General features: G+C 45.6%; 52 protein-coding genes (1 of these 52 running past the window's edge). 24 read left to right on the top strand and 28 right to left on the bottom strand.

Translation table 11 applies throughout. The annotated features are described in order from the left end of the window. Together ccoO and ccoN are read right to left on the bottom strand one after the other, a co-directional pair. On the bottom strand, positions 1–389 hold the 5' portion of the coding sequence (gene ccoO, locus ACXAG2_RS00260) for a cytochrome-c oxidase, cbb3-type subunit II (protein ID WP_303574681.1). It extends 217 nt beyond the left edge of the window; 389 of the gene's 606 nt are visible here — the first part of the coding sequence; its start codon is at positions 387–389; the stop codon falls past the left edge of the window. Between the two features lie 12 nt (positions 390–401). Next, complete coding sequence (gene ccoN, locus ACXAG2_RS00255) at positions 402–1,835, bottom strand: cytochrome-c oxidase, cbb3-type subunit I (RefSeq protein WP_474863752.1); 1,434 nt, start codon at positions 1,833–1,835, stop codon at positions 402–404. Between the two features lie 230 nt (positions 1,836–2,065). On the opposite strand from ccoN, the gene ACXAG2_RS00250 reads away from it, so the two are divergent. Then, a complete protein-coding gene (locus tag ACXAG2_RS00250; RefSeq protein WP_474844214.1) occupies positions 2,066–2,518 on the top strand; it encodes a hypothetical protein in 453 nt (150 codons plus the stop codon). A gap of 32 nt (positions 2,519–2,550) precedes the next feature. Here ACXAG2_RS00250 and bfr (ACXAG2_RS00245) read toward each other — a convergent pair whose 3' ends face one another. From bfr (ACXAG2_RS00245) to ACXAG2_RS00235, 3 genes are all read right to left on the bottom strand, one after another. Next, positions 2,551–3,018, bottom strand: coding sequence for a bacterioferritin (bfr, locus tag ACXAG2_RS00245; protein WP_119501390.1), 468 nt, complete (start codon positions 3,016–3,018; stop codon positions 2,551–2,553). Continuing rightward, on the bottom strand, positions 3,018–3,494 hold the full coding sequence (gene bfr / locus ACXAG2_RS00240) for a bacterioferritin (RefSeq protein ID WP_303574677.1): 477 nt from the start codon (positions 3,492–3,494) through the stop codon (positions 3,018–3,020). Before bfr (ACXAG2_RS00240) ends, bfr (ACXAG2_RS00245) begins: the two co-directional genes overlap by 1 nt. 129 nt (positions 3,495–3,623) lie before the next feature. Then, a complete protein-coding gene (locus ACXAG2_RS00235) occupies positions 3,624–5,201 on the bottom strand; it encodes a cation:proton antiporter domain-containing protein (RefSeq protein WP_474863750.1) in 1,578 nt (525 codons plus the stop codon). Positions 5,202–5,448: 247 nt separating this feature from the next. Between ACXAG2_RS00235 and ACXAG2_RS00230 the strand changes: the two genes are divergently transcribed. Together ACXAG2_RS00230 and ACXAG2_RS00225 are read left to right on the top strand one after the other, a co-directional pair. Beyond that, complete coding sequence (locus ACXAG2_RS00230) at positions 5,449–7,077, top strand: FMN-binding glutamate synthase family protein (protein WP_474863748.1); 1,629 nt, start codon at positions 5,449–5,451, stop codon at positions 7,075–7,077. Positions 7,078–7,142: 65 nt separating this feature from the next. Then, on the top strand, positions 7,143–7,565 hold the full coding sequence (locus tag ACXAG2_RS00225; protein WP_474863747.1) for a universal stress protein: 423 nt from the start codon (positions 7,143–7,145) through the stop codon (positions 7,563–7,565). 20 nt (positions 7,566–7,585) lie between these two features. Here ACXAG2_RS00225 and ACXAG2_RS00220 read toward each other — a convergent pair whose 3' ends face one another. Next, positions 7,586–7,942 (bottom strand): hypothetical protein, encoded by a 357-nt coding sequence (locus ACXAG2_RS00220; protein ID WP_474863745.1) that lies wholly within the window; start codon positions 7,940–7,942, stop codon positions 7,586–7,588. A 471-nt stretch (positions 7,943–8,413) separates the two neighbouring features. On the opposite strand from ACXAG2_RS00220, the gene ACXAG2_RS00215 reads away from it, so the two are divergent. Continuing rightward, positions 8,414–11,398, top strand: coding sequence for a TonB-dependent receptor (locus ACXAG2_RS00215; RefSeq protein WP_474863744.1), 2,985 nt, complete (start codon positions 8,414–8,416; stop codon positions 11,396–11,398). A 57-nt stretch (positions 11,399–11,455) separates the two neighbouring features. On the opposite strand, the gene ACXAG2_RS00210 is transcribed toward ACXAG2_RS00215, so the two are convergent. The 8 genes from ACXAG2_RS00210 to ACXAG2_RS00175 form a co-directional block, all read right to left on the bottom strand. After that, entirely contained in the window at positions 11,456–12,976 is a 1,521-nt protein-coding gene (locus tag ACXAG2_RS00210) for a M20/M25/M40 family metallo-hydrolase (protein ID WP_474863743.1), read from the bottom strand. Positions 12,977–13,098: 122 nt separating this feature from the next. Continuing rightward, the gene (locus tag ACXAG2_RS00205; protein ID WP_474863741.1) at positions 13,099–13,467 is read right to left on the bottom strand and encodes a hypothetical protein; all 369 of its coding nucleotides are present in this window, start codon (positions 13,465–13,467) and stop codon (positions 13,099–13,101) included. A 120-nt stretch (positions 13,468–13,587) separates the two neighbouring features. Further along, positions 13,588–15,654, bottom strand: coding sequence for a S9 family peptidase (locus tag ACXAG2_RS00200; protein ID WP_474863740.1), 2,067 nt, complete (start codon positions 15,652–15,654; stop codon positions 13,588–13,590). A 128-nt stretch (positions 15,655–15,782) separates the two neighbouring features. Next, positions 15,783–16,136, bottom strand: a complete 354-nt coding sequence (locus ACXAG2_RS00195; RefSeq protein ID WP_474863738.1) for a type II toxin-antitoxin system PemK/MazF family toxin — start codon at positions 16,134–16,136, stop codon at positions 15,783–15,785. Then, positions 16,136–16,390, bottom strand: coding sequence for an AbrB/MazE/SpoVT family DNA-binding domain-containing protein (locus ACXAG2_RS00190; protein ID WP_119501379.1), 255 nt, complete (start codon positions 16,388–16,390; stop codon positions 16,136–16,138). The genes ACXAG2_RS00195 and ACXAG2_RS00190 overlap by 1 nt, the downstream gene beginning before the upstream one ends. Before the next feature lie 779 nt (positions 16,391–17,169). Further along, positions 17,170–19,143, bottom strand: a complete 1,974-nt coding sequence (locus ACXAG2_RS00185) for a metallophosphoesterase family protein (protein ID WP_474863737.1) — start codon at positions 19,141–19,143, stop codon at positions 17,170–17,172. A gap of 316 nt (positions 19,144–19,459) precedes the next feature. Next, a complete protein-coding gene (locus ACXAG2_RS00180; RefSeq protein ID WP_474863735.1) occupies positions 19,460–21,598 on the bottom strand; it encodes a TonB-dependent siderophore receptor in 2,139 nt (712 codons plus the stop codon). After that, entirely contained in the window at positions 21,595–21,909 is a 315-nt protein-coding gene (locus ACXAG2_RS00175) for a transposase zinc-binding domain-containing protein (RefSeq protein ID WP_474863733.1), read from the bottom strand. The genes ACXAG2_RS00180 and ACXAG2_RS00175 overlap by 4 nt, the downstream gene beginning before the upstream one ends. A 433-nt stretch (positions 21,910–22,342) precedes the next feature. On the opposite strand from ACXAG2_RS00175, the gene ACXAG2_RS00170 reads away from it, so the two are divergent. Then, on the top strand, positions 22,343–23,323 hold the full coding sequence (locus tag ACXAG2_RS00170) for an IS5 family transposase (protein ID WP_474863732.1): 981 nt from the start codon (positions 22,343–22,345) through the stop codon (positions 23,321–23,323). 337 nt (positions 23,324–23,660) lie between these two features. On the opposite strand, the gene ACXAG2_RS00165 is transcribed toward ACXAG2_RS00170, so the two are convergent. Together ACXAG2_RS00165 and ACXAG2_RS00160 are read right to left on the bottom strand one after the other, a co-directional pair. Beyond that, on the bottom strand, positions 23,661–24,218 hold the full coding sequence (locus ACXAG2_RS00165; protein ID WP_474863731.1) for a carboxymuconolactone decarboxylase family protein: 558 nt from the start codon (positions 24,216–24,218) through the stop codon (positions 23,661–23,663). Positions 24,219–24,254: 36 nt separating this feature from the next. Further along, the gene (locus tag ACXAG2_RS00160; protein ID WP_474863729.1) at positions 24,255–25,754 is read right to left on the bottom strand and encodes an FAD-binding oxidoreductase; all 1,500 of its coding nucleotides are present in this window, start codon (positions 25,752–25,754) and stop codon (positions 24,255–24,257) included. Between the two features lie 157 nt (positions 25,755–25,911). Between ACXAG2_RS00160 and ACXAG2_RS00155 the strand changes: the two genes are divergently transcribed. After that, on the top strand, positions 25,912–26,301 hold the full coding sequence (locus ACXAG2_RS00155) for a c-type cytochrome (RefSeq protein ID WP_349586488.1): 390 nt from the start codon (positions 25,912–25,914) through the stop codon (positions 26,299–26,301). A 159-nt stretch (positions 26,302–26,460) separates the two neighbouring features. On the opposite strand, the gene ACXAG2_RS00150 is transcribed toward ACXAG2_RS00155, so the two are convergent. The 3 genes from ACXAG2_RS00150 to ACXAG2_RS00140 are packed head-to-tail and all read right to left on the bottom strand — an operon-like array spanning position 26,461 to position 28,658. Then, a complete protein-coding gene (locus tag ACXAG2_RS00150; RefSeq protein WP_474863727.1) occupies positions 26,461–27,180 on the bottom strand; it encodes a glutathione S-transferase family protein in 720 nt (239 codons plus the stop codon). 4 nt (positions 27,181–27,184) lie between these two features. After that, positions 27,185–28,474, bottom strand: coding sequence for an MFS transporter (locus ACXAG2_RS00145; protein WP_474863725.1), 1,290 nt, complete (start codon positions 28,472–28,474; stop codon positions 27,185–27,187). A 22-nt stretch (positions 28,475–28,496) separates the two neighbouring features. After that, positions 28,497–28,658, bottom strand: a complete 162-nt coding sequence (locus tag ACXAG2_RS00140; protein ID WP_474863723.1) for a hypothetical protein — start codon at positions 28,656–28,658, stop codon at positions 28,497–28,499. 501 nt (positions 28,659–29,159) lie between these two features. Here ACXAG2_RS00140 and ACXAG2_RS00135 point away from each other — a divergent pair. The 9 genes from ACXAG2_RS00135 to ACXAG2_RS00095 all read left to right on the top strand — a co-directional run bounded on the left by ACXAG2_RS00135 (position 29,160) and on the right by ACXAG2_RS00095 (position 36,711). Continuing rightward, positions 29,160–30,080 (top strand): VOC family protein, encoded by a 921-nt coding sequence (locus ACXAG2_RS00135; RefSeq protein WP_474863721.1) that lies wholly within the window; start codon positions 29,160–29,162, stop codon positions 30,078–30,080. Beyond that, positions 30,080–30,436 (top strand): Rieske (2Fe-2S) protein, encoded by a 357-nt coding sequence (locus tag ACXAG2_RS00130; protein WP_474863719.1) that lies wholly within the window; start codon positions 30,080–30,082, stop codon positions 30,434–30,436. The genes ACXAG2_RS00135 and ACXAG2_RS00130 overlap by 1 nt, the downstream gene beginning before the upstream one ends. Positions 30,437–30,483: 47 nt before the next feature. Further along, complete coding sequence (locus tag ACXAG2_RS00125; RefSeq protein WP_474863717.1) at positions 30,484–31,203, top strand: TetR/AcrR family transcriptional regulator; 720 nt, start codon at positions 30,484–30,486, stop codon at positions 31,201–31,203. Positions 31,204–31,403: 200 nt separating this feature from the next. Then, positions 31,404–32,216, top strand: a complete 813-nt coding sequence (locus tag ACXAG2_RS00120) for an alpha/beta fold hydrolase (protein WP_474863716.1) — start codon at positions 31,404–31,406, stop codon at positions 32,214–32,216. Positions 32,217–32,401: 185 nt separating this feature from the next. Beyond that, a complete protein-coding gene (locus ACXAG2_RS00115) occupies positions 32,402–33,016 on the top strand; it encodes a hypothetical protein (RefSeq protein ID WP_474863714.1) in 615 nt (204 codons plus the stop codon). Beyond that, on the top strand, positions 33,016–33,792 hold the full coding sequence (locus tag ACXAG2_RS00110; protein ID WP_474864425.1) for an SDR family NAD(P)-dependent oxidoreductase: 777 nt from the start codon (positions 33,016–33,018) through the stop codon (positions 33,790–33,792). The genes ACXAG2_RS00115 and ACXAG2_RS00110 overlap by 1 nt, the downstream gene beginning before the upstream one ends. Before the next feature lie 24 nt (positions 33,793–33,816). Further along, positions 33,817–34,752 carry a fumarylacetoacetate hydrolase family protein gene (locus ACXAG2_RS00105; RefSeq protein ID WP_474863713.1) on the top strand — a complete coding sequence of 312 codons (936 nt, stop codon included), beginning with the start codon at positions 33,817–33,819 and terminating at the stop codon, positions 34,750–34,752. 72 nt (positions 34,753–34,824) lie between these two features. Continuing rightward, complete coding sequence (locus ACXAG2_RS00100) at positions 34,825–36,279, top strand: NAD-dependent succinate-semialdehyde dehydrogenase (RefSeq protein ID WP_474863712.1); 1,455 nt, start codon at positions 34,825–34,827, stop codon at positions 36,277–36,279. A 15-nt stretch (positions 36,280–36,294) separates the two neighbouring features. Next, positions 36,295–36,711: a VOC family protein gene (locus ACXAG2_RS00095; RefSeq protein ID WP_474863710.1), complete on the top strand. Its 417-nt coding sequence runs from the start codon at positions 36,295–36,297 to the stop codon at positions 36,709–36,711. 91 nt (positions 36,712–36,802) lie between these two features. On the opposite strand, the gene ACXAG2_RS00090 is transcribed toward ACXAG2_RS00095, so the two are convergent. From ACXAG2_RS00090 to ACXAG2_RS00070, 5 genes are all read right to left on the bottom strand, one after another. Then, entirely contained in the window at positions 36,803–37,552 is a 750-nt protein-coding gene (locus tag ACXAG2_RS00090; RefSeq protein WP_474864423.1) for an SDR family NAD(P)-dependent oxidoreductase, read from the bottom strand. A 34-nt stretch (positions 37,553–37,586) separates the two neighbouring features. Then, a complete protein-coding gene (hisD, locus tag ACXAG2_RS00085) occupies positions 37,587–38,915 on the bottom strand; it encodes a histidinol dehydrogenase (RefSeq protein ID WP_474863709.1) in 1,329 nt (442 codons plus the stop codon). 105 nt (positions 38,916–39,020) lie between these two features. Then, positions 39,021–40,223, bottom strand: a complete 1,203-nt coding sequence (gene pcaF, locus ACXAG2_RS00080) for a 3-oxoadipyl-CoA thiolase (protein WP_474863707.1) — start codon at positions 40,221–40,223, stop codon at positions 39,021–39,023. Beyond that, a complete protein-coding gene (locus ACXAG2_RS00075) occupies positions 40,220–41,041 on the bottom strand; it encodes a CoA-transferase subunit beta (RefSeq protein ID WP_474863705.1) in 822 nt (273 codons plus the stop codon). The genes pcaF and ACXAG2_RS00075 overlap by 4 nt, the downstream gene beginning before the upstream one ends. Next, positions 41,041–41,856 carry a CoA transferase subunit A gene (locus ACXAG2_RS00070; protein ID WP_474863703.1) on the bottom strand — a complete coding sequence of 272 codons (816 nt, stop codon included), beginning with the start codon at positions 41,854–41,856 and terminating at the stop codon, positions 41,041–41,043. Before ACXAG2_RS00070 ends, ACXAG2_RS00075 begins: the two co-directional genes overlap by 1 nt. A 199-nt stretch (positions 41,857–42,055) precedes the next feature. On the opposite strand from ACXAG2_RS00070, the gene ACXAG2_RS00065 reads away from it, so the two are divergent. Then, the gene (locus tag ACXAG2_RS00065) at positions 42,056–42,835 is read left to right on the top strand and encodes an IclR family transcriptional regulator domain-containing protein (RefSeq protein WP_474863701.1); all 780 of its coding nucleotides are present in this window, start codon (positions 42,056–42,058) and stop codon (positions 42,833–42,835) included. A gap of 115 nt (positions 42,836–42,950) precedes the next feature. Here the strand turns inward: ACXAG2_RS00065 and ACXAG2_RS00060 are convergent, their stop codons facing one another. Further along, on the bottom strand, positions 42,951–43,820 hold the full coding sequence (locus tag ACXAG2_RS00060; protein ID WP_474863700.1) for a hypothetical protein: 870 nt from the start codon (positions 43,818–43,820) through the stop codon (positions 42,951–42,953). Here ACXAG2_RS00060 and ACXAG2_RS00055 point away from each other — a divergent pair. Then, complete coding sequence (locus ACXAG2_RS00055) at positions 43,804–44,484, top strand: amidohydrolase family protein (protein WP_474863698.1); 681 nt, start codon at positions 43,804–43,806, stop codon at positions 44,482–44,484. The genes ACXAG2_RS00060 and ACXAG2_RS00055 overlap by 17 nt on opposite strands. A gap of 30 nt (positions 44,485–44,514) precedes the next feature. Here the strand turns inward: ACXAG2_RS00055 and ACXAG2_RS00050 are convergent, their stop codons facing one another. Further along, complete coding sequence (locus tag ACXAG2_RS00050) at positions 44,515–45,252, bottom strand: alpha/beta fold hydrolase (protein WP_474863696.1); 738 nt, start codon at positions 45,250–45,252, stop codon at positions 44,515–44,517. 306 nt (positions 45,253–45,558) lie between these two features. Between ACXAG2_RS00050 and ACXAG2_RS00045 the strand changes: the two genes are divergently transcribed. From ACXAG2_RS00045 to ACXAG2_RS00020, 6 genes are all read left to right on the top strand, one after another. After that, positions 45,559–46,086: a cupin domain-containing protein gene (locus ACXAG2_RS00045; protein WP_474863694.1), complete on the top strand. Its 528-nt coding sequence runs from the start codon at positions 45,559–45,561 to the stop codon at positions 46,084–46,086. 19 nt (positions 46,087–46,105) lie between these two features. Then, positions 46,106–46,927 (top strand): acetoacetate decarboxylase family protein, encoded by an 822-nt coding sequence (locus ACXAG2_RS00040; RefSeq protein ID WP_474863692.1) that lies wholly within the window; start codon positions 46,106–46,108, stop codon positions 46,925–46,927. Between the two features lie 14 nt (positions 46,928–46,941). Then, complete coding sequence (locus tag ACXAG2_RS00035; protein WP_474863691.1) at positions 46,942–48,078, top strand: FAD-dependent monooxygenase; 1,137 nt, start codon at positions 46,942–46,944, stop codon at positions 48,076–48,078. A 93-nt stretch (positions 48,079–48,171) separates the two neighbouring features. Continuing rightward, the gene (locus tag ACXAG2_RS00030) at positions 48,172–49,722 is read left to right on the top strand and encodes a hypothetical protein (protein ID WP_474863689.1); all 1,551 of its coding nucleotides are present in this window, start codon (positions 48,172–48,174) and stop codon (positions 49,720–49,722) included. A gap of 55 nt (positions 49,723–49,777) precedes the next feature. Continuing rightward, on the top strand, positions 49,778–51,010 hold the full coding sequence (locus tag ACXAG2_RS00025; RefSeq protein WP_474863687.1) for a lactonase family protein: 1,233 nt from the start codon (positions 49,778–49,780) through the stop codon (positions 51,008–51,010). A gap of 301 nt (positions 51,011–51,311) precedes the next feature. Beyond that, positions 51,312–53,591: a TonB-dependent receptor gene (locus ACXAG2_RS00020; RefSeq protein ID WP_474863686.1), complete on the top strand. Its 2,280-nt coding sequence runs from the start codon at positions 51,312–51,314 to the stop codon at positions 53,589–53,591. A gap of 963 nt (positions 53,592–54,554) precedes the next feature. Here the strand turns inward: ACXAG2_RS00020 and ACXAG2_RS00015 are convergent. Together ACXAG2_RS00015 and ACXAG2_RS00010 are read right to left on the bottom strand one after the other, a co-directional pair. Next, the gene (locus ACXAG2_RS00015; RefSeq protein ID WP_474863684.1) at positions 54,555–54,995 is read right to left on the bottom strand and encodes a hypothetical protein; all 441 of its coding nucleotides are present in this window, start codon (positions 54,993–54,995) and stop codon (positions 54,555–54,557) included. Then, the gene (locus ACXAG2_RS00010; protein WP_474863682.1) at positions 54,992–56,023 is read right to left on the bottom strand and encodes a phage/plasmid replication protein, II/X family; all 1,032 of its coding nucleotides are present in this window, start codon (positions 56,021–56,023) and stop codon (positions 54,992–54,994) included. Before ACXAG2_RS00010 ends, ACXAG2_RS00015 begins: the two co-directional genes overlap by 4 nt. Positions 56,024–56,226: 203 nt before the next feature. Between ACXAG2_RS00010 and ACXAG2_RS00005 the strand changes: the two genes are divergently transcribed. Then, the gene (locus tag ACXAG2_RS00005; RefSeq protein WP_474863680.1) at positions 56,227–56,676 is read left to right on the top strand and encodes a helix-turn-helix domain-containing protein; all 450 of its coding nucleotides are present in this window, start codon (positions 56,227–56,229) and stop codon (positions 56,674–56,676) included. Positions 56,677–57,671: the final 995 nt, after the last annotated feature.

Raw genomic sequence — 57,671 nt, 5'->3', positions numbered from 1 at the left:
CGGGGATTAATCAGGTGAACACGGTGCCATTCGTCACTGTAGCGGCCACCAACACGCGCCAGGTCAGGACCGGTGCGTTTTGAACCCCACAGGAAGGGATGCTCCCATACCGACTCACCGGCTACTGAATAGTGGCCGTAACGTTCTGTTTCAGCACGGAACGGACGAATCATCTGGCTGTGACAGCCAACACATCCTTCACGGATGTAGATATCGCGGCCTTCCAGTTGCAGTGCTGTATAAGGTTTTAATCCTTTTACCGGCTCAAGTACCTGCTGCTGGAACATCAACGGCAAAATTTGAACCAGGGCTCCCAGGCTGATGGCAATCAAAATGAGCACAGTCATCAGGCCAATGTTTTTCTCAATTATTTCATGTGGATTCTTCACAACAACGACTCCTTATGCTGCCTGTGCGGCGGGTTCAGCTGCAATGCTGCCCTTGGGCGCACGTACAGTTTTCCAAGTGTTGTAGGCCATCACCAGCATGCCGGCAACCACAAACACACCACCGATAAAGCGCACCACATAGAAAGGTTTGGAGGCTTCCAGTGACTCAACGAAGCTGTAGGTCAGCGTTCCGTCGGCGTTCACTGCACGCCACATGAGACCTTGCAGTACACCGGACATCCACATGGCAACGATGTAAAGCACCACACCAATAGTCGCCAGCCAGAAGTGCACGTTCACCAGTTTAGTGGAGTACATTGCACGTTGCCCGAACAACACAGGAATAAGGTGATATACAGAGCCGATGGACACCATGGCTACCCAGCCCAGTGCGCCTGAGTGAACGTGACCGATAGTCCAGTCGGTGTAGTGTGACAAAGCATTAACTGTTTTGATCGCCATCATCGGGCCTTCAAAGGTCGACATGCCGTAGAAAGACAATGAAACAATCAGGAAGCGCAACACCGGGTCGGTACGCAGTTTGTGCCATGCACCTGACAATGTCATGATCCCGTTGATCATACCGCCCCAGGAGGGAACGAACAGGATAACCGACATCACCATACCCAGAGACTGCGTCCAGTCCGGCAGCGCTGTAAAATGAAGGTGGTGAGGACCGGCCCAGATGTAAAGCGAAATCAGCGCCCAGAAATGAACAATTGACAGGCGATATGAATATACCGGACGGCCAGCCTGTTTTGGCACGAAGTAGTACATCATGCCAAGGAAACCCGCTGTCAGGAAAAAGCCAACCGCATTGTGTCCATACCACCACTGCATCATGGCATCCACCGCACCTGCATACAGTGAATAAGATTTCGTGAAGGAAACCGGAATCGCCATACTGTTACCGATGTGCAGCACTGCTACAGTAAGCATAAACGCGCCGAGGAACCAGTTTGCTACATAAATATGCGATACCTTCCGAATGATGATGGTACCGAAAAAGTTAATGATGTACGCAATCCAGACCAGCGCAATAAGGATATCGATAGGCCATTCAAGTTCAGCGTACTCTTTACTGGCGGTAATGCCAAAGGGCAAAGTTGCAACAGCAAGAACGATAACGGCCTGCCAGCCCCAGAAGGTAAAAGCAGCAAGTTTGTCGCTGAATAAACGTACCTGACTAGTACGCTGAACAATATAATAAGACGTTGCAAACAGTGCACATCCGCCGAAAGCGAAAATGACTGCGTTGGTGTGTAACGGTCTTAATCGGGAAAACGTCAGCCAGGGTGTATCGAAGTTAAGTGCAGGAGCAAACAATTGCGCAGCAATAAATACTCCCAGCCCCATGCCGATAATACCCCAGACAATTGTCATGATGGTAAATTGCCTGACTACTTTATAGTTGTAATCAGGTTGTGCTTGGCTTATTTCACTCATTTGATTGATATTCCACTTCAATGGTAAATGGGTTTCCAACTGCCGGATTCCGGTTTTGCGCAAGTTGCAGGCTTAACGCTTGACCTTTTTAATTCTGTTGTAATTATAGACAGGTCAGCTGGTACGCGGATAATAAGATTTTTATTTACAAAAAGATACCATAAACTAGTCGGGGTTGATCTCCGTCAAAGGTAGTAATAAACCGTCGCTATTTACAGTATAATTTTCACATGAAAACAACAAAAAAAGCGCAAAAATTCATTATTCCCACACTCATTCTGATCCTGGCGCTGGGTGTGTATCTTTCAAAGCAACAGGTAACAACAACTGACACAGATAACGGTTTAGGCAATCCGTGTACATTTGTCAATTTGACCTGTGAAATTGGCCATGAACAAAATAAGGTTTCTGCCACATTTGAAAGTATACCGGAGGCAGAAGAATCGATAACAGTTAACTTTTCTTTACCCTTTTCTCAACAAATTGAGAGTGTTTGGATTGAAGGGGTAAACATGTATATGGGCAAGGTGCCGGTGCTGGCTGAACGGATAAAAGAAGGTAGCTGGTCCGGATGGTTTATGCTGGGTAGTTGTTCTGAGCCACAGATGCGCTGGAAAATGTTGATCCATGTAAAAGATAAACCGGACCCCTACGTGATGTTCTTCGAAACAAAAATGCCCTGAACAGGTCAGGGCATTTATCGAAACAATCCGGCTTACATCTGCGAGTGCATGTAAAGCTGCAGACCCAGGCGCTTAATCAGGCCCAGTTGCTGTTCCAGCCAGTGAGCGTGATCTACTTCCGTGTCGTCAAGTAATTCAACCAGGATATCACGGGTAACGTAGTCATTTTCCTGTTCACACAAAGCGATAACTTCTTTCAATTTCGCATCGACTTCGTATTCAACGCGTAAGTCACTTTCCAGCATTGATGGTACGTCGTGACCAACCTTATAGCCGGTACGGGTAACCATGTCAGGCGTGCCTTCTAAAAACAGCATGCGTTCAATCAGTTTTGTGGCATGGCCTTTTTCGTCATCAAACTCATGGTTGATGCGCTCGTAAAGCTTGTTCAGGCCCCAGTCCAGATACATCTGAGAGTGAATGAAATACTGATCCATTGCTGCCAGTTCATAAGACAGCAGCTCATTCAGCGCGTCATTGATTTTCGCGTTACCTTTCATTAGTCATCTCCCTCAATCTGTTTTAGCAGGTACGTTTCAAGACCCATTGCATCAATCTGATATTCCTGGGTTTCAATCCAGTCGAGATGCTCTTCTTCGTACTCCAGAATATCTTCCAGCAGGTCACGGGAAACATAATCCTGCTTTTCTTCGCATAGCTTGATGGCGTCTTTCAGCAGAGGAATTTGTTCCAGCTGAAAACGACTGTCGCACTTGAGCATCTCTACGGTGTCTTCACCGATATACAGCTTGCCCAGTGCCTGCAGATTCGGAAGTCCTTCTAAAAACAATACGCGCCCGATGATAGCATCGGCCTGTTTCATATCTTTGATGGACTTCTTGTAGTTCTTTTCGTTGAGCTCGCCGAAGCCCCAGTTTTTAAACATCCGTGCATGCAGAAAATACTGATTGATGGACGTCAGTTCACTGGTCAATACTTCGTTGAGTTTCGCGATGACTTGTTTATCGCCTTTCATAACGGTATTCCTTAAATTAACTGCACACAGTATATGGCAAACTTTGCGTTAAATCAAAAAAATTCTTTATAAATCAATGATATGCAAATGATAATAATTTCCATGTCGTCCTGTGTTCTTATTAGTCCTCTATTTAGCAGATGAATCATTAACATAAGCCAATGATTCTTCGGCAAAACCCAGGCCTGCCTCGGTAAAAAAGTTAAATACCTTGTCTACACCTTTACTTAATAAGGTTTCCACCTCATCTTCATAGCGGGCGATGGCAGCGATTTTACCGGTGTATCCCGAGAACTGAAGCTGTCGGGTAATATTCACCGCGTCCTCAATAGAGGGTAAAGCAAGCAGGATCAGTTTTACGTTGGAGGTATCGAGGTTTTCCCACAAGTCCACGTCTTCACCGTCTCCGCAGATAACATTGAGTCCTTCCTGTTGCAGGCGGTTAATTTTAACTCTGTCGGCATCCATTCCCCATACAGCAGAGTCGGCCAGTTTATGCAGAGAGTTAAATGCACCCAGACCTACACGGCCCATACCGATAACAAGGAACTCAGCATTGGTGACTACCGGATAAATATCTTCTTTGAGGCGGACAGGACTTTCGAATTTCTGAATGCCGTTTTTGATACGCAGGTACCGGCCGTGACTGTTCCGGTACATGATACTGGTGATTACAAATGAAATAGAAACGGCCAGCGCAATAATGACCAGCCAGCTTTCGCTCAGCATTCCCAGACTTACTGCTAATGCGGCGACTATGAGGCCGAATTCACTGTAATTCCCCAGCACCAGTGAAGTGAGATAGCTGGTTCTCGCCCTTAAGCGCAGCCAGGTGAATAAACCAAAGAAAAGCGCGGCTTTAACGGCAAGGAATACACACAAAATAAGTGCAGCCATGATCATATTGAAATCCGGCAGGGCCGTGAGGCCGATAGACAGAAAGAAGCCGATGAGAAACAAATCCTTAAAAGCCAGCAATGATTTGGACAACTCTGTGGCTTTGGGGTGTTTAGCCAGAATGATTCCGGTGAGCAGGGCGCCGAGATCCCCTTTAATATTAACCAGGTCAAACAGGTGGTATCCGCCCAGCGCAAGCACAAACCCGGTAAGTGGCAGTAACTCGCCGTGACCTGATTTATCGATAATACGGTTAAGCAGCGGCAACAGCGGGAATACAGCCAGCAAGCCCAGCGCATAAACAGACGGCAGTTTACCCGTTGCAGCGACAAGGAACACCACAGCAAACACATCCTGCATAACCAGTATGCCGATGGCCAGTTTTCCGTGGCGGGTTTTGCTCTCTCCGCTTTCTTCCAGGACTTTTATAACACAAACGGTACTGCTGAAACTTAACGCAAAGGCAATCAGTAGAGCTGATTCAAAAGATATGTCACCAAACCAGAAAGCAGCGACAGCAGCCAGTATATAGAGCGCTCCGGCAACGATACCAACCCAGATAAGTGTATGGGCGATACTGCCGGCCCAGACTTCACGTTTGCTGAGATCGCGGACATTAAGCTTCAGGCCGATGGTAAACAACATGATGGTGATCCCGAGATCTGCAATATGTTGCAGCTCGCCGGTCATTTGTTGTCCCGCTGCATTCAGCGCGAAACCGGCAACCAGATATCCTACCAGAGGTGGTATGCCTATCATTTTCACTGAGAGTCCACATACGAAAGCAAAGAGAAGAAATGTATATTCCATGAAACCCGCTGATCTATTCCGGTTTAAAAAAGCCTGATAAAAGGATGCGATAACAGCATCATTTTGTAAATCTTTGATTGCGCTTATTTATCTGTTCTGCCTCAACGATAACGATGGTTCTTTACGGTAAGATGGCGGCATAAAATAAATACCCTGTGAGCGAAAAAATGCCTTTCTTTTCATGATCTTTGTTATGGTCTTGCGCTTAAAAGCGTAATACGGCGCAGTTATTACCGGAACAGGCACTATGCACAAACGAATTATTGTAAGTTTAACCCTTATCTTTTTGATTAATGCCGCTCTGGCAGTGATCTGGCATTATCTCTTGTGGTTGCTTCCTCTCACCGGACTTTGTCTTCTCATTGCACTTTATGATCTGACGCAGAATCACCATTCAATTTTGCGGAATTTTCCTTTTATCGGCAGAGGCCGCTGGCTGGTAGAAGGCTTACGTCCTTTCATCCAGCAATATCTGCTTGAGTCTGAAACTGACGGTAAGCCCATCAGTCGCATGCATCGCTCAATTGTGTATCAGCGCGCAAAAAATGCTACAGACAGTTCACCATTCGGTACTCAGCTGGACACCTATGAAAATGGGTATGAATGGATTGGACATTCTCTTTCAGCAATGGAAATTGATGAAATGGAAGAGGATCCCAGAGTAGTAATCGGCTCTTCAGCCTGTAAACAGCCCTATGCATCCAGTGTGCTGAATATTTCAGCCATGAGTTTTGGCGCACTCAGTGCTAACGCTGTACAGGCGCTGAATAAAGGTGCGGCCAAAGGTGGTTTCAGCCACAATACAGGTGAGGGCGGTCTGACACCGTACCATCTGGACAATGGTGGCGATGTGGTATGGCAAATCGGTACAGGATATTTTGGTTGCCGTAATGATGACGGTACCTTTAATGCGAAATTATTTGAAGAGAAAGCCCGTCACCCGAATGTGAAAATGATAGAAATAAAACTGTCTCAGGGGGCTAAGCCGGGCCACGGCGGTATTTTGCCTGCACATAAGAACACACCGGAAATTGCCCGAGTCAGAGGTGTTGAACCCGGCACTCAGGTGGACTCGCCGCCAAGACATACCGCATTCTCAACGCCTCTTGAAATGATGCATTTTATCCGCGATTTACGGGATATGTCAGAGGGGAAGCCGGTGGGTTTTAAACTGTCACTGGGACGAAAGAGCGAGTTTATCGCTATTTGTAAGGCTATGGTGGAAACCGGTATATGTCCGGATTTTATCACCGTAGACGGCGGTGAAGGAGGAACGGGTGCAGCGCCGCTGGAATATGCCAACTCTATCGGCTTTCCGCTGCGTGAAGCTCTGGCATTTGTGGATGACTGTCTCACCGGATTTGATTTAAGACGGGAAATTAAACTCATTGCCTCAGGGAAAATAATTACTGCATTTGATTTGGTCAAAAACCTGAGCCTGGGAGCAGATTTATGTAACAGTGCCCGGGGAATGATGTTGTCTCTGGGTTGTGTGCAAAGTTTGTCCTGTAATACAAATAAGTGTCCTACCGGCGTAGCCACCCAGGATCCGAAACTGGCAAGAGGGCTGGTTGTTGAAGACAAATACGAGCGCGTGTACCGCTTTCATAAAAAGACGGTTACTGCTTTTATGGATATTCTGTCTTCCACCGGCCATCAGTCTCATTCATCGTTGAACCGCACGCATATTTTCCGCAGGGTTAACCAGACACAGGTAATGCGCTACGACGAGATTTTTCCGCTGGTAAAACGGGGCAGTTTTTTAACGGATAAAATTGCTGATGCATTCAAACTGCATGTGGCAGAAGCCAGCCCTATGAGTTTTATGCCTGTGAGTCATCTGGCAAAAATAGAAGAAGACACCAAAGCGGTTTAAATTTGATGCGTATCAAGATTGTTGTCTGACTATGCTCTATAGTGAAAGAAAAACCGGAGACATTTATGGCTGCTTACGACTCAATACTTGTTGCTATCGATATTTATTCTGATTATGAAGGCGTGGTTCACCGGGCTATGCAACTGGCGGGTAATAACGTGAAGCTGAACCTGCTTTATGTTGTCTATCCCCAAACCAGTATCGAGCCTTACGGGCTGTTTCTCGAAAGTGATTTTTCTGATGAGATCTGCCAGCAGGCAAGAGAGAAACTTGAAGGGATCGCGCACCGGCATAACATTCCGGTTTCTCACACTCATGTGGTTGTGGGGGCTGCAGCCGATGAAATTCATGCCGCAGCGGAGAAACTGGGAAGTGACTTAATTGTCATCGGTACCCACGGGCGCAGTGGCATGCGGTTACTGTTGGGATCCACAGCGAATGCGGTGTTGCACGGCGTGAAAACAGACGTGCTGGCCGTGAAAGTTTAACGTCAGGACACCGGGCGGTGTCACATTGACGCCGCCTTCTTTCCTTCTTCCAACTGGCTGTTAACCAGTTCTGTAACTGTGCTTTCAATAAGCTTAAGATGGGAGTGATGCACTTTCGCCTGCTTTTTGTTTTCATTAGACACTGTCTCAAACAAGACATCATCGTCTTCACTCGACACTTTCACCAGTACGTCATTATCGTCACCGTTCACCGGCACTACAACGTAGAGCGGTTCATTATGGGATTCAATGTACGTGAATGCCTCTTCAGCAGAATGGAAGGGTGACTTTTTCTCAGGTTGAAGCTTCCAGTGTGACGACTGGGTAACGACTTCAGCAAGCAACTTAGCGTGTTTTTCTTTGATTTCCGATGACATAGTAATAGCTCCTGTTTGCAGTTACTCTTGCTACGGCATGATAAGGAAAACAGATTGATTTCTTGCTGCATTTGCTATTCTTTTTGAATAATTACGTTATAAATAATGCCGGACATACGGAATAAAAAAATACTTGCGTACTTCCCATTTATACAGATATTCATTTCATTCTAAAGTCTATAACCTCAGGTTATGATTCATGACCGGCTTCATTCATTACTTATAACGCTGTTCAACACTTAAACAGTCTAAAATGGCGTGTTGGCTATGGATATGCCGGCGGCTTCTGATTTTTCTTGCCCTTCGTTTCAGATCTGACATTTGAATTGTCGTGATAAATTATTACTGCATAATAAATATTTTTGAACAAAGTATTCTTGACTGGGCGCAATCCTGTCTGTTAAATGTTCAGTCATAATAAAAACGTAACGTTCCGGTAATAATAATTCACACATTACAACAGGTGTCACTATGAAAAAGGAAAAAGCACGTTTCGCGGCACGCTATCTCACCAGACAAATCCGGCAAACATGGAAGACCGCATCTTTCGCCGCGCCTTTATGTCTTGCTGTAGCCGCCGTATCTTCACCCGCTTTAGCGCAACAACAAACAGGTAGTATTAAGGGGCAGGTGACCGCCGGCGACGGCAGTACCAGCGTCGCGGGTATCCAGGTAATAGCCAGCAGTCCCGTAATGCCAAAAGACCGCTCTGCCACAACCCGGGAAGACGGTACATTTACGATGCCATTTCTTGTACCGGGAGAGTACGAGGTCACATTTACGCTTCCCAATGGCGATACCCGGCAGTTCAGCACCAGAGTGTTGCTTGAGCAGGCTTCAGCAATCAACTTCGTTTATTCGCCGGACAACACAGAGGTGATCACCATTACCGGTAGTCCCTTTGTGACTACCGGCGATTCCTCCCTCACCAACTCCTTCGGTGCAGAAGTCATCCAGTCTCTGCCGACCGGTCAGACCTACCGTGATATGCTGAAAATCCTGCCCGGCGTGGAATATTCTGAAAACGGTACCCTCGGTCCGTCTGCAGGTGGCTCCGGTGTTGATAACAGTTACGGCTTTGATGGTGTCGACCTTTCAATGCCCATGTTCGGGAACTTGTCCTCAGAACCTTCAACCCATGATATTGCCAGCGTATCGGTAGATCGCGGAGGCGCAAAAGCTGTTGGCTTTAACCGTTCAGGCGGTTTCGCAGTTAACTCGGTATCTAAATCGGGGACTAACGAATTTCATGGCAGCGTGGAATACCGTATTCAGCCTTCTTCGTTTTCTGCAACGCCCAAAGACGGTGTTATTGAAGATACAGACAGCAGCTGGATTGTTGCTTCTGTGAGCGGACCGCTGATTGAAGATGAATTGTATTTCTACGGTTCTTTTTACCGCCCGGTTGTCGACGGCAGCAGCAAAGAAACAGCCTACGGTGCCACAAAAGATTATAAAAGTGAACGGAATGAATATTTTGGTAAGCTCACCTGGGCACCTACCGCTGATGTGCTGTTAAATGCCAGTATCCGTGATTCTGAAAGGAACGAGTCCGGCTCGTCAATTGGTGAATTCGAAGCAGACAGTGTATCAGTGGGTTCAGACTCTAACCTGAGTATCTACTCGCTGGATGGTTCCTGGCTGATTGGTGATTCCAGCATTTCCTTCAAATACGGTAAATATAAAGAAGACTTCATCGACACGCCGGACACAGAACTAACCGGAGTTACACCGGTTATCGGCGACTCTATTGATATTAGTGCACTGGATGAAATGGGGTATTTCAGCGTACCCAGTATCCGGACTGGCGACCTGACTGCTGATGATATTCAGTTTAATACTGGTGCGTTACCACTGGTGCAACAATACGGCTACGTGGGCGATGACGGTGAAATGACAGGTGGCGGTGGTGTCGGTGCTTATTCACAGTATAACCGGCAGTCTTTCGAACGTGAAAGTTTTGAGCTTGCTTTCGATACTGAGAGCATGTTCGGAAACACTTATCACACCATTCATGCCGGCTTTAAATGGGAGGAAATTTCCGAAGATCTGGCAAGGCTATCTAACGGCTGGGGTTTCATAGAGTACGTTGGTGGTATAGATGCCGAGTATCCCGGTGCCTACTACGTTGCGCAGGTTCAGCAGATGAGTCTTGCGGTAGACGGATCGGTTACTCCTTCCATTGTGTCATCGGCAGAGTCCTTCAATTTTGAAATCAACGATACCATTGAACACGGTGATTTTACGTATAACGTGGGCTTACTGGTTTCAAAAGATGTACTGTACGGGCAGGGTCTGGCTGAAAACAGTGAGAATATTTCCGGATATGAAGTTGCGCCCGGAAACCCTTATAAAATGTACACTGTAGACTGGAAAGACATGGTTCAGCCCCGGTTAGGCGTAACCTGGGAATACGAAGATGAGAGCACTGTTTTCGCCAACTATGCCAGTTATAACCCCAGTGCCAGCTCCCTGGCCCGTGCCGCGTCCTGGGACAGAAATTCCCGTGCAACGGTTGAGGTTCAGTTTGATGAAAATGGCGATTATCTGGCATCAGGTAACAAAGCCGGCTCATCAGGTAAGTTCTTTGCCGATAACATGCGTCCCCGCAGAATTGATGAGTACACTGTGGGAACGACCCGTGCTGTGAGCAATAATCTGATGTTGCGTTCACACGTACGTTTCCGTTACGGCAGCCATTTCTGGGAAGATATGCCAAACAACGCCCGCCTGTTTGGTGAATATGAAGGTGGCGCGGTACCTGAAGATATCGCTGCGAAAGGGCTATATATCGACAATCTTGATGAGTTACGTGCAGAAGTCGGCGGCTCTTCCTATGTGGTCGCTGAAGTAGACGGTGGCCAGACCAAATACTGGGAATGGAGTACTGAAGCAGAATGGTACGGTGAACGTACTTACCTGAATGCGTCTTATACCTGGAGTCATTACTATGGTAACTTCGACCAGGACAGCACCACCACGACTAACGATGCGAACAACTTCATAGGTTCTTCGTACTACGGTGACGGTGTAGGCCGTATGCCCTGGGACTACCGCTACGGTAAGCTGATAGGCGACAAACCCCATAAAGTGAAAGTGTTCGGTTATTACACCACTGACTGGGATGCCAATATCGGTGCTTACTTTATTTTCCAGTCCGGTGAAGCCTGGACAGCATGGGATGGTACACCTTACGGTTATACATCAGGGGTCAGCCGTTATGCAGAACCTGCGGGAAGCCGCCGTGGTGCAAGCCACTGGCAGCTGGATATGAACTATACGCAAAACTGGGATGTGAGCGACTATACCGTGAAGTTCCGTGCAGATCTGTTCAACGTGTTTAATAAGCAAACCGGTTACAACTATAACCCGTACGTGACGTCTGAGGAGTTCGGTCAGCCAAGAGACTATTACAATCCGCGCAGACTGCAACTGTCAGTCACCGTGCAATTCTGATCTACCGGTAGCAACGACAGAAAGTAAGACCGCCGGAAGGCGGTCTTTTTTTGTCTGTTAATCCTCCGTCAGCGGCGTTGTGAACATTTGATACAGGGTTTCGGTGCCGCTGAAGAAGTTGCCCAGCCTGAGATTTTCATTCGGTGCATGCTGGTTGTTATCAGCATTCACAAGGGGAAGCAGAATGACCGGTTTTTGCAAACCGGATACCAGCGGCGAGGTAGGCACAGTGCCTCCCATCATGGGAATAATAACCGGTTCAGAATCACTGACATGAAACAAGGCTGTTAATGCCCATTGTCCCAATGGTTCATCCAGGGGCGTTTGCAATGCAGCCGTGCCGGTATGTGAAATAAAGCGGGCAATACGGGGATATTCCGCCCGTTCTTTCGCTGTCGGCGCATCTTCAACCAGATGATAGCCCTGTGCGATGACAAAATCTTTAACCAGTTTTATCTGACGTTCTGCTGTCGCTGTTTTCGTTGTACGGATATCCATTGTCACCGTTGCTGTAGCAGGAATAATGGTACGGGTCGCTTCCGTGCTGGCAGCAGAAAGCCCGTTAATATTTAAAGACGGGTAGTTAATTGCCCGCTGGTAGTTTCCGGCCACTTTCTCTGTTGTTGCAATGCCCAGCCGCTTCATTAAAGCCGCTTCATCTGCGGGTACGGCATCAAGTGCGCTGGCATATTCATCATCAAATTTAACTGCATCATAGTAGCCGGGAATCGTCACCCGGCCATCATCATCTTTCATCTTGCCAAGTAAATCAGCCAGCAGGAAAGCCGGATTGGCAGCGTAGTTACCATAATGGCCGCTATGGCTGTCGGATGCCGGACCAAATACAGTCAGTCTCACCATAGATGCACCACGGTGACCAAAAACCAGCGTAGGTTTGTTTGACGGATGCATCGGTCCGTCCAGCATGACGACACCATCGGCCTGAAGCTGGTTTTCATTGCGGTTGATCACGTCGATTAGGGTAGGAGGCCCGCCTTCTTCATGTGAATCAAGCAGCACTTTGATATTCACAGCCGGTTTTTTGTTTTCCGCTTTCAATGTATCAATAGCAGCCAGTAACATCATGATGGGCGCTTTATCATCAGAGGCTGAACGGGCAAAAATGCGCCACTCAGGATCCGTTGTGAAGGTGAGGGCAGTCATAGGTTTACTTTGCCAGCTGTCACCTTCAAGGGTTTTAAGCACTGGCCGCCACGGACTTTCCTGATCCCACTGTTCCGGATTTACCGGCTGTCCGTCCATATGTGCATAGAACAGGACGACCGGCGCATCTTCACCTGCTTCCATGTATTCGGCATATACCATAGGTGTCTGACCATCAGGAAGAAGCTTGGCATTCAGTCCGTGTTTCCGGTAAGTATCGCGGGTCCATTCAGCGACCGCTTTAATATCAGACGGCGATTCTTTCGCTACATTGGGTAATGTCAGGTATTTAAGGTATTCAGGAAGAATGTGTTTTACAGCATCTTCGGTGCCGGCAGATACCGGCGCTGAGAAAATACTGACAATGGCCGCACTGAGCAGCGACTTACGCAGAAAAGAAAAAGGTCTGTCCATGATGAAATTCCGGGTTGAATGCGTGTGTGAAATACCATTCTGAACAGAATTACACCATGTTAAAAGGTATCCTGACCGGATTATCTGTGTTTTTGGCTATAAAAAGGATATTTATCCTAACCTTACGACTTTGATTTTCCGTAACAACGCTCTGTAATATGGGTATATATTTGCGTTTCAAATTCCCGCACTATTTTATAGAACGCATTGGGTTCGTCTCCCTTGTGCATGCCGTTTATTGTCATGGCATAGCCGGAAATTTTGCCGCTCAACGTTTTATTCAGCATACGGGTTTCGTAGCCATCAATATTAAAATGGAACACATCATCAGTGGCTTTAAACCCGGATACAAAAGGTTCACTTTGAATCGTTTCCGCCACACAGGAAAGTGTAACCGGGGTAACATAAACGCGGTCTAAACCGGCCATATTATTTTCAGGCTGGCAGGCAAATAAAAAAACAGGCGTTAACAGAGGAAGAAACTTTTTCATAGCAACATCAATGGACAATCAGGCGGCTATAATGCGAAGAAGTCAGCGGGGAGTCAATGCGGAATAAGACAAAAGGCCGCGCCTCTAAAGCAAACGGCCTGTTAATAGAACAATTAAGGATTATTTTTCCTGTTTAACAGGTGCCTCCGCTTCAGCGGGGTATTTTTCGAACCAGGCCAGTACATGTTTTACTTTACCGATCATCTGACTCGGACGGTTTGAAATGAAGTGATAAGCCCCCGGCATTTCAACCAGCGCGGTATCAATCTTCCGTAAAATCAGGGCGCTGTATAACTGTTTAGCTTCAGACAACGGTGTACGCATATCCGCATCACCAACCATTACCAGCGTCGGTGTCTGAATATTTCCGACCAGAGAAACCGGCGAGAACTTCCAGTAAGTTTCGGGATTTTCCCACACCTGACCGGGATAGCGGTAATCAGCATAACCATAGTAGTTATCTGCCGTGAGCAACTTACTTATCCAGTTCATCACCGGCTTCACGACTGCTGCAGCTTCAAAGCGGTTATTCTTACCAATCATCCAGGCTGACATAATGCCACCGGCACTGCCTCCGGTAACGTACAACTGATCTTCACTGGTATAACCGCGCTTAATCATTTCATCAACGCCGTCCATGACATCCTGATAATCTTCACCGGGATAGTTATTAAACAATAGGTTTCCGAACTCTTCACCATAGCTGGTGCTGCCACGGGGGTTCGGATAAAACACGACGTAGCCTGCTGACGCATAGAGTTGAATTTCCGGAGAAAAACGATCGCCGTAATTTGAGATAGGACCACCGTGATTTTCAACAATCAACGGATAGGTTTTACCTTCTTCATAGTCAGGCGGAAACGTCACCCATCCCTGAATGTCACGGCCATCGGCAGTAGACTTATACCATACCGTTTCAGTGCGGCCCAGGTTACGGTAGGCCAGAATATCTTCATTTAACCCGGTCACCAGTTCTGGCTTTGCATCGTTCTTAGCCAGCACGGCAACATCAGCAGGACGGTAAGGGGTAGTGTGGGTATAGGCAATGACTCCCTTATCATTAACGCTGAAACTGCCGCCGCCGTACGGTCTCGCCACTGTGGTTCCACCCACATTGTCAGCCAGTTCTTTAACTTTGCCGTTTAATCCGGTAACAGCAATCTTCGTGTTGCCATGGTCATCATACTGAAAATAGATCCCTTGCTTATTCCAGACCGGATTACTGACAGAGCGATCCAGCTTTAAATCAATTTCTTTTTTATCAGAACCGTCAACATCCATTACATATAAACGTGTTGTCTGATAAGCCATCAATTTATCAGGATAGCCAAGCCAGGCAATTTTTTTGCCGTCAGGCGAAAGGACAGGGTGGTGATCTGGCCCGGTTTGTGTGGTGAGCTGCTTTATAGTGCCGCTCTCTATTTCTACAGAATAGATATCGGTATTGCGGAAATTATGCTCTGCATCCGGTTGTCTGTTTGCTGAGAAAACCAGATTATGACCATCAGGCGTCCATTGAGGCTGGCCACGATGCTGAAAATCGCCGGAGGTGATTTGCCTTGGAGTGCCACCATCAGCCGGCACCACAAATAAATGTGAAAATCCGGGCTCAATGTAACCCCGACCGTCCTGTTCGTACTTCAGACGGTCAGTAATACGCGGATTAGCCGCCCATTTGGCACCTTCAGGTTTGGCCGGCATTTTAACCATTACCGGCGGTGCAGACGGCACCAGCATCGAAAACGCAATCGTTTTACCGTCCGGAGACCAGCTTAAACCCGATGGAGCACGCTCAAGTTCGGTTAATCTTGCAACTTTGCCATCCCTGACGCGATACACAAAAATCTCAGCGCCGTTTTGACCCTTTCTGGTGTACGCAATCCGTGAGCCATCAGGCGACCATACTGCATTGCCTTCACTGATATCATCAGTTGTCAGCTTCATGTGCTCAGAGCCGTCAGTATTAATCAACCACAGATTACCGGTACGTGCATCGGACATAACATCCATACCGTTACGGCGGTAAACGATATGCTTGCCGTCAGGCGATATCTCAGGTGCAGAAGCCCATTCAAGCTCAAAAACATCCATATCAGAAAATGTAGGTTTGGCAGACTCAGTGGTGCCGGCTGCTAATGCGCTGCAACTGAGTAAACTGATAAGAGAACAGAGGTGGCGAAGTTTCATTGTTATTGTGTGCCTTTTATTATTTGTTAGCTGTATCGCTTTTGTATCGTAAAGCAGCAAAGGCATCAGCGGCTTTACGATCATCACCGGTTAAACAGGATAAATGGCAGAAGTTAGATGGGCCATTATTATTCGTCGAATAACGATTCGGCCCCAATCAACGGAACAAGCCGTAGCAAAACATCTTCCATTACACCATGTTCAGCAGTGGTGATTTTCTTCGCACTGCGGTCTTTCCACGAAAGAGTTTGGATCAAACTTGAAGCTACAACACTTGGTTTATCGAGGTTATTTACCGGAACTTCGGTCGCTTGACCTCTAATACTGGTACTAATCGGGCAGCAAATCAGCAATCCCGTTTGCTGATTGTATTCTTTGCTTGAAAGGACTAATGCAGGGCGATACTTTCCGATTTCTTTACCTTTAACCGGCTCAAAATCCAGCCAAATAATTTCATTGCGTTCAGGTACATATTGAGACATTACTCACCCAACTCTTTACCCGATACTGACGCCAGTTCGTCTGCATGAGAAGTATGAGCATCCAAACCATTCAATAGCTCTCTTTCACTGAACGGAAAGCGGTTTTTCTGACGTTTGATTGGTTCTATGATGATTTTATTTCCATCAGCTTTGACCTCAATGTCAGACCCTTCGACTAAGCCGAGTTGCTTGATGAAAGCGGCAGGGATTATATTGCCCAGACTATTACCAATTTTTCGAACTTGAGTGCGCATGTTCCACCTCTTGTGTAGGTACTTTGTTATAACATTTTTTATTGTACGCCATCTTCCTTTAGTGTCAACTTTGTTATAACTAACCAGAGACACGACACAAGTGGCGGCTGCCGCTTATTTTGAGAATCTCTGCCAGCGACAACTTCAACGCATCAATGAGTTATAAATTCTCTGGAAATTCACTGTCACTTAAAACGAGATTAATTTTTCACAGCCTGTTGTTCCGGCTATAGGATTTGCTTCAAGATACTTCTGATAGAACAAGTCGCAGTAAGAATCCTTATTAAGGTGACGATGACGATATTTAAAAACACAAGTAAGGCATGTGGTAGTCACACAAAATTCTCGTACTGGCAGAAAATCTCATTTTATGTGGCAGTCTTCAAAGGTGACGACTGCCACTTAACTTGAGAATCTCTGCCAGCGAGATCTCCTACTTATCAACGAGTTATAAATTCTCTCAAAAATTCACTGTCACTTAAAATGAGATTTATTTTCCTAAGGCAGTTGAACATCCTGTCGCTAACTGGCTTAGCGTCCTGTACTAGGTAAACCCAGATAGAGGGGAATCCACACCTTGGGGACGTTTACAACCGCATAATGCGGAGTGAAGTGCCCTATGAGATTTGAAGCATGAGTGAAATATCTGAGTTATTAAAAGCATTAGCAAGTCTCTTGAATCACTTTTTTAAAACTTCCAAGCATAGTCATCCATGTGTCACTGTAACCTCTATAATTACAGTACCCGGCACGGAGCCGGGACTGCGTTAGTGGTTGTTTTACTGTCCAATCAGTGCAAGTTCTGCGTCGCGGTTTAATACTACCCACCAACGGTTGCCAAACTCACTGTCATATCCGGTTAGCGGATAGTCTTCACAACCGGCATCTAGTGTAGGAGGGGTAGTGAGATAACTGTCGGTCCAGGCAGAATCAACCACACATGACGACGGTGCCACAGGTTGCCATTCATCCCCGGTAAGGACACCTAACACTACCGTTGCAGCGTCGTAAGTCTCGGCGGCAGTAAATTGTACAGCGTATGCATCACTTACTGCTGTGCTGATATCCCACTCTTTTGTTGCGGTTAACGGTAAAACTACGGCTTGTTTAGCAGACCCATCTGTTTGAGAATTGCCTAAGCCGGTATCTACTTCGATATCTTTAAGGACGCCGTAATCATCCTGATAGATGCCGGTTTGGTTTTGGGTACCACTGACAATCAGGATGTCTGAAGCTGTGTTTGTCGATGTTTGCCAACTTAAGGTGATATGCTCTTTCAGGTCGATTGTGGTCTCGGGGATCAGCAACTCCTCAGCATCGTAGTCAGGAACAACCCGCAGCGGGCTGTTCAAATTCGGACTCCAGTTCTCGTGAACCTGATATAACCACTGATAGGCCAGACGTAACAAATCGTTCATAGACTCTGCGCGGGTCAAGCCAGGCGTAAAACCCAAATCGCGGGTGCGGGTGTCGGTACGATTAAATGTATTATTCTGACCACCTACCAGATTGACATAACTGCCATCATCAGCGTAACACTCGTTCGTCATATAGCGCGTCTGAAAGACCAAAACCGGACGAGTATCTGACAGAATGGAGTTGGGATAAATTACCGATTCGCAACGGTTTTTAGTGCGTGAAAATTTATCCATAAGATGCCATTCGGCTGTAAAATCCTGAGTTGCATCATTAGAAGTAGCCGTGTGCGAAGCATAGTAAGCCTCGTAATCAAGACGAGGTCCTGTAAAGGTGAGCATAGCTGAGTTTACGTCAAAATTTTCTGAGCCATTTTCCATTGTGGCGTTTTTCTGCGACACAATCATTTGCACCAATTCACGTTCTCCGAATCGAAATTCATAACCTTTGTAGGAAGCATTACCTGACATTATCTGGGTATAGGTATCCATGCGATAATTGCCACCGGTTGGCGTTGAACTTGACGGAAAAGTCTCTAGCGTAGTTTTGGCACTCACCAGCGAGCGCTGATATTGATGTTCATGCCCCTGAACATATACCACATCATTGTCGGCAAAAAACTCACGGATTTGCGGTTGAACTGAATACACCCAATCGTCGTCTTTAGTGCCATCAACGATTTGTTCTAATGTCTGTCCGTATTTAGCGCCAATCAAACCGTCATGACTGGCAACTACAATATGTTCGATACCTTCAAGGCTTTCGACAGTTTCTTTAATCCAGCTAAAGGCAACTGGCAGGTTGTAATAAGCTAAGGCAAATACCGCTACGTTTTCGCGTACAACATAATAGTTTATCCATTCGTAGTCGGGCATGTGCACGGCGTCTTCAGGGATAAAGTTCTTCATGTTATCTATCCAGTTATACGTATAAGCATAACTGGTTTCGTGGTTACCCATCAGGGGCATGAATTCGATACCTTGTTCAGCATAGGTATCGGCAACTGAACGCCATTCGGCAAATTCTATGTCTGAGCCTTTATCGGTAAGATCGCCAACGGCTATTACCATATCAACACCAGCGCTTGCCTGATGTGCCAGTACTTCACGCATCGGATAAATAGAGACATGAGCTTGTCCCTGGGTATCTGTGCCACCTTGCGTATCAGGTAATAAACCAATTTTAAAGGGTTCTGGGGCAGACGCTTCTTCGGAAGATTGCGTTTGGGTTGATGATTGCGCTGTTGAGATGGGAGAATTGGATGAGCCGCCACAGCCCGTTAATATTGCTGAGGTAATTAAAGAGGGAATCAGTATTTTTAGTGATAGAGCTTTCATTGTAGTCCTGTATTGAGAGAGAGGTAAACAGAACCATTAAGTTACAAACTGAATATTCTAATAGGATTGCAGAAATAGTAATATTTTATGGCAGATTTATGTATCTATTCATTACAAACCAAGACCTTGCAATTAGCTCTGCGACACCAGACCGCCATGAACATCGCATCAATGACCTGGCCAAAATGACTTGACCACTACAATCTCCATTTCCTTGTTGCCGATAGCGCTTTTGCAAGCTGACAACACTCAGATGTTGATTTAAACGTGCAATGAAAAACAGGATAAGCCCCGGCTGGCCGGGGCTTAACAACACCTACCAAGTGTATTTTACGGCTATTTCACCGTTACGTGGGGCGCCGAAATATCCCTGATTGTAGAAGTCGATGCTCGAAAAGTATTTTTCATCAAAGACATTATTTACGTTCACGCTAAGTTGCCAGTCAGGTGCAAATTGATAGGTCGCCATAACATTTACAACGCTGTAACTTCTCTGGGTAAAGGTTTCCCCATTTGGACCTGCCCCAGGGTTCGACATTTCACTTTGCCAGTTTGCATTCACGCCAACTTTAAGTTCATCAGACACTGAATACAGTGCGCTGGCTTTAATCATTTTTTCCGGCAGATAAGGCGCATAATCAACGCCATCGGCATCTTCGCTTTCATTTTGGGTATAGCTGATGAATAGATTCAGCCTTTCCGTTGGCTTACCGATCAGCTCCACTTCGAATCCCTGACTTTCAGCACCTTCTACACCGATTGACGGAAAGATGGTGGTACCAGGGATCGGATCAGTATTGTTGGGATCAGCTACGGCTAAGTTGTCTTCTTCCACCTTGTAAACGGCAACGCTGGCACTTAATGCCTCATTGAAAAAGTCGCCCTTAATACCGGCTTCGATGTTGGCGCCTTCTATCGGCCCTAGAAGTGCATTATTTGTATCGCGCGCTTGCTGCGGCTGAAAGATTTCTGTGTAACTCACATAGGCTGAAACAATTTCAGAGATATCATAAACCAGACCTAAATAAGGCGTATGCACATTGTCGTTCTTATAATCACTGCTCGCCCAGGGGGAGCTGGCTTGGGCTTCATAGGTTGTGATCCGGTCGCCGACAATGGCGATAAGCTTGTCAGTTAAATTCAGTTTTGCGGCGGCGTAAACACCTTTCTGGGTTTGTGAATCGACCGTCGAATACGATGGCGTGTTGCTGAATACGGGGGCCGGTACTCCAATTCCCCAGTTAAATAAACTGGGAACAACAATGTCATCACTGGTGCCGAACGATGAAGCGTTCACATCTTGCTCGGCGTAAAGTGCCCCCGCGGTGAGCTGGTGCTCGCGCCCGAATAATTCGAAGGGACCGGACGCTAACAGACGAAGAGAGGTTTGCTCGCGGTCTGACACATAGTGATTGGGGGATATCCCTAAACCTTCTCCTGTTTCAGGATCAGGAAACCCGGAAAAGTAGAGTAAGTAGCCGTCCATATCGCCTTCGCGCCGCTCGGCGTGTACCTGTAGGTCCCAACCGTTGTCAAATCCATGTTCCACTTTGGCAAAGACATTGGTACTTTCTCTGGCCCAGCTGTTCCATGGCGATGCGGTGGTAGTGCTTACAGGGAGGTCGTCAGTCTGTGTACCATCATTATAAAAAAGAGGTAGTGCCCCCCACATCGATCCCTTGGGATCACGTTCACTATAATCAGCGCCGATGGAAAGTCGGGTCTGATCAGTGACATCTGCGGTAATGATACCGTAGATTTGCGTGTTGTCTTTTTCTGACAGGTGAACATAGCTGTCACCCTGTTCGTGAGCCACAGCTATCCGTGCTTTAACGTCGCCACTGCTGCTCAACGTTTGAGAGTGGTCCGCTTCAAGGCGAACATTGCCCCAGGAGCCATATCCCAGGCTGGCATAGCCGCCATCGTCTATTTTTGGACGTTTTCTAATCAGGTTGATTGCCGCAGATGGCTCACCCGCACCAGTTAATAATCCGGTCGCACCGCGCACCACTTCTACCCGTTCAAAGACAACGGAATCGGCAAGCGCTTCACTAAAAAAGCTGTTATAGGCGATTGGCACGCCATCGAACTGGAAGTTAGTGACATCCCGCCCCCGGGCGCGGAAGAAGAAACGGTCTGTTTCTGCCTGTTGTGCCTGAATACCCGGCGCAAATTGCATCACGTCGGCAACAGTATCTAATGCAAAGCTATCAATAAAAGTACGATCAATAATTGAAATTGACTGAGGCGTTTCCCGTAAAGTGAGAGGAAGCCCGGTGGCGGTGGTGGCTCTGTCCAGGCCGCTGCCGGTAACTTCAATATGTTCGAAGATTTTTTCCTCGACTTCGGCATCACGGGATTGCTCCAGGTTTTGGTTTTGCTGGGCTACAGCGTGCGATGACAGTAACGCTGTACCTATTGCGATCGAAAGTACATTTCTGCGGGAGAGGATCATTGATGCTCCATTTTTATTAAAAAGGCATGAAAAAACTGCCGGCATGTTAATGATAATGATTCCCAATTGCAACATTCATACAGCCTTTTTCGCTCAGGACGTAAAAGCCCACACTGCTGTACTGAAGCTAAGGAAACCAATTTTTCATGCTTGCAGTCTTCGCATACTACGCGTAAAAAACAATGTTCAAGGCGACCACACTTTAGAAATTCTTCAAACTCTTTTTCTACGTGCTTTGGCAGCGACTTCCCTTGATGTGAAAGCTGCTCCAGAAATTCAGGATAGTGACGTTCGACTAATTGATACAGCAATGTCTACTCTGGCCGATGTCGTTTATAGGTATGAGAGTGAGCTGCTAACAATGGTGTCCTTACCAAATTTTGGTACATCATTGTGCAGGCGATCTTCGTGTTATCTACTGACCTTGGCGATGGAAACTCATTGCGAAGGTCTGCTTCACGTACAGACTGTGTGAAAACTATTGATCACCTTTGGGTCTAAGTGTCCGTAAAATCTGGGTAGAACCCTTCCGAAATGAAGCAAATGTGCAACAAGCCGTTGCACAAATAACGACTGCTGAGTGTCTGTAGCATTCTTGAGTGTGATTTATATTTTTACATTTATTCCTCAATCACTTTTTTAACACTGCTCAGCATAGTCATTTGTGACTAGGCTTAAGGAAGATGCAAATAAGTCCCTGATGTGAGATCATAGCTGTACAGTAAATCTCAGCCATAAACGTCTATGAGTCACCAGTTAACCTTTGCCGATAGTGAGTTTTCCAGCAAACGTCGCCAGACGAGAAAAGAAATTTTCTTATCCAGAATGGATAACCTGCTGCCGTGGTCTCAACTGCTGGAAGTGATTGACCCCTTTTATCCTAAAGCAGGCAATGGCAGACGTCCGTATGCGCTTGAGACCATGTTTCGCATTCATTGTATGCAGCAATGGTATAGCCTCGGTGATGAAGCGATGGAAGATGCGTTATATGAAATTGCTTCGCTGCGTCAGTTTGCGCAACTGTCACTGGATAAAGCCATTCCTGACCGCACTACCATTATGAACTTCCGCCACTTGCTGGAAAAGCACAAGCTGACTCGCAAATTATTCAAAACCGTCAATCAATGGCTATCGGAGTGCGGTGTGATGATGACGCAGGGCACACTGGTGGACGCCACGATTATTAAAGCCCCCAGCTCCACTAAAAATAAAAAGAGTGAACGTGACCCGGATATGCATCAGACCAAGAAAGGTAATGAATGGCATTTCGGCATGAAAGCCCATATTGGTGTGGATGCCAAGAGTGGCCTCACCCGTAAATTGGTAACCACCGCCGCCAATGAGCATGACCTGAATCAGATGAAGAACCTGTTGCATGGCGGTGAGGAGTTCATCTCTGGCGATGCCGGATATCAAGGCGCAGAAAAGCGGGAAGAACTTAAAGACACGGATGTTGAATGGCTAATTGCTGAGCGTCCCGGCAAAGTTCGGGCGCTGAAGAAGCATCCCCGCAAAAACAAAACGGCCATTAACATCGAATATTTAAAAGCCAGCATCCGAGCAAAAGTTGAGCACCCGTTTCGCATCATCAAATGCCAATTTGGTTTTATCAAAGCTCGCTATAAGGGATTGATAAAAAATGACTCACAGTTAGCCATGCTATTCACCTTGGCGAACCTGTTTAAAGTAGACCAAATGCTACGACGACAGCCAAGATTTGTCTGAAATCCGAGAATAGCCCGGAATTAGGTCGAAATCTGACCTAAAACGGCAGTATATTAACCAAAATTGAAAATTTAGCGTTTAAAATTCAAGCTACCAGCAAAAAGTATCGCTTGTTACCTAAACTGAAGGACTTATTCGCAGTTTCCTTAAGCAACTGATAATAGAAATGTCGTTTTTCAGCAGAAGAGTATTTAAACTACTGTATATTCGTTGTAAGTCGCAAAGGTATGCGAAATTCAACATGCATTACGGCATAACCGTGTCAAAAAACACACTTGCACGCTTAGCTGTGTTGAAATTAATCCAGTTAAGAAATGAACTAGTACAACTAATTCAACTAATTTCCTATTCTTGGCATGTGAAAAGGTTGACGGGAACCTGAAGGGGGATGTGTTTGCGATACATTGAGCAGCATCGCTAGCATTGTATAGTAACCACATAAACCACATAGCTCTACCACACCCTGTTCATCAAATAAGTCTAATGTCTGTGTGTAAATTTCATCAGTTATACACTTACTTAGATTAATCTGTTTACAGAACTGATACACTACGTTGAAATCATTAGGTAAGTTTTTGAGGTTGCCAGTAGTTCCAAGCTCTTCAATCCACTCCTCTCTTACTCCCTTACTAATAGCTATTGGAACATGAGCATGCCACTCATAGGTTTGTTGCCAGTGCCTTGCAATATTCAGAATAGCAAATTCGCGATAGCGTTGAGGAATAACAGAGTCAAACCGAATATATTCTCCTAGATGTTGAGCTCGGTTCATAAATTCTGGGCTTCGAATCATAGAGATAAAAGGCCCTCGCAATCCACCACGAGGTCCACTAATTAATGCCTTTGCTGCATCAAACTGCTCTTTTGAATAAGCCTCTTGTGCAATGGCTGGCATACGTTTGGGTTTACTATTGGGAGTCATCATTATCAGCTATATATATTTTTGTGGGCTACCTAAAAATGATGCAAATACACCGTTAGGATCGTGTTTTGCCCGCAACCTTTCTAATTTTGAGTAGGCGGCCTTAGATAAATAATCCTGCGCATGATCCAGCATGTTTTCATCATTCATCTGTGCTCCGATTGATAAATCTTCTAAGGCTTTAATCTGCGCTACCGGCCAGCTGTGCATTTCGGTATCAAGTGCAGGATCTGTCCATAGTGTATAAGTGGCTATGAATACATCTCCCTGCATAGAGAGCGCCATATCATCTTCATAAGGTTTGGTTGGTCCCCAGCAATGCCAGAAGGTATGTGTTCTGGGGGTTGGCTGGTTTAGGAAAACCTCTCGTATTCGGGGTAAAAGTTCCTCTGCAGAGGCATTGGTATACATATTATCTACGGCAAATCGAAAGCCTGCCGGATCAGCTGAGTAGCCGCTCATGTAACACTCTTCCAGCGTGGTGGGGCTGCAAGGCATTGTAAAGTAGGCTTTGTCCAGAATTGGGCAAGTATCTATAAAGTCCAGTTGACGGTCACACTCTTCGTCTGTATCAGCTAAAGACAGTGCTGCCACCGTTAATCTAGGCGCCGATGGGTCTCCGGTTTTTGCATCATGTGAGGTAGATACCAGCACCATTTCGACTTCTTCTGGAATCTCTGGCATAACATTACGTGTCCAGGTAATCAGTTCGTCGAACTGCTCTGGGCGGAACCCATATACCAAACGTTTCCAGACTTTAGGTCGTGGGTGGGCCTGTATCTTCATGCGGGTAACAATACCAAAGAAGCCCTGACCTGCTCCTCTTGCAGCCCAAAGGTAGTCGGTATTTTGAGTCGCGTCAGCCCGAATTAACTCTCCGTCGGCAGTGACAACATCTATCGCCAGTAATTGGCGTGCGCCATTCCCCCATTTACGAGAGTTCCAACCAAAACCGCCATTCATGGTAAATCCACCGATACCTGGCGAAGGGTGATGGGCGGTAGGAATAATCAGTCCCATGGGTTTTAACATGGAATTGATTTTAGAACCCAGTACGCCTGTGTTAGTCCATAAAGTTTGGCGTTTTTCGTCAATATCGACCTGTTGCATTAGTGACATATCAACAAGCAAACAACCCTCACGGATGTGTGAGGCAGACCAGGCATGTCCACCGGATCGGGTTGTTACTTTCAATTTGTGCTGACGGGCAAATTTCACCGCAGCCGCAACATCATCATCGTTAAGCGGTTGTACGATAACTAGCGGATATCGTTTAGGCTCGTTGCTACGATAGGTATTTGCTCCGCGGATGCTTTCGTATCTGGGATTATCCTTCCAAAAAACGTTACCAGATACCTGGTTTTCCAGAGTGGATTTTTCCTGGGCTGAAAAGGATTTGAAAACAGGTGCCGCTAAGGCGAATGCTGTGGTAGCAGCGAGCTTGCGAATAAAGGTTCTGCGCTCTTCGTCAGTGATTGTTCTTGAGTGCTTTGAATACGACTTTGACATACGAGTATCTCACTGTTGAATTACTGTCATTTTTGATGTGTTTCAGCAGCTGTTAAATAATTAACAATATATTAATTACCTTATCAGAGAATATTTGACAGGGTAAAGTGCTTTGTGTAGATTTGGGTAATATTTTCCCTTTGAGAGAATAATTTTGATGAGTAAAAAGACAGGCTTAACTACCAACGAAAAAGGATGCTTTACAGTCATGCGCAGAATGGATACGCGGCGCTTGTTAGCCGCCTCTGCTATTGGCATAGCGGTGCTTGCTCCTGTCTCGACGAATGCTAATGAAGCGCTTGCAGTGAAATATGGGTGTGTCGCTTGTCATGCTGCTGATTACACACGGATTGGCCCGTCTTTTATCGATATTGCAGAGCGCTACGCAATGGGAGGCAAGCCCATGGTGGATCATCTAGCCAACCAGATTGCCAAGGGGAGTAAAGGTTTGTGGGGGGATATGCCAATGGCTGCACAATTTTTACCAACCGAAGCTGATCGAAAAGCACTAAGTGCATGGATATTGGAGCATGATCTAAGCGAGTAAGGGGCGCCTTGCGTCTAAAAGGGCAGGTTCTTACTAAACAGGAGCCGGCCTTTTTTGTTTTTCGGTGTAACTTCTGGCTAGCAGAGCGGTTATTTTGTCAGGGCTAAATGTGTGGGCAAGTAAAAATAAAAGCCACCGTTCTGGTGGCTTTATGTCTGACTATAAATTGACTCGGGACGCCGGGTAATAGGCCAACTCAAATGACGGTCTGTCACATATATCCCGAAACCAGCGAACAACGGAGGGGCGAGCCTCAAAGAGATAATGCATCTGTAAATCATCAAGTCTAGCTAACGAAGGTAACAGACTGATGTCGGCGATGGATAGTTCATCACCGACTAACCATCGGCTCTTATTCAGCGTTTGTTCAATTCTATCTAAACTCTGCACTAACTGCCGTTCTGCCAACGCCAACACATCTTCGTCAAACCCTTCAGGGCCCAGTTGACGGTAAAACGCTTCACGTAGAGGACGACCCTGCGCCATGGCCAGGCGTTTTTCGGCTGGCATTGTTGCAAGGCGTTTACCAAATGCTTTCTGAAACGAGGGGTAACGAATCGCCGGCGTTGTCACTTCATCAAGATATTGAACCCAAGCGCGCATTTGCGCTTTGTCTGCAACCAAAGAGGGCCGCAAGGGGTGTTCTGGATAAACGTCTTCCAGGTATTCCAGGATAACTGAAGAGTCGATTACCGTGGTGCTGCCATCAATCAGAGTCGGTACCAACCCGTTTGGGTTTAGTGCCAGATACTCTGAGCTTAAATGTTCGTTGGCATCCAGTTTGATATGCCGGCTTTCCCATGGAATCTGTTTTTCTGCCAGCGCGTGTCTTACGCGCTGGGAGCAGGTTGATATATCGGCGTGATATAAAATAATCATAGGGTTAGCACTCTTTTTCAACCAGTGGTTTATTTACTGATTGCACTTCTTTCGCCGGTTCAGGCTTAAGTAAGAACCGGAACTTTCCAAGGGTAGCAATACAAACAACGGAAATTATCATTGTTGTACCAAAGATATAAACCATGACATCGTAGCTACCTGTGAGGTCATGTACTTTACCCATCATAAATATACCTATAGCAATACCCAGGTTACTCGCACCAAAGGTTAAACCGTAAAGGGTACCGAACGATTTAAGTCCAAAGTAGCGTGAAATCATGTAAGCATTCTGTCCAATTTCGCCGCCCAGGCCCATTCCCATCATTAAACAGCCTAGCATTAATATTGCCTCTGAACTGCTTGCGGTATGGGAAATCAGAACACCTATTAGGGCGATACAAAAATACGGTAAGATAATTCGCGGAGTAGGGAATCGATCGACTAGAAAACCTGATGAGAATTCACCGATGAGTACACCGGCAAAGGAAAGTGATATTGCTGTGGTTGCAACGTTGGCGCTAAAGCCGTGCTCTTCGAAAAGGATTCGAGCGTGACTTAGTGTACCGATTAGTGTCATTGACGCAAACATGATGGCAAAAAATACCTGGTAAAATGAGAGAGTTTTCAACGACTCTGGTACAGTCAAACCCGGTAATATTCTGGTTTCGCTGGCTTTGTTACTGTCCAATGTAGCTTTTTTTACCACTTTGGGCTGACGCACAAAAATGAATATCAGTGGCAAGGCAACGGCAAAGATTATCAGGGATATACCCTGATATCCGCCACGCCATCCATAGGTATCTATCAGCCACTGGGATATTTTTGGCATGGACATTTGGCCAATGCCAGCTCCGAACGCGACGCAACTTCCTAGAACCAAACCGCGATTGCGGTCAAACCAACTAGACACGACTTTAGCGTATCCTACCGAGGAATTAAGGCTTGCGCCTACCGAAAGAATTATTTGAAGTAAAGCGTATTGCCATATACTAATCACCTGACTCATGGCCAGAAAAGCACCAGCAAAAATAATAACTCCGGGAATAAGTATTTTTCTTGCACCAAAGCGATCTATTAATTGGCCCGCTACGGGCACCAAAAATGCGACTATAAGAGGTGCTATGGCAATAGCGCCACTGACCTCTGAGTAGCTGGCGCCAAAATCTTTGATCAAAGCATCCATAAAATTTGCATTGGTTGCCGCCACCATCACATTGGGGCCTAGCAGGAATGCAACCCAGCATCCAAATGCTGCTCGCATAGAGTATTTGGAGAATTCGCTGTCGTATTTCATAAGTCATACCTGATTTGCATAGTCATTTATCCTTTTGATTTGAATCTGAAGACGTGTTTAAAAATACATATTTAACCTGACACAAATGTTCTTGGTGCTTCGATAGCTGAATATCTTGCCCCACTCGGGTTTGTGGACGGCCTCCAGAAGCTGAAATTGCCATTGCGGTAGCTGAAATTGCCATTGCGGTATCCTGAATACTAGCAACTCTACGTTCCGCTGTTACTTCGATGATTTCTAGTTCTATTTTTTTTATCTTTAGCTTCCATTACATCGGGTTCAGTTTGAGCCGAAGCCGTTACGCTCAGTAAAGAACCTATCAGTAGACTAAGTCTGTTTTTACGCATGCTCATAAGGTGCCCTGGGTTTCAATTATTGCGACTTATTCTTTCTTGAATAATATTTAAAAAAACTTCTGCCCAAACCTCTGGGTGATAAAACGTTAATTATATAAGCACAATTTCTTAACAATTAAAATGAAAATTTCCCTCATAGAGAAATAAATGCATGCGCTCAGTTATTTTGACAATCATCCCACTGAATAGTAGGGATAAGTTATCTTTGCTCATCAAAAATTTTAGCAGCTTAAAATTTTCTACAAAATTTTCCTTGATAGTTTTAAAAAACAGATGTTACATTTTGTTAAACATAATTCTCTATAAAAGAATAAATTTAAGGAAAAAAAGTGAATATTATAGGTCTTGATTACTTAGTGTTTGGTGTCGATGATATGAGCGCATGTCAGCAAATGCTTAAAGACTATGGTGCAATTGTGAAGGAGGAATCCGAGGAAGGGGGGACATATGTTGCTTTAGATGGCACCGGCGTTATCCTTCGGCATCACGATGATCCTCAGCTGCCTCCAGCGGTAGCGCCTGCCCCCAATGCGCGCGAGACAATTTACGGCGTAGCTGACCAGGAGACCCTGGATGCTATTAAAGCGGAATTAGGAAAAGACCGCGACGTGGCTGAACGAGATGGTGTGATACATAGTGTTGATGATGATGGTTATCCCATTGGATTTCAAATTACCGTCAGACATGCCATAGATATGCCGCACTATGGCGTAAATGTGCCTGGTCAGGCTCCTGGTCGGGCTCCTAATGTGGTGGCAGCAATTGAAGATCAGCATATACGCCCCTTGTCGCTGTCGCACGTGGTGTTCTTCACACAAGATAAGTACAAGTCAGAAAAATTTTATGCTGAGAGATTAGGCTTCAGAACGGTGGATGTATTCACAAATTTAGGGCCATTTATGAGGCCTGCTGGCACTCTGGACCACCACACTTTGTTTTTAATTCAAGCGCCTAAATTGGGCTTGCAGCATTTTACTTTCCATTTTGCAGGAGCGAATGAAATTCTCAAAGCCGGATTTGAGTTAGTTAATAAAGGTTATAGTTCAATGTGGGGGCCAGGTCGTCATGTTCTGGGATCAAATTATTTCTGGTACTTTAACAGTCCTTTTGGCGGCTTATTAGAAATGGATGCTGATATGGACTTACACGACGATGACTGGAAGCCGCGTTTTATGGACGCGACCAAAGAGTCATCGCAAACTTTTTTAATGAAGTACACGGAGAAGTGGTCACCAGGTGGTAAGCATTAATGTCGTTGACCAGACTTTGTGGTTTTCACGATATTCCTGAGGGTGAAGCCAGAGGCTTTTTGTATCTCGAAGGTCACCCTCAAATTTTTATTGTTCGACGTGAAAATCAATTATACGGGTACCTTAATCAGTGCCCGCATAATCTGATCCCCATGGAGTTCAAGAAAGATCACTTTCTGAACGCCGATAAATCTAAAATTATTTGTTTTGCTCATGGCGCACACTTCGAGATTCAAACTGGCTATTGCGATAAGGGAATCTGTCAGGGGGATTATTTAACCGCAATCGAGTTAACTATCGAAGATGGACAGGTATTTTGGCGTCAAGGTTTGCGCGAGTCTAAAAAAATGATCTAATATGAAGTCTGATAGGAACTCTAAAAATTCCCTGAACAGGATACTTCATGGCCGGTACAATAAGAAAAACAAATTCTGCTAACACCACAAAGAACACAACCCGAACCACAACAAGCACTACTAAACGCAGGGGAAAAGGAAGGCCAGTAGGCGGACAACTAGAAATAGGGCGCGACATTCTTATTGAAACAACCTGCAGATTACTTAGTGAACTGCCACCAAAAAATGTGACCCGAGTTAAAGTGGCCGAAGAAGTAGGCGTGGACCCTTCGTTAATTCGTTATTATTTTAAAAATCGGTCGGCATTGCTGCTGGCTGCTTTTGAACGCCTGACCAGCGAATATAACTCTATGTTGAAAAGGGAGAAAAGCAATTTTGATTCATCTCCTGAAGGTCAGTTGCGCTCAAGGGTGTCGGCATTATTTCGCCTTATTTCTACGTATCCTCACTATCATCGCTTGATCATCGAAGAAATTGCGCCAATGGATACGCCGGAGTCTCGTAAAGCGTTGCAAGAGTTGACCGGCAACCGTCTGGTAACTTACGGAAAAATCATTCAGGATGGTGTTGAGGCGAATGAATTCCGGCAAGTGGATACCGGTTTATTGTTTATCGCTATTATCGGTATGGCTAACTTTTTCACCAGCGGTGAAGAAGTGGTTAAAATCGCGCTTAACAAAGACTCTCTCGATGAGGAGGCAGCCTCTGACTATCAAAGTTTCATCTGTGACATGCTGCTGAATGGCTTGAAAGTCAGACCAGAATAGTACAGTCATTGTAGCGGTAACTCCTTTTTACCCTGCTGTTGTGTAGTGCACCTTTCGATTTGTACCTAACGCAAGGCAGGGAAAGTTAAACCCCTCATTTATTGAGTTAAAAGATACTGTTAATCAAACGTTAAATGCGATACGTTATTCTCTCTTGAAGAATAATGAGTGTTATGATGTTACGGTATTTGACGATATTTATGTTAGTGGTTGCTTTACATGCAGCAGCTAATAGTTCTGCACCAGTTTTTTCCATGATGGTTGATGGTCAGTCAGTTGCCTATCTCGATAGTGGGGGGAATGGTGAGCCTATTCTGTTTTTGCATGCAGGCTCTGGCAATATGTCGTTATGGGATCAACAAGTAGGCTTCTTTACCTCCCATGGTTATCGGTTTATCGCCATTAATTACAAGCCAATAGAAAACGCACAACGTCATGCTGTCATGCGTGAGTTTATGGCTAAGCTCGGTATTCACCAGTTCCACTTAGTTGGCACTGCCGCTGGTGGTGGGATAAGTTTAGGCTATGTGCTGAAATACCCAAAAACAGTGAAGTCCATTGTGATTGCCAACAGTACTGGAAATATCGAAGATAGTGACTACCGGGAAATGAGTAATCGGTTTCGACCTAGAGATATTTTTTCGCAGCTTCCTACCGATTTTCTTGAGCTAGGTCCTTCCTATCGAGCAATCAACCCTGATGGGGTTGAGCGTTGGAAAACGCTGTCTGAAAGTCATAAGAAGATGCCTCCTCCCCCTAAAACACCAGTGAAAGTTAACCCTGCACACGTGATAACCTGGGAGAACCTGGCTAAGCTAACTATGCCAATCCTGTTCCTAACCGGAGACGCTGATTTATACACGCCTCCTGCGGTTGTGCGACTATTTCATACTCATGTTCCACAATCAGAAACCTACATAGTATCGGATAGCGGCCATTCTGCTTACTGGGAATCTCCGAAGGAGTTTAACCACGTTGTTTTGACTTTTCTTTCTCAAGGCGAGCTGAACTAAACTGTTCGTCGAATATTCGGAAATTTCCCGTTAACTCTTATTTTTTAGATATTTAAGCTGTTGTCCAAATTTGCTTTTTTATTTATTTACAATTTTATTCCCTAGCAGAGAATTATTATGTATGATGTAAAATAGTTGTGAACATGCTTGTGTTTTTAGGTCCGGAAGAAAGAGGTGTTTAATTTATGACGTTAACGAGTGACTTGGTGTTTACTCAATTAGCCACTAGCAAGGCTGTTGACTTTGGCTCTCTGGCTACCTCTCTGGATGTTTCAAGTGAGAGCTACTTGTCACAAGAGTCTGAATTGCGGGTAGCTTGGTTTGAGTATGTGGCAAATGGCAGTGCGCGAAACGCGTTAACAAATAGAAAAGCACATTTAAGTCAGCTTACTAAAGGTATAACACCAATTGAGGTCAACGCTTATGCAGGTCGTCTGGTGCAGGATACCGGCGATGCTTCTGCTCCATGGGGACTTCGTATGATAGTGGCATTTAATGTTCCTGATACACAAAAAGCCGAAATCGACAAGTGGTATGTGGAAGAGCATATCCCTTTATTAATGAAGTCTCAGTATTGGTTAAGAGCTCGGCGTTATGAATGTGAAATGGTTATTGGTGATACACCATTTAGTTCAATTGCCGTGCATGATTTGGTCGATCAGCGTGCGTTGGACAGTGCTGAACGGAAGGTAGCTCGCGATACGCCTTGGCGGGCTTCTTACAGTGATAGCAACTGGTTTAAACAAGCGGGTCGTTTTTATTACTGTAATAACGCAAAACATAGAACGGAGGGGGCGTGATGTCAGATAAGCGGTTAGACGGCAAAGTTTGCCTGGTAACGGGCGCCGGTCAGGGAATTGGTAAGGGTATCGCTCTGAAATTTGCTGAATTGGGCGCTCATGTAGTGGTTACGGATTTAAATCCAAATACGGTACTGGGCACAGTCTCAGAAATTACTCAGCAGGGCTCACGAGTGGATAGTTTTGCACCGTGTAATTTAATAAACAAAAATGATGTCAAAAACTGCATGGATTTTGTAATTGAAAAACATGGAAAACTCGACGTATTGGTAAATGCCGGGGCAATCCACCCACACCTTAAACCCTTTTCTGAAATGGATTATGACACAGAGTGGAGTACCACCATGGTAGGTGAAGTTGATGTCGTGTTCTTGCTCACACAGGCAGCGTGGCCACACCTAAAAGCCACAGGTAATGGTTCGATTATTAACTTTGCATCAGTGAGTGCACAACGTGGAAGCCTGAATATGGGGATGTCTGCTCATTGTGCAGGCAAGTCTGCAGTGATGGCACTTACATGGCAGATGGCAATAGAGGGCGGCGCAGACATTCGGGCCAATTCCATTGCTCCGGGAATGGTAACTACGCCGGGCACTCAGCAAGCTGGAGGATCTTCTGAAGGTCCCGTGAAAGACGCAATTCTAGCGCGCGTTCCGCGCAAACGTTTAGGTACTCCGGAAGATATTGCGTGGGCAGCAGCATTTTTAGCATCGGATGAATCGAGTTGGATTACGGGGGCAATGCTCCCTGTTGATGGCGGAACTACTTGTTGTTAATGAGTTTTACGAAGAGGACTAAAAATGAAATTTGTATTGCATTGGTCGCATGGTAAAGCGCGCCCAGGAGTGATTGTTGATGGCATGGTAATAGATATTTCCCGTGTAGTAGATCATGGTCAGACAGCACAACAAACCATGGAAAACATCATTAATAGTTACGACACCATTAAATCAAAAATCGAGGCACTCTCCGACTCGGCACCGAAGCAGCCATTATCATGTGTGCATTTACTGCCTCCATTACCGAGACCAGGCAAGATCCTTTCTTGTATCGCGAATTATCGTGAAAACAACGAGCACCGTGACCCACGCCCTTTAAATATGTTTATGAAGAACCCAGAAGCCGTGATTGGCCCTGGGGACACCATTCAGTTACCTAATTTTGAAGAGCCATCGAGCTTTATGCATGAAGCAGAATTAGCCTTGGTTATCAAAGGTCCGGTTAAACATGTAACGGAAGAAAACTGGCGCTCTGCGATATTTGGTTATACCGGTTTAATTGATGTGACTGCCCGGGGAGAAGGTCGTTCAACCTGGAAGAAAAACAGTTGGATGGGAAAATCATTTGATACTTTCGCTCCTATTGGCCCCTGCATTGTCACCGCAGATGAAATTGACGACCCAAACGATATCGATATTAAGTTTTGGAACAATGGTGAACTTCGTCATGACTTTAATACTTCTGATATGGAGCACAAAGTACCTGAAGTGGTGTCATTTGCCTCACAAATGATGACGTTAAATAGTGGAGATCTCATTGCCACAGGTACCAATCATGAAGGCTTAGGTTACTTACAACATAACGAAGAGATCGAAATTAGCCTGGCCGGGATTGGCACTATGAAGCTCAATGTTTTCGACCCACTAAACCGCAGTTGGGAGCGAGGCGTTTATCTTGGCGCAGACTCAACAAACCATGCTGTTGCGTTAAAAGACGGCAAAGTCGTAAACCGATAAATCCAATTTACATAACGATAAGGGGCACGTTTTTAGGCGAGCTCCTAAGAATACTTGTGCGAAAAATAAGGAATGATGATGAATGCAACTTATCCTGAAATAGTAAAACTGTATATCGATGGTGAATGGCGAAGTGCTCTGGACGGCTCTACGTTACCAGTATTAAGTCCTGCCTCTGGGGATGAAATTGGCAAGGTGGCAGCAGCACAACAAGCCGATCTGGATGTTGCTCTGGCAGCCGCTGAAAAAGGGTTGGAAGTCTGGCGCAATACGCCACCATTAGAACGAGCCAGCAAATTACGTAAAGCGTCTGAAATTTTGCGTAATAATGCCCAAGAAGCCGCCCGATTGATGACATTGGAGCAGGGTAAGATTTTGGCAGAAGCGTCTGCAGAGGTGTTTCGTACCGCTGATGGAAATGATTGGTTGGCAGGCGAAGCCGAACGGATTTACGGTCGTACGATTGCCGGGCGTACTCCCAATGTAAGCCAAACTGTTGTGCAAGATCCGATTGGTGTTGTCATTGCGTTTACGCCGTGGAATTTCCCGCTGTTTCAAATGGTAAGAAAAACCGCAGGCGCGTTGGCCGCGGGTTGCAGTATTATTGTAAAAGGGCCAACGGAATCTCCGGCATGTTGTGCCGCGCTGATTGACGCCTATCATCTGGCTGGTATTCCTGCTGGGGTGGTTAATTTAGTTTATGGTGAAGCGGCTAAGATTTCTGACTATCTGGTACCGCAACCCATAGTTCGTAAGATATCTTTTACCGGATCGACTCCTGTGGGTAAGCGCCTTGCTGCTATGGCCGGTGAGAATATGAAAGTGATCACCATGGAATTAGGTGGCCATGCTCCTGTGATGATTTTTGATGATGTTCCAGATGTGGAGGCGGTGGCTAAAATGATCTGTGGCAATAAATTCAGAAATGCCGGAGCCAGTTGTATTAACCCAACCCGAATCATGGTACAAAAATCGGTGTTTGATCAATTTGTAAAGGCGTTTGTCGAACAAGCTAAAACCATTAAAGTGGGTCATGGGCTTGAGCCTGATTCAACGATGGGCCCGATGTGTAACGAAAGCCGATTGGTAGCCACTGAGCAACTGGTTGAAGATGCAAAGGCGTCAGGGGCGCAGTTAGTGTTAGGCGGCAACCGGGTGGGTACACGCGGTAACTTCTACGAACCCACTATTTTTATTAATGTGCCGCAAGATGCCCAAGTGATGAATGACGAGCCTTTTGCGCCAATTGCTATGATCAATAGTTTTGATACAGTGGATGAGGCGATTGAAGAGTCGAATCGCCTGCCTTACGGACTAGCGGCTTTTGCCTGGACATCAGATCCTGCTAAAGCCAGACGAATCAGCCGAGAAGTCGAATCAGGTATGGTTTCCATTAATCACTTTGGATTGGGGAATCCCGAAGCGCCATTTGGTGGCGTTAAAGATTCTGGATTCGGTTTTGAAGGTGGTCAGGAAGCCATTGAGGCTTATCTGCAAACACGCTTTATTACCGTAGCTGACTTATAAGGCTGGAAGACCATTATGTCTGCATTATCTTTCTGGCATCATCATATTGGATTGAGTGTGCCTGATTTGGATGAGTCTATTGCATGGTATGAAACCATGCTGGACTTTACGTTATTACGTCGTTCACATATCGCTGATATACCGGCGGATATTGCCATGCTAAAAAACGGTAATATGCATATCGAGTTATTGTGTGTGGAGGGGGCGAACCCGTTACCAGAAGACAGGCGTACCCCTGAACTGGATATCCACACTCATGGGACTAAACATGGCTGTTTTGAGACCGATGATGTGGTGGCGACTGCCGAAGAGCTTAAGCGTCGTGGAGCCGAAGTCTTATGGGTTCGTGAATATGCTGGTGGACGACAAAATTGCTTTGTCAGGGATAATGCGGGTAACTTAATCGAGTTTGTCAGAGCCGTTCCCAATTAAGCTAGACGGGAAAATAAAAAAGGAGCGATATATCGCTCCTTTTTTGTAAACTGTTACCCACACTAAATAGTGCTCTTTCGCCATCAAACCCTTAATCTGCTGTCCAGCCACCATCGACAATCAGGCTGGTTCCTGTTACCAAAGAGGCGGCGTCACTGGCAAGAAAGACTACCGCTCCCATGATATCTTGGACCTGACCTAAACGACCCAATTTTATCTTTTGCAGAACGGCTTGTAAAAAAGCCTCATCGGCTAAAAAGGGTTGGCTCATAGGCGTTTCGATAAAGGTCGGCGCGATGGTGTTGGAGCGAATACCATGGCATGCTAGATCAAGGGCGAAAGCTTTGTTCATCCCTTCCATTGCCCATTTTGATGCGCAGTAAAGAGAACGATTTGCCGCGCCCACATGACCCATTTGCGAACTGATATGGAGTAATGAGCCATTGACTCCCTCACTTATCATCTTATTGGTACATGCCTGAGACATGAAATAAGCGCTTTTCAGATTAAGGTTAAGCACAGCGTCATAGTCTGCTTCGGTGACCTCACTCAGGGGGTTAGGGCGGTTCGTACCGGCATTATTAACCAATATATGAAACGCTGCTTGAGTGGCAAAAAAATCGGTAACAGCGGATGTGTTAGTTACGTCAAGTACCGTTGCTGTCGCCATGCCTCCGCTTTGTGTAATGGCGTCGGCAACAAACTTGATTTCATTATGGCTGCGGGTAACCAGAGTGACCTCGGCACCGGCCTGGGCTAACCCCGCTGCGATAGCCATACCGATTCCTCGCCCGGCACCACTGACGAGTGCGCGCTTCCCGCGCAAACTGAAGCTCGGCATAATAGGGAGTTGAAGGTCACTCATGCGTTATTCCTTATGCCCGTGTTTTATCTGATGGCGTGGCAGTACCTGCATAAGGCACATCGGTTTTACCATAACGACGCACACGTATATTGGCTTGCTCACCATGGCCGGCAAAACCTTCAAGACCACATAAACGAGAGCAGTATTCGCCTACCAGTGCAGATGCTTCATCGGTGGTGACTTTTTGATAGGTACAGGTTTTCAGGAATTTACCCACCCAGAGTCCGCCTGTGTACCGAGCAGCCTTTTTAGTTGGCAGGGTGTGGTTAGTACCAATGGCCTTATCTCCAAAGGCAACATTAGTGCGTGGTCCAAGGAATAAAGCGCCGTAATTGGTCATGTTATTGAGGAAGTAATCCGGATCGTTAGTCATTACCTGAACATGTTCACTGGCCAGCTCATCAGCAATTTGAACCATTTCCTCATTACTCTCTGCCACAATCACTTCACCATAGGTTTCCCATGCGGTACGAGCATGCTCGGCGGTGGGTAGGACCTTAAGTAAACGTTCAATTTCGGCCATGGTTTCACGAGCCAGCTTTTCTGAGGTGGTGAGTAAAACGCCGGGGCTATCTGGACCATGCTCTACCTGACCTAAGATATCGGTCGCGCAGATTTCTCCATCAACCGACTCGTCAGCAATAATCAGGGTTTCTGTTGGGCCGGCAAAAAGGTCAATACCGACACGCCCGTAGAGTTGTCGTTTGGCTTCAGCCACAAATGCATTCCCCGGACCAACCAGTATATCTACCGGTGAAATAGATTCGGTACCCAGCGCCATAGCGCCTACCGCCTGAATGCCACCCAGCGCGTAAATTTCGTCGGCTCCAGCCAGAGCCTGAGCAGCGACGATGGCAGGAGCAGGCTTACCTTTAAAGGGAGGTGCACAGGTAATGACACGAGGAACACCGGCGACTTTTGCGGTAATGACTGACATATGAGCTGACGCCAAAAGAGGGTATTTCCCTCCCGGTACATAGCAACCTGCGGCATTTACCGGCAGGTTTTTATGACCCAAAATGACGCCAGGCAGGGTTTCAACTTCGACATCCTGCATCGAGTTGCGTTGCACCTGAGCAAAGTTTCTTACCTGAGTTTGTGCAAACTCAATGTCTTTCAAATCCTGCGGTGACAATGTGTCGATACACGCCTGAATTTCTGCGGAACTTAGCCGGTAGTCTTCGCGGTCCCAGTTATCGAATTTATTTGATAACTCACGTACGGCAAGGTCGCCACGCTGTTCAATATCGGTAAGCGTTGCTTCAACAATTGTGCGTACCTTGCGGTCTACATCTGCTTTGAATTCAGTGGCGGCTCCACGTTTTAGCCAGATAGCCATAATCTTCTCCAGGTTAAATTGGTTTGGCTGGCGCTATATATCCTTAGCGCACGATAAGTCCGGTGTTTGTTGGGGGATGTTTCCTCGTTCAGAGCAACGGCATGTTTACACTCGTTGCAGTAACGTAGCTATGCCCTGACCAACACCAATGCACATGGAACACACAGCGTATTTGCTGTCAGATTGTTGCAATTGCACTGAGGCTGTTTGCAGTAATCTGGCTCCAGACATGCCTAGCGGATGGCCAAGTGCAATAGCGCCACCGTTGGGGTTGATACGTTTGTCGTCATAAGGAATGTCGAGAGCTTTCAGGCAGGCTAAGCCCTGAGCAGCAAAAGCTTCATTTAGCTCTATCAGGTCAATGTCATTGATGGTTAACTGATTACGCTTGAGAAGTTTTTGCATGGCCGGAACAGGGCCTATCCCCATGATGGAAGGTTCTACACCTGCAGTAGCCAGGCCTTTGATTTGCGCTACAGGCTCAAGCTGATAACGCTGTACGGCAGCTTCGCTGGCGACCAGCATCACGGCTGCGCCATCATTGATTCCTGAAGCATTACCTGCGGTGACCGTGCCTTCTGCCTTAAACGGTGTGGCTAATTTGGCCAGTACGGCTAAGGTAGTTTGTGGACGCAGGTGCTCATCGGTGTCGATGATGACTTGCTTATCCCGCCCGGCCATAAAGGCTATAGGAGTAATTTCCTGTGCAAATCGCCCACTTTGTTGTGCCGTTGCGGCCTTTTGTTGAGAGTAAAACGCAAACTGGTCTTGCTCTTCTCGGCTAATATTGAATCGCTCAGCTACATTTTCGGCCGTTTGCGGCATGGTTTCTGTACCATAGCGCTTGTCTAGTTCAGGGTTGATAAAACGCCAGCCCATGGTGGTATCTTCAATGTGTTGCTGGCGGTTGTATGCATTGATTGCTTTGCCCATGACATAGGGTGCACGGGACATAGACTCAACGCCACCGGCCATAATGACGTCAGCTTCACCGGTTAGAATACTTCGATAAGCTAAGCCAATCGCATCCATACCCGAGCCACATAATCGGTTTATCGTGGTCGCCGGTACAGAAAAAGGAATACCGGCGAGTAATGCAGCCATGCGACCCACATTACGATTGTCTTCACCTGCCTGGTTGGCGCATCCGATAAAGATATCATCAATGTGTTCGGCTGGCAGGTGAGGGCAAAGCGCCAGCGTGGCCTGCATCACCTGAGCAAGTAAGTCATCCGGCCGGACCGCGGCTAAACCGCCACCGTAACGGCCAATGGCGGAGCGTCTTGGAGCACACAAGTATACATTCATAACGCACTCTCCTGGCGATGGGCTTGTACGGTGGCCGCTTTTAAGCTTCTGAGTACCTGTATCTCCTGTGTAGAAGGAGATGGGGTGGTGGCCAGGGTAGAAGCAAACCTGATATCCCAACCGGTAGCCTCGATCACTTGTTGTTGGGTCACTCCGGGGTGAAGGCTAACCACAATCAGTTCGTTTGTTTCGGTGTCGGGTTGCAAAATACATAGGTCGGTAATGACCAATACCGGTCCTTTTCCTATTGTCGTTTTGCCTTTACGGGCCTGACCATCGCGTCCAAAGCCGAGTGTGGTAATAAAGTCCACATCGCTAACAAAGGTACGGGGGGAATGCTTCAGAGTAATAATCACTTCTTTGGCATTGGTTGAGATTTCAGGAGCGCCGCCACCGCCAGGTAACCTTACTTTAGGATGTTGGTAGCTAAATGCCCCTTCCGGCCCACTGTCAGGGTGCTCAGCGGCAATGACCGTGGTATTGAGATTGGCGTACCGATCTATTTGTGCTGTACCTAAGAAACCAACATCGATATGGCCCCCTTGTAACCAGTAACGGAACATTTCGGGTACGGAGACTGTGGTTAACGAGGATTCACATAATTCCCCATCGCCAATAGATAAAGGCAGTATGCTGGGTTTGGTTTCAATGGTGCCAGACTCGTAAATCAGTCTGATGTCAGGTGCATGAGTTAGCCTGGCTAGATTGGCCGCCTCACTGGGTAAACCAATACCAACAAAACAGGTAGAATTATTATTCAGTGCTCTGGCAGCAGTGATAGTCATCATTTCTGCTGCTGTGTAATCTGACGCAGTCATTAGCAAGCCCCTTGTGCAAAAACGTCGCTGTCCAACCAGCTAGCAAAGGTGTCCCGCTGGCGCGAAATAGCATCCCATTTTTTGTAGTAGCTATTGTCTCTTGGGTAATAACCTTGTGCGTAGGAGGGTTTAGCACCCAAAGGTACGTGGCATATTGCGTCGATGGCCCATCCGGGAATAATGCAGCTATTGGTAATGGCTTTGAGCTCGTCAACAATTTCTTCAACAGTAACTATGCTATGGTGAGAAGACAGTACGACTTCTTTTTGCACTCCCACAATACCCTCTAATAACACGTTACCGGCCTTATCTGCCTTTTGCGCATGAATGATGCCTACATCGGGTTTGATTGCTGGTACGGCGGCCAGAGCTTCCCCGCTAAAAGGACAGGTTAGGGTAGCGATATTTGGATTGACCTTTTGCAGGTCACTGCCCACATACCCCCGAAAAAGAGCCATCGGTAATCCTGCTGCACCTGCTTCATAGGCATTCGCCATCGCAGCGTGGCTGTGCTCTTCAATTTCAAGCGCTTCAGGGTAGGCATTTTCAATCGCGTCACGAACACGATGCAACGAACCGACTCCAGGATTTCCACCCCAGGAAAAGACTAGTTTGCTAACGCACCCGGCGCCCACCAGCTGGTCGTAAATCAAATCAGGCGTCATTCTAATTAATGTGAGTTGACGTCGTTGCTGACGAATAATTTCGTGGCCTGCTGCGAAAGGAATGAGGTGAGTAAAACCCTCTAGCGAGACAGATTGGCCATCGTGTACACCATCAGCGATAGCGTTTTTTAAGGAAGTAAATTTTGCCATAATCTTAAATGTTCGTTATACGAATTTATATTCTCAATGCGTACAATTTAGCGAGTTACGCTTTGTTACGTCAAGCTTAATTTTTAACAAAAAGATAACTTGCCTGTGGTGACAGGTTTTATGTGGCTGAAATTAATAGAAAACTGGCACTTGTTAACGGAATAGGAAATAATTTGAATAAAGCGAAACGGAAGCTCATATGACTGACGAAAAAATTACCTCCGATCATCGTGACTACATAGCTGCGCTGGCGACGGGCCTTGATGTACTGGGTGCATTTGATGCGCAGCACAGATCAATGACGCTGTCACAAGTGGCTGAAAGATTAAATATCGACAGAGCAAAGGCGCGTCGCTTTTTACTCACCTTACATGCCCTTGGATATATTCAGCGTGAAGGTAGATTATTTGCTTTAACGCCAAAGGTGCTGTCTTTAGCGCATGCTTACACTGTGGGTGACGATTATCTGGCCGTGGTAGAGCATTACCTCAAAGAAGTTACTCAAACGCTGGGAGAATCAGCGTCCTTAGGTAAGTTGGAAGGTCAGCATGTCGTCTATGTGGCGCGTTCACCGGCGGCACATCGTTTAATGTCGATTAATATTACGACCGGCACGCGTTTGCCTGCGGCCTATACCTCGATGGGGCGGGTGTTGGTGGCCTGGTTAGATTCCTCTGAGCAGGGGGCCTGGCTTGATGGCGTATTATTATCGCCTCATACCAGGACAAGCATTACAGAGAAAGACGTATTAAAAGAAGCTCTTGAACAATCCCGTGATGAAGGTTTTAGTATTGTGGATCAGGAGCTTGAAGAAGGGCTACGGTCAATCGCCGTGCCTGTATTTAGTGGTAAAGGTGGGTTGATTGGAGCAATGAACATTAGTACTAATGCTTCACGGGTTAGTATCGAACACTTAACAGAAAACTGTTTGCCGGTGTTACAGCAAGCCGCAGCGAAGATAAAAGACGATACTCGCTAAAGTGAATTGCTATTTTTTGAGTTTGATAAGTAAAACAAATGACAGCCGCGAAAGGCTGCCATTTGTGTAAACTACCTGCCATCAAAAGGCGCTAGCACCCGTGAGGGGGTAAATCTCACTCAACGCGCAGAATAATGTTACCCTGATAATTACCTGGTTTTATTCCGGTTGTTTTGCCATTAACCGTCATGGTCAGTGTGCCATTTTTGCCAACAACAGATGCGCCTTCTTCTACTTGCAGCGAGTTTAGCATGCTCGTTAAAGTCTCATTCCAGGAGTAATATTCGTCCCTATTAAATCTGGACTTTTGTTTGCCATGCTCATCTACATGGATCGCAGTGATAGCAGTAACCTGACCGGTTAGCGTGGCCTTGTTGCCTAAGGTTAAACTCAGGATATCTCCGGCCTGTCCTTTCATATAACCCGTGGTATTAAATACATCACCGGTTAAGCTTACGTTTGTTGCCGTTGCAGTAACGGTCGAGCGCTTTTCGGTAGTGGGTTCGGGGATTGTAAAATCAAGTCCCGGGTAGCCAACAGGTTCGGAAAAGCTTGTATTAAAGTGGAAATCTAATCCGGAGTCTTGTTGCAGACCAACGGTGCGATCATCACTACCCATTAACTGAATGAGTATGCCGTTTGCTGGCAGGAGTTCGACATTGTCTTCCAGTTTTAGGGTGATGTCGCCGTCTTTAAATAAGGACATAGTACTGCCCGTTTCAGCACGAGTACCATCGGTCAGTGTTAACCCGCCGTTGCCATGAGACATCCAGCCAAAATTATCAGATAAGATGACTGAGCGTTTGCCTTTACCCGGGATATTGGTAAATACCGGTTCTTTGCTTACTTGCTCGATATAAACAGGGCGGTCGTTTCCAAAAATGTCTTTCTCTGTTTTGCCCGTATCGATTTGAATTTTAGGATAGACGTTTAACGGCGCGCTAAAGTCTGATGCTCCGTAGGTTGCAGTGCAAAAGAAAAGCACCTATGACAACCGATACACTCTGGATGCGTCTGACGTAGTGGCCGATAAATTTGTTGCTGTGGTGGTGGTTGATGCGAAGCAGGAAAATACCCACGATGTGATTCTTCAGTACGCAAAAAAACACAATCTGGCGGGCATTCGTTTAAGCGGGTTACAGGAAAAAAAAGCAAGTTATGACTGGCTACAATCAGACAACGCACGTAAATGCTGGCAGGTGGCTCGTGAACTGAAGTTAACTGTGGATGTAATGGCGGTATTACCAGAGTGCAACGAAGGAACCATGGGATGTTATCAGGAATTAGCATCAACTTACAAAGATACAGAACTGGTGCTTAATCACCTGGCATGGCCACAGTTAAGCCACCCTAATTACGGTATGCACAAAGGGATTACACAAATTAATTCGTTACCTAATGTATATTTTAAATTTACTACCATTAACTTAAATATGCTGGCAGAAGCGAATATTCACAGCGCCGACTTTATGAGGGGTGCCTTCGATAATCTGGGCGCTCATAAATTATTGTGGGGCTCGGATATTGGAAATTCTGCAGGTTTATACAGCCAAATGGTGCAGCGTATGCTGGTGGCTTGTGAAACCCTGAACGACAAGGAAAAACATGAGGTGCTATACAAGACCGCGAAACAGTTATACCACGCATGAACCGGCTGGCATAACGCCAGCTACATTAATTCAGGCTGGCGTGTGTCGAAGTAAAAACGCTTCCATACACGCTTTGGCCACATCAAGCTCAGCTCCGCTCTTCCAATCTTGCAGAAAAACCTCATTGTTTGGTAACAAGGCGGCTACCTCTCGTGATACTGATAATGGATGGGCGTTATCTTTGCCTGCAAACACTGCCGTGGGAACCTGACAATGGTTGAGAGACTCACGGTTTACACTATACACAAAACCGCTTTGATATAAATTAGTGTAAAAGGTATCCAGTATTTCATTTGGGGTACTTTGCAATGATTCAACCGTCGCTTTCCACTTATTAAAAATCTCATTCGGCGGTGGCAACGCAACGCCTGCTGCACGTCCTATGGTTTGGGCAATGACAGCACTGCTAAACCGCTCTGGTGAACGCTCGAGCAATTTGAATATAAATGGTCCACCAATACATTGTCCGAATACATGGCATTGTGCGATATCGAGATGGTCAAGCAGGGCGATGTGATCGTCGGCATAGTCATCCCAACAGGTTTTTGCCGTGACCGGAGCATGGGAAAGTCCGCCGGCGTTTCTCTGATCCATGACGATGATCTGAAAGTCTTGTGCCAGTTCATAAAGTGGTTTGATTGGGGCATTGGGGAGATCCCAAACTGATATTTTGGACAACAATCCCATTGGTGCAAAAGTCAAGATTGGAAACCCTTCTCCGTGTACTTCGTAGTAGATGCTTGCATCACCATGTTGAAACTGCGGCATACGCTTTTCCTTCTATTATTCACTCTGTTATAACCCGTATGGGTTATTGTTGTGTAACAATTAAGTCACTTTCCTTACTTTTTAATTCGGATTAAATCTTGCTTCTGAATACTATTTAACTATATGTTTTTTATGTGCATTATCGACTTTATTTCAATCCTGCCAAGGGATGGTAAAAGTTACTTTGTAAATAAAATGTTCAAATTCAACTGTTGACGTAAACAACTCAAGATGCGTAATATTACCTAATCGAGAAATAATTGTAACTAATAATTCTCTCTAAGGGAATAATGTGAGGGTGCGGCATTGGCGAAGTATTTACGAAGAGTAGTAACAGGTCACACACTGGAGGGGAAATCTGTGGTGTTGAGTGATTCCATGGCTCCGAATGTGAGAACCAAAAATACCGGAGTAGATTTTATTGAAATCTGGAATACCAGCGAGACACCCGCAGTAATACATGCCTCTGAGCCGGAACCTACAGAGGGGCTGTTAATTGTTCCCCCTGTTGCAACCGGAAGCAAAATCAGAGTGAACGACTTTTATCCTAACCACATCGATAAGTTGCCAGAAAGGGAAGATGGTCGTCACAAGATGATGCATCGCACACTTTCTGTTGATTACGGCATTGTGCTGGAAGGAGAAATTTACATGATCATGGACGATGAAGAAGTGCTGTTAAAGGCCGGAGATATCGTAGTTCAACGGGGAACGGATCATGCCTGGGAAAACCGTTCTGACCAAATGTGTCGAATGGTATTCATTTTAATTGGTGGCGAGTTATCCGACGCGTTGAGGGAAACATTGCCAGAAAATCTGGAAATCAGAAAATAATAAACAAGGGGATTTAGTTATGGCCTTTAAGCCTGAAAAAGGAAATTACTACCGTATGCCGGTATTCTTCGGTCCTACACCTGGGCCCCGTCAGTTCAAGGGAATTGAAAATTATGATTGGGAAACTTTACCTAAGCGCTATGTATTGGGAGCGCGTTTTCTAACTGATGCCAAAATGCTCGAAAGCTGGTTACCTGAACGATTCTCACTGTGGGGCGAGCCGGTAGTGACATGTGAAGCAACTTACTTTGATGGCTTTGGCTGGTTGGCCGGTCGCGGCTACAACATGTGTGATTTAAAATTTAATGTGGTATTTGAAAGCAAAAATGGCCCAGTCTATGGCACTTTCTTGGTTGTTCGTTATGAAAATCTGACTGACCCTATTTTATCCGGTCGTGAAGAGCTTGGTCATAATAAATTGTGGTGCAAAATTCCTCCGGTGAGAGATCACGAAGGGAAAAAAGAAACGGCTATGTCATGGTTGGGTACCACGTTTTGGAAGATTTCAGCGTCGGATCTTAGTGAAAGCGCCGAGCTGCCTAAAAGTGATCCTAAGTTTGCAGGGTTATTATCTTATAAGCATATTCCTACCACGGGTAACTGGGGGGATTCTGATGCCAGCTATGTCACATTAACGCCACCTGCCTGGAACGGTAAAGTGATTCGCCGGTTGGAAGGGGGCGGTAATGTTGAGTTTATTCGTCCTAAATGGGAAGACCTGCCCACCATGTATCACATGATTGACGCATTTTGTGATTTACCGCAATTAGAGAGTCGAGGTGGATACTTCCTGGAAATGGAAGGGGGCGCCAGTGGTTCTGAGACACACCGTATTGACTAATCAGGGAGATTAACATGGCAGCCATTAAAAAAGCCCTGGTTGTGGGCGCTGGAATTGGTGGACTTTCTGTAGCAACTGGTTTGAAGAGAAACGGTGTTGACGTTGAGGTCGTGGAGCTGCATGGGAAGCGGGATGTGTACCATGTGGGAATTGTAGTGCAGGCAAACTTTATTCGTGCAATGGATGCCATTGGTGTGGCTGATAGAGCCATGGAAATTGGTTATCCCTATGAAACCATGATATTTACCGACCTGCAGGGGAATAAGCTGCACGAAATTGAAGTGAAAGGTTTTGCTGGCGAACGTTATCCGGCCAGGTTAGGTATGACTCGCCCAGCACTTCATGACCTCTTGTTGGGGGCAGCTGATGAACTGGGCATACCGATTCGAAATCACTTTACTTATAAGGCGTTGAATGAGGTCGGTGACAAGGTTGAAGTGCTGTTTAATGATGACACAACGGAAACATACGATGTTGTAATTGGTGCTGATGGTTTGTACTCATCGGTTCGGAAAACCGTGTTCGGAGACAAGTATACTCCCAAATATACGGGGCAAGGCGTTTGGCGATATAACATTCCCCGCCCAGCTGATTTGAGTACGTCGTTTAACGCCATGGGCCCTGAGATCAGTAAAGGTAAGTGCGGTTTTATACCATTAAGTGATAAAACCGGTTATGTGTGGTTAACCTCTACTGACCCTGAAGGTAGCTGGTTCCCACAGGATAAATTAGCGGAATTATTCCGCGAAAGACTGGCTGGCTGCGGCGGGCATTTAGCCCAGATGAGAGAGCAGATCGTGGATTCGTCGATGGTGGTATATCGCCCTCTGGAAGCGGTGTTTATCGATGAACAATGGAATAAAGGCCGTATTATCCTGATGGGGGATGCTGCTCACGGGGCAACACCGCATATGGGGCAAGGTGCCGCGCAGGCAGTGGAAGATGCCGCAGTATTAGCCGAGTTACTGCCGCAGGATATGCCATTTGAGAGCCTGATGGAGCAGTTTAAAGAGCGTCGATTCGAGCGCTGTAAGTTTGTTGCTGAAAGTTCTATTCAAATAGGCCAGTGGGAGCAGGATGGCGCTTCACATAATGAAGATGCGGTCAAACTGACTCAAAAGGTTATTGAAGAAGTGGCAAAGCCAATTTAACACGATAGAAATGGGCCGGAGAATCAAAAAACGCTGTCAGATCGATACGTTATTGATATCCGGCCACCAATATAACTGAGTAAAAGGACACCTATGACCATTCAAAACCGTTTAAAATCGATCCCGCTGATTATCAGTTTATCTCTAGGCACGTTGCTGGGCACAGGTTCGGTTCAGGCATATCACGAGCAGCCTCACACTGATAAAGCGCTCATTGAAGAGACCGTATTTGAATCTGAACAATACGTTGATTTGTATCCTGGATTATTTACGGTACAAGAAAAGCAACCCATTGGTGATTATATCAAGATGATTGATGCGATTAATCAACGGGGTGATGTTGATATAAAAGCATTAATTAAAAAAGGGTGGCCAAAATCCGTTCCTGGCTTAGGAAATGTGATTGAAGTGACGCCGGAATGGGTTGCTTATCAGAATAATAAATATGATCCAACCAATCCGCTTTACAACGATAAAAAGTATGCAAAGGCACATGGCCATCCTGATACGCCTGCCTACTTAACTTTTGGAATTCATGACGATTCCTTTATGAAGTTTCCTAACGTGGAAAGCCGGGATTCGTTGCTGGCAGGGGACTTGAATCACAATGTGACTTTCTATCGTCACGTATATCCAGGTGATACTTTATATGTGATCAAAGACCAAATTATCCGTAAAGACCGTACGCCAGAAGAGGGCAGTAAATATCGCTGGACTCATAACAGTTATTCGGGACGTGTATTTAACCAAAATGCGGAAAAAGTGGCAGATGTCACATTTAGAGTGACTCGTGGAATCAAAATCTTTAAGGATGAATTTGAGCCAGAAAAGCGTGATTTCAAGCTTTTATGGGAAGCTCCAGCCTGGAATAGTCGCCCAGCACATTACTATACCGATGCGGATTGGACTTACATTAAAAGCATTTGGCAGAATGAGTTGGTGCGGGGAAGCAAACCACTTTACTGGGAACAGGTGAAAATTGGCGATCGCCCCACCGTCACCGCTGACGGCCCAATTTTACATGGCCCATTACCCATCTCTCCCCATGGTATGGGAGTGGGTGGTAGTGTGTCGCTGCAGCGCTTTATTATGGATCCTAAGATTGCTACAACCATGATTAGAAATAGCGCTGATGGCATTTACCGTATGAAAAATCGTACTGACTATGTACCTATTCCTCCAGGCAGTGATAAACCCATTGCGTTGGAGATGAGTGAGGAAGACGAGAGCGATTATGACGTTACTGACATTCATAAAGAGTCGGAAAAAAGAGCCATTCTGCTGAACTATGTAGCCAGAGATTTTGCCATCAGACACATTAATAACTGGATGGGTGATAAAGGCTTTGTGCAAAACCTTCGATGGAGCATTATGGATCCCCGAGCCATGGCTCTTGTTGGTAAAGAAATTCCAGACAATCCAGAAGCAGAGCACTTCCTGGATCGTGTACCTGAACTTAAAGATAAGCATGTAAATACACACGGTCTGACTCAGGATATGGCGATTATAAAATCTTATGTGTATGACAAGTACGTTGAAAACAATAAACATTACATTGAATTGGTGTGGTGGGTCGAAAACATAGAGGGTGACATCTGGCAGGAAGGGGCTGCAACTATCGAGCTTCCTTCGATTCAGGAATAATCATCTGGCTGGCGGACGATGTTCGCCAGTCTATGTCTCTGGAGATAGTGACGCTATGTTTACTCTCAGTCGACGTGTTTTTTTAGCTGGGGCGTCGTTTGTTGCTTGTTATCCGTTATGGGCAAATGGCAATGCAAGCGACCTGCAGCGTTTTGTTGTTGGCACTTTCACCAATAGTCAAGGTGAGGATGTACCTAACGATTTTGGTATACATCGCAAGGCTTCAGATATTTCTGAAGGGATATATGCCTTTACGTTAAACACAAAAAGTGGGCAGCTAAGTCAGGCAGAGTTAGTCGCTAACGTTTCTAATCCGGTCAATCTGATAACTCATCCAACGCTTAATGTATTGTATGCATGTCGGGGGCAAGGAACGCAGATAAACGGGCAAAACGTGATTACGGCTTATCGCTGGCACCACAATCATTTCATCGAAGTCAACTCGGTTATGAGCGGCGGGTTAGGCCCTACAGTTGGGCAGGTGAGTCATGATGGTAAACAATTACTTACAACACATTTTGCTTCTGACAGTATTGTCGCCATTCCGTTAGCCGCAAACGGTGCCTTATTGAATCAACAACAAACTATGGGTAAGCCCTTTGTTGCGGGGGCTCATCGTATTCGGGCTCCGGGCAAAGAGACACATCGGGATAGCTGGCCAGAAATGGAAATTGGCAAGCCCCATGATATTCAGTTTAGTCAAAACCAGAGGTATGCCATTGCCACTGAGATAGCAGCTAATCGATGTCGTGTTCTTAAAGTTGGTAAAACATCTGGACGCTTGCTTTTTCATAGCGTTGCTAACGATGCTCCTGGCGCTGGCCCCAGGCATATTGCCTGGCATCCGGGGTTTCAATTTTTGTATACGTCTGGTGAAGGGACTTCTTCAGTATCTGTCTGGCGTTGGAATGAACATGATGGAACTTTAACCTTACTTCAAAACGAGAGCGTACTGCCACTAGGGTATCGTGGTGACAATCATACCGCAGATATTGTAGTGCATCCTTCGGGTAAGTGGGTCTTCGTTAGCAACCGCGGGGCAGGGAGTATCGCCTCTTTCAGCATCAACAGTCAGGATGGTCGTTTAACATTACATCAGCATGTTGAACTCTCATCTCCCAGTTGCTGGAGCATGCAATTTGATAAAACTGGCCAATGGGCTTTGGTGACAGAACAAATAGCTGACCAGGTCTCACTCTGGCGATGTGATGTGAAATCCGGGGACCTCATTCGTACTGAAAATCGGGTGCGAGTCGTGTTGCCATCTTGTATCCGAAATTGGGTTTAGGATGCCAATTTTTGCGGGCATCATTTGTTTTATTGATGCCGTATATCACACTTTCTTATCGCGAATATACACCCTAACTTATTGAATATATTGCCTTAATTTTTTTACTATAAAATCTAAAAAAACTATTTCCCTTTGCGGGAAATATGTGTTTATTATGTGTGAACTTAATGTTATCAGTATGTATCTTTCTGGTGTTTGGTTTTCGTTTTCATGTTGTCACGATGTGGCCATCAGCAGAGATACGCATTGAAGAATGAGAAATAAAATACAACTCGGAAATATGCACACAGGAGGTATTATGCGTAAACACAAAATCACTTTATCAGTTGCCATGGCAATATCTAGCTTGAGCGCTTCTAATGTTGCAATGGCTCAGCAGAACGAAATAACCGAAGCTGAAAACAGGGCACAAATCGAAGTTATAGAAGTGACAGCTGAAAAGAAGGTTTCATCCATTCAAGAAACACCAGCGTCTATTGTGGCAATAAGTGGTGAAGCCATATCGTCTCAGGGACGAAATGATATCCGTGAAGTTTTAGATACGGTAGCAGGTGTGAGTTTTTCAAATGCAGCGTTTGGTGCAACAAACATCAATATGCGTGGTGTGGAAGGTGCCACAGCCGCATTTGGTCGCACTGATCCCGGAGTGTCTATTAATGTCGACGGCGTCGTGAGTTCCAGTCTGATAGGCGATACCGGTTCACTTGCTTTCTTTGATATTGACCGTCTGGAAGTATTACGTGGGCCCCAGGGAACGCTATATGGTCGCGGTGCCATTGCCGGCGTGTTAAATGTTATTACAAAAGATCCAACTGATGTCTTTGAGTTATCTGGCTCGGTAGAGCGAGGCAATTATGACTTAATTCGTGCTACCGGCGTTATGAATTTACCATTAAATGACAACTGGGCAATGCGTGTAGCCTACAACTCCGTTGATCGTGACAGTTACTATACCAGTGGCCTAAACGACCTGGTTTCGTCAGGTTCCCGTATTAAGTTAGCTTACAATGATGGCGGAGCATTTAGCGCTTTATTTGGAGTAGAAAACAATACATTAGGTGGCGCTGTTGGTTCAGGAGGTCGTGGCGCAGGTACTGCTGTTTGGGGATTAGGTGAGCCTGACTACGATGCATGGGATGATGTTACACAAGACGGTGGTTTAACCGGTCAGGAACCGGGCTCTTCAAGAGATTTTGATTTTGCCAAGTATTATGCTGACCTGCGCTTTTCTACCAGTTTTGCTGATTTTCGAATATTACCAAGCTACAGTAAAACGGATCAGTTAAAGAACCTGATCATTAATACAGGTACAGCATACCAGTACGGACAGTTTCCTGAAAAGACAGAGGCGGATTCTACGACTTTTGAAGCTCAGATGTCATCTCCGGAATCTTCCGACATCGATTGGATTATAGGTCTTTATTACGATGAGGCGGAAAGAAGTAACCATTCTACGGAATATGATACCTTCCTCTTTCAGGACCAGAGTACTCAGGCAGTATTTGCGCAAACAACCATCCCATTTGGTTCATGGGCAGTTACTGCCGGTGCACGCATGACAAAAGATGAAAAAACATTCACTAATACCAGTAACTTTGAAACTGAAAGTGCATCAGATGCGTCAGGTAGCAAGGACTGGTCCCGTTTTGATTGGAAGTTGGGCGTTGAAAAAGAGTTGAATGACACCTCGTCTGCATATATGACTTTAGCGACTGGATATCGTCCAGGTGGTATGAACACTAATGCTTCCCCGATTGTAACCAACCTAGCAGGTGAGGAGATCCAGAATAAAAAGTTGTTTAGTGACCCAGAGTATCTGACTACCTTGGAAATTGGCTCCAAAAATATGTTGTTGGATGGCACTCTAATGCTTAACGTGTCTGCTTATTATTACGATTATACTGACCGTCAGTATAATTATTTCACCACGACAGCAGATCCAACTGTTGACTGTCCGGATGGTTCTGCTCCACAAGTTTTCTTTGATGTGGATGTAGTGTGTAGTTCAATGCTCAATGCAGAAGGTATTGAGACTACCGGTCTGGAATTAGAGTCAATGTGGCTGGTGACTGAAGATAGTCGTATCAGCCTGTCAACAGCCTATACCCGCTCTGTGGTTTCGGATGACACTTATCTGACTTTTACTGCCAATTCAGGTACCAATTTTCCGGATGATTCGTCCTCCACAGTTAATCTGAAAGGAGCGCAGTCCCCGCGAACTCCTGAGTTGCAGGTCAAAGGTTTCTATGAGCATTTCTTTGATTTCTATGGTGGCACCCTGTCACTTCGTGCCGATGTTCGCTATTCCAGTGAGATTTACGTATCAGGTTACAGTTATATGAATCCGGCAATTCGTGAATCCGACGGAACACCCGTTGGAGACCTTTACACGGTGGATGCTAATACTCAGTTTGACTTTATGGCAACCTACATGCCGGGTGGCGAATACGATTGGAAAATCAGTGCTTACGTCAGAAATATTACTGAAGAAGTCGTAAAGTCGACTACAGACGGAAGTACCGCACAGGCAGAGCCTCCACGTACTTTTGGTGTAGTGTTTACTGCGAATTTATTTTGATGATTGTTCAAGTTTTACTGTAGCCATTTGAAGCACAATGCTTCATCAAGTGGTGAATAGGCTAAATTGTCTCTTCATCACTTTTTTATTTTGACTTTTCCGATGATTTGAATACATAAATTTCTCATTGGAAATTGTTGGGTAGCTTTATCAAAAAAATACATTAGTGAGCTTACGCACCTGACCATCAACAGCTTCACATGATGCTATTGATCACTCAAATAGACAAAGAACAGACGTGTAACGATGTGTTTTGCTACATCAGCTATTGACCAACAGACGACGAGAACGACGGTAGAATTTCTGCTACGAACGAGTAGGGGGATGAAGCAGGCTCTCTTTGAACAAGTACATTATGAAATTCTAAGAAGCTATTCGAAGAAACAATCCGGCTTATCCCGTCGCTTCGTAAACCACTAATTGTTGCAAATCCATTTCTAATAGCCCGACGCCAGAAAACTACGAGCAAATTGAATAAGTTGCATACTAATTGGATCTGGTTTATCTGGTTTATCTGGTACATGGTCGGGTCTAGTGACCACTACAATTCTCAGCCAGTAATTACAACTAGGGAAACTACCAGGAGCATTCATCATGTTTGTTTCGCTCTAAACGAATCCATGTGACTATTATAGAAATAACTAGGCTGCCATACCATGGACGGGAAGGAAAACTCAGAAGCTTCATTAAAACTAGCAATCCGACATAAGTGTTTCAATCTCCTGAGCAAAAACAGAATTTGGGAGCCGTCAAAAATCTCGTGCTGGCAGAAAATCTCATTTTATGTGGCAGTATTCAAAAGGGATTGATTAACAATAGTATTTCTACACTTAATTTAACATAATATACATTATGCGCAATTAAGTATTGATGTGGATTGGGTCGTTGCCTCTGGTTACGCTGCTTCTGTTCGCTCGCGCGCCGCAGGCTCTGCGCGGCATCACAGCGCAGCGTCAGCTGCACTCACTTTTGTTTCAGATGATGTAATACGCGGTCGACCTGATGCTGGTAAACATCAAGGTCTTTTACTGTGTCGATTGCCGGCATGTATTCCGGCATCAGTTCGTTGTAGATGTATGGGATAAGTTCTGCGTCTGTTGTTGCCGGGTAAATCTGGAAGTCCAGATTTACCGGGTCTATTACCGATTCAATCATGTCATCCTGTAACGCATCGAGATCTGCACCGGTATATGTATCGCCTTCGACTTCATACATATCTCTTAAACTACCGCCAACATATTCAATGCTGAACATCGGGCCATTATCTTCAGGCTCTTCATCTTCAACCATTTCATAGCTAAGTTTGAACGCGCAGTATTTGCCGCGCCATTTACATAAACAAGCTACCGTTTCTTTGTCTGTATCAGCGTGCTTTGCATAGTCCATTGCTGCTTCTATTTTCATAATGCATTCCTTGCTGATTGATGAATCAGCTGTTTACTGTATGCCCATTCAGGTATTTGTGCTGGCTTCGCTTCAAGGATTCTGAACAGCGGCACAACGTTCGTCGTTGCCGGTTCACATGGCCGTAAATCGATGTTAATTCCGTACTCCATCAACGCTTTGCGCTGCCGGTAATATGTGGCTTTTGACATCATTTCGCGTAAGTCATGGCCCTCAGTCCATAAGGTATAAGTGGCAACTAAATTGTTTGGTAACTTGGCCGTGACATCATTGGTTAAGCGGATTTGATCAGTCATTTCGATTCTACCTAAGTATTCGTTAAACACGGTTTTCACTTGGGAAGACGTCACTTTATTAGCAGTAATTAAGTCGAGCTTTTCCAGTTCTTTTCTGTGTAACCGGAGCTCAATCCGCAGTTTATTGTCTACCCAGTTTTCTATGCCTTGGTTGGTTAATGGCTCAGGTAACTGTCCGTTTTTAGTTCTGATTTCTTCGGCTTTGCAATACAGTTTAATTGCCCAGCGCTCAGAGGTTTTTCCGAAGTAAAGTGTTCCTCCTTTCATAGATGGCCGTCCATGGCGAGTTTTCGCTTTAAATTCCATAGCACGTATAAATGCCAGAACGTCAGCTTTCGTTGGAAGTTCGAATGAGTAATTTATGTCAATCATTCCGATGTCGTAAGCACCATCACGGATCTGTGCGATCTCTGATATTTGCGGTGTCAGACCAAGTTGCCGGATGATGATTTTGAACGTGTCGTACACCAGAGCCGTAAGGTCATCTGAGCCAAACACGTTATGGCCTTGAAGGAATTTGGCAGGGTTGCCGCTTATCCATAAATGCGTTGCGTTTCCCTGCCCGTCAGCGCCTACGCTTTTGATAGAGATTTTCTTTTCATAGCTGCCGACAGCTTGCTTTCTTTTTGGGGTGCGCCATTCGATTTCACCGTTTTCATTCGTGCAGAACACTTCGCCCGCATTAAGCGGAGCGTGAACGATCGGGAGTGTGGCACGCACCCAATCAATCATCGTGTTGTATCCTGCAGAGTCTCATTTTGAGACTAAAGTCGGGTATTACTAGACTCCCCGACCTGGTGAATTTGGTTTGCATCCTAAAACCTGTCAATACGCCTATATGTGAAATATAAATTCACATAAAGAGCAAATCAACAGTTTCATTGCATAAACGTGGTGTATGATTTCACCTATATGTGTAAATCAGGATAAAAACTATGTCTATAGGTGAAAATGTAAAGGCTATAAGGCTTCGTGCAGGCTATACACAGTCTGAGTTAGCTAATGCTGCTGGCATTCAGCTAACGCAGATTTCGCGGATTGAGAACAACGATACAGACCCTAAAGCATCAACGCTTAAAAAGGTAATGGAAGCATTAAGTTGCTCTGCAAATGACCTGTTTAATAAACCTGAGCGCGAAATTATGTCATTGGAGGATTTCATTGCTTCAATTGATTACCGTTCTGGTATGGACATGAGAACAGCTGTCATTGTGTGGCGTGAAGTTAAAGACCACAAAGAATTTATCGATAAGATTGATGCTATTTATAAAAAGGATCAAGACCCCCGAGGTGAGGTGATCCGCAAGATTTATGAAGAGCAAGGGCTAGATCCAGATGTTGAGATTGCAAGGCTCATTGAACAGAATAAGCAATCAGAATCTTAAAGCCAGTGGCACGAGCGAACTATCTTTAAAGCCGATTTTCGATAGGTCGCTCATACACGGTAACTTGGTTTAGCAGGACAAGGATGGGCTAATGTCCGTTTTAGAACAGGGATGTCCGATTTTGGATAGTACCTTTGTTCAGCATCCCAGAGCTACCGTTCGCAAAGCTCACTACATGCCGCAGGCGGCATAAAAAAGCCCTCATATTGAGGACTTTTGTACATTATTTCTCTTTTCGCTTTATGTAAGACTCTAGCAGTTTACACAAACGTAATGCTAGAATCAGAGCTAAGAGAGCGTAGTAAGTACGCGTATCGTTTAAAAACAGCGTTATCAAAGCTTCGTGGTTTAATATGTTCATCGAATTGGCGTTCCTGAAACATTAAACTCTCGAAGCTTCTCTTTATTCAGAGTCATTATCTATAAATATCTCCTCTTTTATTTGTCTGAACAACTAGTTTACTACTGGTCATTTTCGAAAGCTGTAGATTTTTTAAGCATTCATATTTTTAGGTGTAATATTCAAACACTTAACCCTTGTTAACTCCCAAAAAAGTAAAAGTAAAATCTAATTCAATCTGATGATAACCCAATTTATAATTTTCCAAAGGTGTTATTTTTGCTATTTAGCAGGTTACGCATAACATCTAAATTTATATAGCAAAAAAAGCGCAAAAAATGAGATGAATAACCCCGTTACTTTAACCACTGAACAACAGTTACTTTTGGTACGTATGCCTTGCAGGCTAAGAGGGACGTACATCACATGGCTATTAGGGTTTGACCCGTATTTTCTGATGAGCAGGGAAACGTACTACAGACATGCCAAGGAACTGGCATCAAAATACGGCATAGAAATCCGCAAAAAGAGTCCTTATTTTGTGTCCCCAAGGGCAGACTAGTAAATATACATTATGCGCAATTAAGTATTGATGTGGATTGGGTCGTTGCCTCTGGTTACGCTGCTTCTGTTCGCTCGCGCGCCGCAGGCTCTG

It is taken from the genome of Alteromonas sp. ABH4_456 (assembly GCF_056160645.1).
Note: the sequence above shows the minus strand (reverse complement) of the source record. Positions and strands in the feature narration are given on the sequence as shown.

Coding starts and splice junctions, on each gene's coding strand:
- ccoN (WP_474863752.1), bottom strand. CDS start 1,835: ATGAGTGAAATAAGCCAAGCACAACCTGATTACAACTATAAAGTAGTC.
- ACXAG2_RS00250 (WP_474844214.1), top strand. CDS start 2,066: ATGAAAACAACAAAAAAAGCGCAAAAATTCATTATTCCCACACTCATT.
- bfr (WP_119501390.1), bottom strand. CDS start 3,018: ATGAAAGGTAACGCGAAAATCAATGACGCGCTGAATGAGCTGCTGTCT.
- bfr (WP_303574677.1), bottom strand. CDS start 3,494: ATGAAAGGCGATAAACAAGTCATCGCGAAACTCAACGAAGTATTGACC.
- ACXAG2_RS00235 (WP_474863750.1), bottom strand. CDS start 5,201: ATGGAATATACATTTCTTCTCTTTGCTTTCGTATGTGGACTCTCAGTG.
- ACXAG2_RS00230 (WP_474863748.1), top strand. CDS start 5,449: ATGCACAAACGAATTATTGTAAGTTTAACCCTTATCTTTTTGATTAAT.
- ACXAG2_RS00225 (WP_474863747.1), top strand. CDS start 7,143: ATGGCTGCTTACGACTCAATACTTGTTGCTATCGATATTTATTCTGAT.
- ACXAG2_RS00220 (WP_474863745.1), bottom strand. CDS start 7,942: ATGTCATCGGAAATCAAAGAAAAACACGCTAAGTTGCTTGCTGAAGTC.
- ACXAG2_RS00215 (WP_474863744.1), top strand. CDS start 8,414: ATGAAAAAGGAAAAAGCACGTTTCGCGGCACGCTATCTCACCAGACAA.
- ACXAG2_RS00210 (WP_474863743.1), bottom strand. CDS start 12,976: ATGGACAGACCTTTTTCTTTTCTGCGTAAGTCGCTGCTCAGTGCGGCC.
- ACXAG2_RS00205 (WP_474863741.1), bottom strand. CDS start 13,467: ATGAAAAAGTTTCTTCCTCTGTTAACGCCTGTTTTTTTATTTGCCTGC.
- ACXAG2_RS00200 (WP_474863740.1), bottom strand. CDS start 15,654: ATGAAACTTCGCCACCTCTGTTCTCTTATCAGTTTACTCAGTTGCAGC.
- ACXAG2_RS00195 (WP_474863738.1), bottom strand. CDS start 16,136: ATGTCTCAATATGTACCTGAACGCAATGAAATTATTTGGCTGGATTTT.
- ACXAG2_RS00190 (WP_119501379.1), bottom strand. CDS start 16,390: ATGCGCACTCAAGTTCGAAAAATTGGTAATAGTCTGGGCAATATAATC.
- ACXAG2_RS00185 (WP_474863737.1), bottom strand. CDS start 19,143: ATGAAAGCTCTATCACTAAAAATACTGATTCCCTCTTTAATTACCTCA.
- ACXAG2_RS00180 (WP_474863735.1), bottom strand. CDS start 21,598: ATGATCCTCTCCCGCAGAAATGTACTTTCGATCGCAATAGGTACAGCG.
- ACXAG2_RS00170 (WP_474863732.1), top strand. CDS start 22,343: ATGAGTCACCAGTTAACCTTTGCCGATAGTGAGTTTTCCAGCAAACGT.
- ACXAG2_RS00165 (WP_474863731.1), bottom strand. CDS start 24,218: ATGCCAGCCATTGCACAAGAGGCTTATTCAAAAGAGCAGTTTGATGCA.
- ACXAG2_RS00160 (WP_474863729.1), bottom strand. CDS start 25,754: ATGTCAAAGTCGTATTCAAAGCACTCAAGAACAATCACTGACGAAGAG.
- ACXAG2_RS00155 (WP_349586488.1), top strand. CDS start 25,912: ATGAGTAAAAAGACAGGCTTAACTACCAACGAAAAAGGATGCTTTACA.
- ACXAG2_RS00150 (WP_474863727.1), bottom strand. CDS start 27,180: ATGATTATTTTATATCACGCCGATATATCAACCTGCTCCCAGCGCGTA.
- ACXAG2_RS00145 (WP_474863725.1), bottom strand. CDS start 28,474: ATGAAATACGACAGCGAATTCTCCAAATACTCTATGCGAGCAGCATTT.
- ACXAG2_RS00140 (WP_474863723.1), bottom strand. CDS start 28,658: ATGGCAATTTCAGCTACCGCAATGGCAATTTCAGCTTCTGGAGGCCGT.
- ACXAG2_RS00130 (WP_474863719.1), top strand. CDS start 30,080: ATGTCGTTGACCAGACTTTGTGGTTTTCACGATATTCCTGAGGGTGAA.
- ACXAG2_RS00125 (WP_474863717.1), top strand. CDS start 30,484: ATGGCCGGTACAATAAGAAAAACAAATTCTGCTAACACCACAAAGAAC.
- ACXAG2_RS00120 (WP_474863716.1), top strand. CDS start 31,404: ATGTTAGTGGTTGCTTTACATGCAGCAGCTAATAGTTCTGCACCAGTT.
- ACXAG2_RS00115 (WP_474863714.1), top strand. CDS start 32,402: ATGACGTTAACGAGTGACTTGGTGTTTACTCAATTAGCCACTAGCAAG.
- ACXAG2_RS00110 (WP_474864425.1), top strand. CDS start 33,016: ATGTCAGATAAGCGGTTAGACGGCAAAGTTTGCCTGGTAACGGGCGCC.
- ACXAG2_RS00105 (WP_474863713.1), top strand. CDS start 33,817: ATGAAATTTGTATTGCATTGGTCGCATGGTAAAGCGCGCCCAGGAGTG.
- ACXAG2_RS00100 (WP_474863712.1), top strand. CDS start 34,825: ATGATGATGAATGCAACTTATCCTGAAATAGTAAAACTGTATATCGAT.
- ACXAG2_RS00095 (WP_474863710.1), top strand. CDS start 36,295: ATGTCTGCATTATCTTTCTGGCATCATCATATTGGATTGAGTGTGCCT.
- ACXAG2_RS00090 (WP_474864423.1), bottom strand. CDS start 37,552: ATGCCGAGCTTCAGTTTGCGCGGGAAGCGCGCACTCGTCAGTGGTGCC.
- hisD (WP_474863709.1), bottom strand. CDS start 38,915: ATGGCTATCTGGCTAAAACGTGGAGCCGCCACTGAATTCAAAGCAGAT.
- pcaF (WP_474863707.1), bottom strand. CDS start 40,223: ATGAATGTATACTTGTGTGCTCCAAGACGCTCCGCCATTGGCCGTTAC.
- ACXAG2_RS00075 (WP_474863705.1), bottom strand. CDS start 41,041: ATGACTGCGTCAGATTACACAGCAGCAGAAATGATGACTATCACTGCT.
- ACXAG2_RS00070 (WP_474863703.1), bottom strand. CDS start 41,856: ATGGCAAAATTTACTTCCTTAAAAAACGCTATCGCTGATGGTGTACAC.
- ACXAG2_RS00065 (WP_474863701.1), top strand. CDS start 42,056: ATGACTGACGAAAAAATTACCTCCGATCATCGTGACTACATAGCTGCG.
- ACXAG2_RS00050 (WP_474863696.1), bottom strand. CDS start 45,252: ATGCCGCAGTTTCAACATGGTGATGCAAGCATCTACTACGAAGTACAC.
- ACXAG2_RS00040 (WP_474863692.1), top strand. CDS start 46,106: ATGGCCTTTAAGCCTGAAAAAGGAAATTACTACCGTATGCCGGTATTC.
- ACXAG2_RS00035 (WP_474863691.1), top strand. CDS start 46,942: ATGGCAGCCATTAAAAAAGCCCTGGTTGTGGGCGCTGGAATTGGTGGA.
- ACXAG2_RS00030 (WP_474863689.1), top strand. CDS start 48,172: ATGACCATTCAAAACCGTTTAAAATCGATCCCGCTGATTATCAGTTTA.
- ACXAG2_RS00025 (WP_474863687.1), top strand. CDS start 49,778: ATGTTTACTCTCAGTCGACGTGTTTTTTTAGCTGGGGCGTCGTTTGTT.
- ACXAG2_RS00020 (WP_474863686.1), top strand. CDS start 51,312: ATGCGTAAACACAAAATCACTTTATCAGTTGCCATGGCAATATCTAGC.
- ACXAG2_RS00015 (WP_474863684.1), bottom strand. CDS start 54,995: ATGAAAATAGAAGCAGCAATGGACTATGCAAAGCACGCTGATACAGAC.
- ACXAG2_RS00010 (WP_474863682.1), bottom strand. CDS start 56,023: ATGATTGATTGGGTGCGTGCCACACTCCCGATCGTTCACGCTCCGCTT.
- ACXAG2_RS00005 (WP_474863680.1), top strand. CDS start 56,227: ATGTCTATAGGTGAAAATGTAAAGGCTATAAGGCTTCGTGCAGGCTAT.